The following is a 57,435-nucleotide window of genomic DNA, read 5'->3' on the forward strand; positions in this document are numbered from 1 at the left end:
CGACAGGCGGTCGTCGAGGGACTTGTTTCGGTCAGGTCCGATCCTGTTCGATCGGAGATGGTCAGAGCGTGCTCATCGCGTGTTCGCTGAGTGGAGGTCGCGTGAGATACGGCGAAGGTCCACTACCACCTGCGGGACGTCCGGGGGCGCACATTGGCACAAAGGGGCGTGCGCTCTCCGACGTGCCGACTACATTCGAGGACACGGTGGATCCAGGCTGGACCCGGGCACAGGGAGGGGGAGAGGGCCGGATGGCGAAGAAGGACGCGCCACCCCGCTGGGACCGCAGGATGCAGCAGCGGCTCGCCCGCGGCGAGGCGGCCGCCCTCGGCGAGCTCTACGACCGGTTCGCCTCCCTCGTCCACGGCCTCGCCCATCGCGTCCTCGGCGACGAACCGGCCGCCGACGCCATCACCCGCGAGGTCTTCGCCCACGTCTGGGAACACCCCGACACCTACGACCCGCGCCAGGGCCCCCTGCGCACCTGGGTCGCCACGCTGACCCACCGGCTCGCTGTGCAGCGGCTGCGCGCCACCGAGACCGCCGCGCTCACCCGGGGCGGGACCGGCTCCCCGGAGGACTTCACGGAAGAGCTGGAACGCAAGGTGCGGCGCGCCTCGGTGGCCGCCCGCGCCGACTACATCGTCCACTCCATGCCCGCCCCGCTGCGCGCCGCCCTGGAACTGGCCTACGTCCAGCGCCGCGACTACCGCCAGACCGCCGCCGACCTCGGCGTCACCGAGGACGAGGCCCGCCGCCGGCTCCGCCTCGGCCTGCAACTGCTCTCCACCGCCCACGACGCGGCGCCGCCCGGGTACGGGGGCACGGTGTGACGGGCTTCGAGAAGTACGACGGCACCGGCGACGGCGAGGGCGGCACCGGACCCGGCGGCACAGGCCCCGGCCCCGCCCCGGGACCCCCGCGCATACCGCTGCCCCGCGCCTCCGTCGAGGACAGCGGACTGCCGCTGCCCGAACTGGACGCGCTCCCGCCCCTGCCACTGGAGTTGCCGCACGACGTCCTGAAGGCGCTGCTCGGGGCGTGGGCGCTGGCCGCCTGCTCGGCCGCGGAGACGGCGGCCGTCGAGGCGCACCTCGGCGAGTGCGGCCCGTGCGCGGAGGAGGCGCTGCGGCTGCGCGGGGCGGTGGGCCTGCTGCACCAGCCCGAGAGCCTCGACCTGGACCCCGGGCTGCGCACCCGCGTCCTTCAGGGCTGCCTGGAGCGGCGTCCGCCGCGCATCCCGGTGCCGGAATGGGCGGCTCCGTACGACGCCGAGACCGCGCGCCTGGACGCGCTGCTCCAGGACTTCGGGGACGCGGAGTGGCATGCCCCGGTACGGCTGCGCTGGTTCGCCGGCGACGCGCCGACGAGCCGCCGTACCACCGTCGCCGGGGTCATCGCGCATCTGCTGTCCGTCGACGGGCTGGTGGCGGTGGCGCTGGGCCTGGAGGACCCGCTGGCCGAGGCGGACGCCGCCGCGGAACCCGGGCAGCCAGCCGGACCCGCCGCCCGCACCGAGGCGTTCTGGCGCGCCTCCCGTTTCCCGCCCACCCGGGCCGTGCGGGCGCCGTGGCGCGAGCAGAGCCACCATCTGGTGCGGACGGTCTCCTTCACCGGCGGCGGCACCGGGGAACGCCCGGTCCCCTACGGTGACTTCACACTGCCGCTGCACGACGCGATGCTGGACCGGGCCTTCGAGTGCTGGGTGCACGCGGAGGACATCGCGGAGGCCGTGGACTACCCCTACGGGCCGCCCGCGCCCCGCCATCTGCACGCGATGATCGACCTGGCGGCCCGCATGCTGCCCGCCGTCCTGGCCGCCCGGCGCCGCTCGGGCCTGGCCTCCGCCCCCACCCGGCACCTGGTCGCGGCGGGCGCGCCCGGCCGCAGTCTGCGCCTGGAGATCGAGGGCTCCGGCGGCGGCGAGTGGCTGATCCCGCTGGACTCCCCCGCCGCGCTGGGCTCCGCCGACCACGAGGTCGCCCACGTCGCCCTGGACGGCGTCGAGTTCTGCCGCCTGGCAGCGGGGCATGTGTCTCCGACGGAGGCGGCGGCGGGTCAGCTCGGGGACCGGGATGCCATCAGGGACGTCTTGTTTGCGGCGGCGTCATTGAGCCGGATGTAGGGGCTGGTTGTTGTTTCGCGGGCGGCTGCGGGTGTGTGGGGGCCGTTCGCGCCCACGCGGCGGCAGCCGCATATGGACACAGTCCCGCGCCCCTTAGGGGGCGCGGCAATCGGAACCCCCGAGCTACTAGGCGAACACGACCGTGCGCCGCCCGTTGAGCAGGATCCGCCGCTCCGCATGCCACTTGACGGCCCGCGCCAGCGCCTGGCACTCCACGTCCCGTCCGACGGCGACGAGCTGGTCCGGGGTCACGTCGTGCCCGACGCGCTCGACCTCCTGCTCGATGATCGGCCCCTCGTCGAGGTCGGCGGTGACGTAGTGCGCCGTCGCCCCGATCAGCTTCACACCCCGCGCATGCGCCTGGTGGTACGGCTTCGCGCCCTTGAAGCTCGGCAGGAAGGAGTGGTGGATGTTGATGATCCGCCCGCTCAGCGCCTTGCACAGGTCGTCGGAGAGGACCTGCATGTACCGGGCCAGCACCACCAGCTCGACGTTCTCCTCGCGCACGAGCTCCAGCAGCCGCGCCTCGGCGTCCGCCTTGGTGTCCTTCGTCACGGGAATGTGGTGGAAGGGGACGTTGTAGGACCCCACCAGCTCCTTGAAGTCGGTGTGGTTGGACACCACCGCCGCGATCTCCACCGGCAGCGCCCCGGTCCGCGCCCGGAAGAGCAGGTCGTTCAGGCAGTGCCCGAACTTGCTGACCATGAGGACGATGCGCATCTTCTCGTCGGCCCGGTTGATCTGCCACTCCATGTGGAAGGAGTCACCGATCGCCGCGAAGCTCGCCCGCAGCTTGTCCACCGTGACCGGCGCATCCGCCGAGAAGTGGACGCGCATGAAGAACAGTCCCGTGTCGTGGTCGCCGAACTGCTGGCTGTCCTCGATGTTGCAGCCGGTCATGAACAGGTAGCTCGACACGGCGTGCACGATGCCCTGCTTGTCCGGGCAGGAGAGCGTGAGGACGTACTGGTCGGCGGGGGCCGCCACGGCCCGCTTGGACTGCTCGTTCATGCCCCACAGGGTCCCATACCCGCCCTGTCCCGCGGACGGCCGTCCGCCCACCGGACCCCGGTTACGCGGTCCTCGTCATGATCCGCAGCACCTCGAGACTCCGCGGCGGCGCGTCCGGGTCCTCCCCGTCGCTCGCCGCCATCCGGACATGCGCGTCCCGCGCCGCCCGCACCGCCTCCGGCCACGCGTGGTGGTCGACGTAGGCGGTCACCGGAGCGTCCGGCCCCACCTGGTGCACGATCCGCAGCACCCGCAGCACGGCCGTGTCGACCAGCGCCGCCTCCTGCGAGTCCCGGAAGATCGTCCCGACGTACTTCTCGGCCGACCAGTTGTCCAGCCAGGTGTCCTCGACCAGTCGGTACACGGCGTCGGTGACGTCGCCGTACCCGTCGACACCCGCCAGCCAGACGTCCCGCTGGAACACCGGATCGGAGAGCATGTGCAGCGCCGAGCGCACGTTGCTGCGCCAGCGCCACCATGGCATGTCGTTCAGGGGCATGCCGCCCATGGTGGATGAGCGACGGCCGCGACGGGAAGAGTTCTCCGAACCTTGCACGGTCATCGATCGTACGTTCCTCGTCCCAGTGGTCTCACCGGCCCCCGTAATTCACCTGCGCGTCACCATCCGTTGACCGAGGATCACTGCCAGGTTAGCCGTGTGAGGGAATCGTGCGGGTACATGACCGGCAGGCGACGCATCCGCAAGACCTCCCTCCGCTTCTTCGACCGGCCCCTCAGAGCGACCGCGCTGTCCGCCGGCGCACTGGCCGCCTGTGCGTCGCTCACCGCCGGATGCGGGGTCGTCCCCGGTGTCACGGGGGGCTCCGGGGACGACCCGATCAAGGTCATGACCTGGGCGCCGGACGGCACCGACGCCACCAACAAGCCGGGCATGCCCGCCATGGCCCGTGCTTACGCCCGCTGGATCAACTCCCGCGGCGGCATCGGCGGCCGCAAGCTGAAGGTCCTCACCTGCAACGACCACAACGACACCGTCGGCGCCGCGCGGTGCGCCCGGCGCGCGGCCGACGAGGGCGTGGTGGCGGTCGTCGGCTCCTACAGCCAGTACGGCGACTCCTACTTCGCCCCGCTGGAGGGCGCCGGCATCCCGTACATCGGCGGCTACGGGGTGACGAACGAGGAGTTCACCCGCTCCTACTCCTACCCCGTCAACGGCGGCCAGCCCGCACTGCTGGCCGGTCTCGGCAAGGCGCTCGCCGGGAACTGCGGCCCGGTCGCCCTGGTCCGGCCCGACAGCATCGCCGGCGACGAACTGCCGGCCGTCCTCGATGCGGGCCTGACGGCCGGCGGCCACACGGAGGCGGACGACCTGCTCGCGGCCGAGGACGCCACCGAGTACGGCACCATGTCGGGCCGGGCACTGAAGGCGGCCACCGTCGACCCGGTGAAGAAGGGCTGCGTGGTGCCCTCGCTCGGGGACCGCAACGACACCTTCATGGACTCCTTCCGGCGGACCCGCGAGAGCTACCCGCCGGTGCGCACCGCGACCGTCATGGGCAGCGTCGACCAGACGACGATCAACGCGACGGGCGGCGCGTCGGGGCCGTACGAGGGGGCGTACATCACCGGCTGGTACCCGGTCTCCTCCGACCAGCGCTGGGACCGGATGAAGAAGGTGATCAACGAGGAGGCCTTCGGCGACAACCGCATCGACCCCGCGGACGCCGGAGTGCAGACCACCTGGATCGCCTACACCGTCCTGAAGGCCGTCCTGGAGCGGATAGGCACCGGCTCCGTCACCGCCGACACCGTGCGCCGCACCCTCGACGACGGCATCAAGGTCGGCACGGGCGGCCTCACGCCCACCCTGGAGTGGCCCCGGTCCGGCACACTCGCCGCCGTCGGTCTGACCCGGCTGGTCAACGCCGACGTGACCCTCCAGGTGGTCCAGGGAGGCCGGCTGGTCCCGGCGGGAAAGAGCGGGACCATCGACGTGAGCCGGACGCTGGAGAAGGCGGACATCGGCTGACGCCCGCCTCCCCCGGCTCACAGCTGGGTCGGCTGGCGCTGCGTCAGGCCGTACGTCTTCGCGATCGCGTTCCACAGCCCCGCGGCCTTGACCTTCTGGGTGCTGGCGGTGGTGCTGTCGCGGTTGCCGGCCTGGGTCTGGCCGGTGCCGTGGGCCTGGCCCTTCTTGCAGCCCTTGCGGCCCGAGACCTGGTCGGCCCACGCCGCGTAGTGGTTGTCGGCCGACGCCGAGGCCTGCCACGCCTTGGTGAGCGCGCTCGTCAGATCGGCGTTGCCCGGCAGCTTGTCGACGGACAGCTTCGACAGCCGGGTGACGAGGTCGCCTCGCTGCTTGGCGGCGTCGCGCAGGTTGGAGGCGGCGTCACCCAGGTTGTTGCAGGCCCGCACATTGGCCACCGCGTTGATCACCGAGGCGCGGCTGTTGCCGCTGTCGGCGAGCAGCTTGTCCAGGGCGACGGCCTGCTGCCGGGCCGGGTCGGCACCCGCGGACGCGGAGCCCTCGGCGGCGGGCGCCGACGCGGCGACGGTCTTGTTGCCGTCCTTGTCGTCACCGCCGCCCCCGCCGCCGAGCAGGGCACCGGCGCCGATGCCGAGCACGGCGATGCCGACACCGATGGCCGCGATCAGCGGCACCCGCGATCCGGTACGGCCTCCCCGGCCTCCCCGGCCACCGCCGTCGTCCCCGGGCTCGGTCCCGCGCGGGACGCCGCCCGGACCCTGCGGGCTGTAGGCGGGCTGCGGCTCCTGGAAGCGCGGCATCTGCTGCGTGGCCCCGGCCGGGCCGTCGCCGCCCGCACCGCCGCGGAAGAGGTTGTCGAACTCGGCGGGCGGCTGCCGGTCCCCGCCGGGCCCGCCGGCGTACGGCGGGATGTACTGCGTGGCCTCGGCGTCCGGGTGCGGCGCGGCGGGCTGCGGCCGGGCCGCCCGGCCCAGGTACCGCGTCTCCTCGGCTCCCGCCTCGGGCGGCAGCGCGCCCGGGACCACGGGAGGTATGTACTGCGTCGCGCCCTCGTCGGCCGGCGCGGGCGCCGAGCCGGCGGCGACCGGCGGCAGGTACTGGGTGGCGCCCTCGTCGGCCGGCGCGGGCGCGGACCCGGAGGCGACCGGCGGGAGGTACTGGGTGGCGCCCTCGGCGGCGGGGGGCAGCGCGGCGCCGTGCGCGCCGGGGCCGCCGTGGCCGTACGACGGCTGGAGGGCGGCGGGGGCGCCGGAGCCGTACGCCGGGTTCTGCGCGCCCTGGCCGCCGGAGCCGTAACCCTCGCCGTACCCCTGGTGGTCCGGCGTCTGCTGCCCGTAGGCCGGCGCCGGGGCGCCCTCCGGGGGAAGCGGGCCCGCGGTGTTCGGGGCCTGGTCGGCCCACGCGGCGGGCTGCTGCGGCGTCGGCCACTCCTGGGCGGGCGCCTGGGGCCAGGAGTGGCCCTGCTGCGGCTGCTGCTGACCCTGCTGGGGCTGCTGGGGCTGCTGGGGCTGCTGCTCGGGGCCCCACGGCTGACCCCAGGCCTGACCGCCGGACGGGCCGGCCGGGGGCTGGGCCGCCGGGGCGGCCGGATGGGAGGCGGGTCCGCCCGTCATGCCCGGCAGCAGCGGTTCGCCACCGTCGGAGGGCAGCACGATGCCTTCGTGCGCGGGCTGCGCCGAGGGCTCCTCGCCCTGTCCACTCTGCGTCACCGGGACTCCTACGATTGGGGGACCTTCGGAACGTCGGGTCACGCTACCGGGTCCCCTGAGCCTGGTGCCACGCAGCTCAGGGCCTGACCTGCTGCCCTGTGACGGCGGTAACAAAACCGCCCCGCGGTGCGCTGTTCATGTGACCTCCCCCACGCGACCGGCCCGTTCGCCGTCCGTTCACGCGCCCGCGGGGCATGTGTTCACGCGGCCTGCTGCAACTCCAGCCGCGCGCCGAACTCCCGAACCACCGCCTCCTCCCGGTACGGCTCCAGACGCTGCTGGAAGTCCTCCAGGTACTCCGCACCGCGGTTGGAGCGGAGCGTCTCCAGGAGCTCGACCGCCTTCATTCCGGTGCTGCACGCCTGCTCGATCTCACGCTGCTGCACCTGGGCCGTGGCGAGCAGCACATAGCCGATCGCCCGCCGTCGCGCCCGCGTCTCGGGGTGCCCGGCGAGGGACTCCTCGGCGCACCGGGCCGCCGCCTCGGCCTGTCCCAGGTCGCGGTGGCAGTGCGCCAGTTCGTCGGCGAGGTAGGCCTCGTCGAAGTGCGCGATCCACGCCGGGTCGTCCCCGGAGTCGGCGTCGGCCTGGTCCATGGCCGCCACCGCCCGTCCGGACGCCAGCTGGGCGGCGCGCGCGTCGCCGAGCAGGGCGTGCCCGCGCGCCTCCGCCGCATGGAACATGGCCTCCGCGCGCGGGGTCACGCGACCCCGCGCCCCCTCCTGCGCCGCTCTCGCCAACTGCGCGATCTCCCGCGGGTTCCCGAGCTGCGCGGCGAGGTGGCTCATGGAGGCCGCGAGGACGTAGCCGCCGTAGCCGCGGTCGCCCGCCGCCTGCGCCAGCCGCAGGGACTGGATGTAGTAGCGCTGGGCCAGCCCCGGCTGCCCGGTGTCCACGGCCATGTACCCGGCGAGCTCGGTCAGCCGGGCCACCGCGGCGAACAGGTCGCGGCCGACGGCCTCCCGGTAGGAGCCGGCGAGCAGACCGGAGACGACGCTGTTGAGGTAGTGCACGACCACCGGGCGGACATGCCCGCTGCCGTACTGGTGGTCCAGGTCGGTCAGCGCCTGGGTCATCGCGCTGACGGCCGCCACGTCGGACTGCCCGACGCGCGGCCCCGCCGAGCGCGCCACCTGCGCGTCCGGCGCCGAGATCAGCCAGTCCCGGCTGGGCTCGACCAGCGCGGACGCGGCGACCGAGGAGCCGGAGAGGAAGTCCCGGCGGCCCACGTCACTGCGCCACAGCTCGCAGACCTGCTCGATGGCCCCCAGTACCGTCGGCGAGAACTGGAGACCCACGCCGGAGGCGAGGTTCTTGCCGTTGGCCATGCCGATCTCGTCGATCGTGACCGTACGGCCGAGTTTGCGTCCGAGAGCCTCCGCGATGATCGCCGGCGCGCGCCCGCGCGGCTGCTGTCCGCGTAGCCAGCGGGCCACGGACGTCTTGTCGTACCGCAGGTCGAGGCCGTGCTCGGCGCCGCACATGTTGACGCGGCGGGCGAGCCCGGCGTTCGAGCACCCGGCTTCCTGGATGAGCGCCTGCAACCGTTCGTTCGGCTGCCGCGCGACGAGTGGCCTGGCGGCCATGGATACCCCCTGGCGAAGCGAAAAGATCCGGCCGGGAAGATCAATGCCCAGCGGACATACCGAAAATGCGAGGCATGCGAGGATTGCCGGGGTAAGAGTCCCCACCCCCACCCCTGGCTACCCAGCCCAAGCCCTGCTTCCTCCCGCGCGCCCCCACACATGCACCCATGCGCCCCAGCCGGGGAATCGATGCTCCTCCCCCGCGCGCGTTACCCCCGTAACCCGAGGTGGGTGCGGGAGTTGAGTGGGGCGTGGAAGAAACGATCGTGGGTGCCCAAGCCAGTCCGACTGCCGGTCAGATTCCCAAGCAGCGCGGGGAATCGCTGCTGGAGACCGCCGTTCGCTACGCCGAGGAACGTCACTGGGAAGTGTTCCCCGGCACCTGGCTGGAAGCCGTCGACGGGCTTCAGCGCTGCTCCTGCGGGGACGCCGCCTGCCCTGCGCCCGGGGCGCATCCCACGCGGCCGGACTGGGCGACGCAGGCGACCGGGAGCGTGACCGTCACGCGCCGGATGTGGCAGAAGCATCCGACGGCGTCGATCCTGCTGCCGACCGGGCGGACGTTCGACACGCTGTCCGTCCCGGAGACCGCCGGGTTCCTCGCGCTCGCCCGGATGGAGCGGATGGAGCTGTCCCTCGGGCCGGTGACCCTCGCCCCCGACCGTCGGATGCAGTTCTTCGTGCTCCCGGGGGCCTCCGTGAAGGTGCCGGAGCTGGTGCGCAAGCTCGGCTGGACCCCGGGGTCGCTGGACCTGGTCGCGCTCGGCGAGGGCGGCTACGTCGCCGCGCCCCCGACCCGCTTCGGCTCCCGGGGCGCCGTCCAGTGGGCGTGCCGGCCCACCCACGCCAACCGGTGGCTCCCGGACGCGGAGGAGTTGATCTCGCCCCTCGCCTACGCCTGCGGACGCGACCGCTGACGCCAGGCCCCCGTAGTGTTCTTGTATGGCCGATGATGCAGAGGCAGGTGCGGTCGCCGTCCGTTTGCGCGGGCTGTGGAAGCGGTTCGGGCAGCAGGTCGCCGTGGGCGGGATCGACCTGGAGCTGCCCGCCGGGCAGTTCATCGGGCTGGTCGGGCCCAACGGGGCGGGGAAGACCACCACCCTCTCCATGGTGACCGGGCTGCTGAGACCCGACGAGGGGTCCGTCGAGGTCGTCGGGCACGACGTGTGGCGGGATCCGGTGGCCGTGAAGGCCCGGATCGGGGTGCTGCCCGAGGGGCTGCGCCTGTTCGAGCGGCTGTCCGGCTGGGAACTGCTCGGGTACGCGGGCCGGTTGCGGGGACTGCCCGGGGCCGAGGTGGACCGGCGGGCGGACCAGCTGCTGGACGTACTCGACCTGGCGGGGGCCCGGCACAAACTCGTCGTCGACTACTCCACCGGCATGCGCAAGAAGATCGGGCTCGCCGCCGCGCTCCTGCACAACCCGGAAGTCCTCTTCCTCGACGAGCCGTTCGAGGGCGTCGACCCGGTGTCCGCGCAGACCATCCGGGGCGTCCTGGAGCGCTACACCGCCTCCGGCGCCACCGTGGTCTTCTCCTCCCACGTCATGGAGCTCGTCGAGTCGCTGTGCGACTGGGTCGCCGTCATGGCCGCGGGCCGCATCCGGGCACACGGCCCACTGGCCGAGGTACGCGGCGAACACCGCACGCTGCAACAGGCGTTCCTCGAACTGGTCGGCGCACAAGGACGGGACGCCGGGTCCGGCCTGGACTGGCTGGGCGGCGGAATCCGATGACCGGCGTCACCTCCACCGTCGTCCGGCTGAAACTGTCCCTGCTGCGCGGCGGGCTGCGCCAGTCCGGCGGCCGGCGGGCCGCGTTCGTCGCCTCCGCCGTCGTCGCCCTCCTGTTCGGCGCGCTGCAACTGCTCGGCCTGCTCGCCCTGCGCGGCCACCCGCACGCCGACGCCGTCGCCGTCCTGGGCACCGCCGTACTGGCCCTGGGCTGGGCGGTGATGCCGCTGTTCTTTCCCAGCGGCGACGAGACCCTCGACCCGACCCGTCTGGTGCTGCTCCCGCTGCGGCCGCGCCCGCTGGTGCGGGCCCTGCTGGCGGCCTCGCTCGTCGGCATCGGGCCGCTGTTCACCCTGCTCGTGCTGACCGGCTGCGCGCTGTCCGTCGCGGACGGGGCGGTGGCGTACGGGGTCACCGTCGTCGCCGTCTGCCTCGCGCTCCTGGTGTGCGTGGCGCTCGCGCGGGCCGTCGCCGCCGCCAACGTCCGCCTGCTGACCAGCCGCAAGGGCCGCGACCTGGCCGTGCTCAGCGGGCTGGTCATCGCGATCGGCACCCAACTGGTCAACTTCGGCGCCCAGCACCTGGGGTCGGCCGGGCTCGGGCGGCTCACGCCGGTGGCGGACGTACTGCGCTGGCTGCCGCCCGCGTCGGCGGTGGGCGCGGTACGGTCGGCCAGCGAGGGCTCGTACGGGACGGCGGCCGCCCAACTGCTGCTGAGCGCCGCGGCACTGGTGCTGCTGCTCGCCGTGTGGGCGCGCACCCTGACCCGGCTGATGGTCTCGCCCGACGGCTCCACCCTCCAGGCCGCCGACGCCCGGCCGCGCCGGCAGCGGCTGGCGAGCGGGCCGGCGCGCCTGCTGCCCGGCGGCCGTACCGGCACCGTCATGCGGCGCAGCCTGCGCTACGTATGGCGCGACCCCAAGACCAAGGCCGCCTGGGTGACCTCGCTGGCCATCGGGCTGATCGTGCCCGTGTTCAACGCCGCGCAGGGCACCGGCTCGATCTACTTCGCCTGTTTCGCCGCCGGGATGCTCGGCATCCAGATGTACAACCAGTTCGGGCAGGACACCTCCGCGTTCTGGATGGTCGCGCTCACGATCTCCGAGCCCAGGGACGCGTACGTGGAGCTGCGCGGGCGGGCGCTGGCCCTGCTGGTGATCACCCTGCCGTACGCCGCACTCGTGACCGTGCTGACCACCGCGATCCTGGGCGACTGGCCCCGGCTGCCCGAGGTGCTCGGCCTGTCCTTCGCGCTGCTCGGGGCGATGCTGGCGACCGGCGCGTGGACCTCGGCCCGCTTCCCGTACTCCATCCCGCAGGAGGGCTACAAGAACGTGGCACCCGGACAGGCGGGCCTCGCCTGGATCTCCATCTTCGGCGGCATGGTCGGCGCGGCCCTGCTGTGCGCCCCCGTCATCGCGATGACGATCTGGCTGAACGTCACCGCCGACGGCGACGCCTGGACCTGGCTCCTGCTTCCCCTGGGCGCGGCCTACGGCACGGCGATCACCTGGTCGGGCCTGCACCTGGCGGCCCCGCGCACGGCGGCGAGACTCCCGGAGATCCTCACGGCGGTGAGCAAGGGCTGACGGCACTTTCAGCGCCCCTGCCCCTCAAACAACCCCGAGCACCCCGTCAAGAAACGGCTCGATGGCCCCCCGCCAGGCCTCCGGCCGGTCATGGTGGACAAGGTGACCGGCATCCGCCACCTCCGCGTACCGCCCGCGCGGCAGCACCCGCACCATTTCCTGCGCCTCCGCGCGCCCCAGCTCCCCGTCGAGCCCGCGCACGACCAGGGCGGGGCACTGGACCTGCGCGAGCTCCTCCCAGTGGGCGTCGTACACCCAGGTCTCGCGGGACTTGAGCATCTGCTCGGGCTCGAAGACGGGCCGCCAGCCGTCCGGCGTCTCGTGCATGACCTCCGCGTAGAACGCCCCCCGGCACGGGTTCGGCCGCTCCACCCAGGGGTCGTCCTCGCCGAACCACTTGCGTACGTCGGCGAGCGTGGCGAAGGGGACGGGCCAGGACCTGAACCAGTCGGCCCACTCGCGCTGGGAGGTCGCGCCGAGCGCGGAGGCCCGCATGTCGCAGATGATCAGGCCGCACACCAGATCGGGGCGCTTGGCGGCGAGCTGCCAGGCGGTCAGCGCGCCCATGGCGTGGCCGATGAGGACGGCGGGCGCGAGACCGAGCTGCTCGACGGCGGCCTCGGCGTCCTCGGTGTAGGCGTCGCGGGTGTATGCGGCCTGTGGGGGCTTGTCGCTCTGGCCGTGGCCGCGCTGGTCCAGCGCGACGGCGCGATGCCGCTCGGAGAGCCAGCGGGCGGTGGACGCCCAGTGCGAGGCGCGGCCCATCAGGCCGTGCAGTAACAGCACGCCGGGCTGTGCCCGGTCGGAATCCGCGGCGGCCGGGTCGCCCTTGGGAGGGTCCGCGAACTCCCAGGCGGCGAGCCGTACGCCGCCCGCTCCCGTCACATCGATGCGCCGTGCCATGGGTCTGGCCCCCCTAGCTCCGCTCGGACACCCGCACACTATCGAATAGCTATTCGAAAATTACGTCCCTGCGGTCAACACCCCTCAATCGAGTGACACCCCTCAAGGAATGATCGCCGCCGCCCAGGGGATCTTCTCTGCGGGGGGCGGACCGCTCGGGGAAAACGGTCCGCGGGGAATGACCCTGAGAGCTCGGGGCTCCGGGTCAGCACAGGGGAGGACGGGCCCCGGCACCAGACGGCGCCGGGGCCATCCCCTTGTCTGCGGCCGCATGCTCCCCGCCCCCTCAGGTCATATGCCTCGCGGCACAGCCTGGCACGCGAAAGGTCCGCGCGCTGCGATTCGGCACAGACGGCCTCGGCACCACCCGCCGGACCCGCCGCTTCCGGACGAACCGGTGCTTACCACCGGATCAATACAGATCAACCGACCTCAGCGCTTCGCCACGAACACATGGGAAGCCACATCCGCCTCCAGCTCGGCCGCCTCACCACCGCTGCCGACCAGCACACCACCCGCCGCCTGCGTGACGCTCACCACCGAACCGGGCTGCACACCCGCCCGGCGCAGCGTGTACATCAGCTGCGCGTCCGTCTGGATGGGCTCGCCGATCCGGCGCACCACGACCGTCTTGCCGTCCGAGCCCGGATCCAGGTCGGCCAGCGACACCATGCCCTCGTCCAGGAACGGATCGGCACCGTCCTTCTCGCCCAGCTCCTCCAGCCCCGGGATCGGATTGCCGTAGGGCGACTCGGTCGGGTGACGCAGCAGCTCCAGCACGCGACGCTCCACGGCCTCGCTCATCACGTGCTCCCAGCGACACGCCTCCGCGTGCACCTGCTCCCACTCCAGGCCGATCACGTCGACCAGCAGACACTCCGCGAGCCGGTGCTTGCGCATCACGCGGGTGGCCAGCCGGCGTCCCTCGTCGGTCAGCTCCAGATGCCGGTCGCTGGCCACCGACACCAGACCGTCACGCTCCATCCGCGCCACCGTCTGGCTCACCGTCGGCCCACTCTGGTCGAGCCGCTCCGCGATCCGGGCGCGCATCGGGACCACGCCTTCCTCCTCGAGCTCGAGGATGGTGCGGAGATACATCTCCGTGGTGTCGATCAGTCCGGACATTCGTGCCCCTCGATTGCTTCTGCCGGAAGCTCACGGCTCACCGGCGCGTGCGCTGGCCCTGGATTCAATTCTGACGCATACCACTGACAACCGTGCCGCGCCGCCGCAACCCACACCCCGACGAGTACACGCACTCGAGGCCCGCTCCAGGCCGGCACGCCGTATTGACAGCGCACTGGTCCAGACCGCACGGTGATCCGCGACACAGACGCTGCGAAGGGGCAACGCATGACCGACGGCACGCCGGCCGACCAGTTCTTCGACGCCGCCATCGGCCTGCTGCGCCGGGTCAAGGAGGAGGAGCCGCAGGCCATCGCCGCCGCCGGGAAGCTCCTCGCCGACACCGTCGAGGCGGGCGGCCGGCTGTTCGCCTTCGGCGCCGGCCACTCCTCGCTCGCCGCCCAGGACGTCGTCTACCGGGCCGGCGGCCTCGCCCTGATGAACCTGCTCACGGTCCCCGGGGCCGTCGGCGTCGACGTCACCCCCGCCACCCTCGGCTCCGCCCTGGAACGCGTCGACGGCCTCGCCGCCGCCGTCCTGGACACCTCACCCCTCCGCGCCGGCGACACCCTGGTGATCATCTCGCTCTCCGGCCGCAACGCCCTGCCCGTCGAGATGGCGATCAACGCCCGTGCCCTCGGCGTCAACGTCATCGGCGTGACCTCGGTCGCCTACACCACCGGGACCACGTCCCGGCACACCTCCGGGACCTTCCTGAAGGACCACTGCGACATCGTCCTCGACTCCAAGATCGCCGTCGGCGACGCCGAGCTCACCCTCGACACCGTCCCCGCGCCCTTCGCCCCCGCCTCCACCGTCGTCACCGCCGCCCTCCTCCAGGCGGTCATGGCCACGGCGGCCGCCGCCCTCGCCGACCGGGGCATCGAACCCCCGCTGCTGCGCTCCGGCAACGTCGACGGCGGGCTCGAATGGAACAACCGGGTCATGGAGCAGTACGGCGACCGGATCTTCTACCGGCGCTGAGAGCGGTCGCGGCGGGCGGCGCTCACTCCTCCGCGGCCGCCCCCGTCACCCCGGCCAGATCCAGCGCCGCCGCGATCCGCACCGCCACATCCTCCGCGTACGTGGCGTCCGACCGCTCGAAGCGGCTGCGGCCACGCCCCCGCAGGAACGTCACCACACCCAGCGTCCGTCCCCGGCTGCGCAGCACCGCGCACAGGGAATGCACACTCTCCGCGGGCCACTGCCGGGCCGACGCCCACTCCCGGCTCCGCTCGTCCGGCACATCACCGGCATCCGCCCGCACCGTCCCCGCCCGCTCCACACACTGAAGGGCGGGATGCCCCTCCTCGTACCGCACGGGCAATCCGGCCGCACCCGTCAGCAGACTGGGCCCCGGCGCCCCGGACGGCGTGGCCGCGAGCCGCACCAGCCGCACCCGCGCGGACGCCTCCGCGACCGGAGCACCCGCGACCCGGTCGATCAGCGCGTGGTCGGCGAACCCGGCCAGCGCGAAGTCCAGATGGACGGTGGCCGCCTCCGCCGGGTCCTCGCACTCGGCCGCCGCCCGTGCCGCCCGGTGCAGCTGATTGGTACGGAAGCGCAGCAGCGCCGCCTCCTGCTCACCCTGCTTGGCCTCGGTGACGTCCTGGAACATCCAGCTCACCCCGAGCGGCACCGGCTCCTCCGCCAGCGGCGAGGCCAGCAGCAGGAACCAGCTCCGCCAGCACCTGCGCCGCTCGCCCTCCGCGGTACGCACACCCACCCACATCTCGGCGGGCGCCGGCGGCGCACCCTCGGCCAGCACATGCGTGAGCGCGCCCTCCAGCTCCTCCACACCCTGCGAGAGCAACTCCCCGATCGGCCGCCCCAGCACCGACGTACGCCCGATCCCCAACGCCCGCGCCGCGTGCGCGTTCACCACGGCGGGCCTGAGATCGGCGTCGACCAGCACGACCCCCCACGAGGCGTCCTCGAACAGCGCCTCGCTCAACGCGATGGACCGCTCCAGATCGATCTGCGCGTGCACCTCGCTGAACGCGCAGTACACCCCGGCGGGCTTGCCGTCCGGCCCGCGCACGGCGGCCGACTGGGTGCGCACCAGGACCCGTCCGCCGTCCTTCGTCACCAGCGCGAACTCGTGCACCTGCCGCCCCGGAGCCCGCATGGCCGACAGCAGCCGCCCCTCGACCTCCTCGGCGTCGGCGCTACGCACCGCCCAGCCCGCGAACCCCTTGCGTCCCACCGCCTCCGCGGCCGTCCAGCCCAGGATCCGCTCCGCCTCACGGTTCCAGTGCGTGACGACGCCGTCCGCGTCGAAAGCGCACAGGGCCGCGTCCATCCCGTCCAGCAGGGCGGCAAGCAGGTCGGATCCGTCCCGCTCTGGCTCGCCGGGCCCCAGCTCATCGGTGGTCCCACTACGCCGGGAAGCACTCACCTGGACCCCCTGCAGGCTGTGTCCGCGGTTACGGCACTACGGTTCGCTCATTCACCTTCATTCAACTCGAACGTGACGCAGCGCACACTTGGTTCCCACAAGATTGAAGGAATTGTTGTAGATCAACCGCTCACTGTGAGAGTGCCCAGCCCGAGGTCGGTCCACTCGTCGCTTTCTCCGTCCAGCACATACCGCTCAACCTCGACGAAACCACACTTCTCGGCGAACCTCAGCCCGTGCTCGTTGACGGCAAGCACACACGTCTCCACCCCCCGCGCACCCAGCACACGCGCGTGAGCAAACCCGTCCTCGTACAGCGCCCTGCCGTACCCCCGGCCCCGGAACTCGGGCAGCACCCGCGCGATCACCGTGGCCACCCCGTCCTCGTCCCGCGGCGGACGCACGGTGGAATTCCCGACGAGCACGTCGCCCACATACGCGTTGACCAGCCGATTGCGCCCCAGCCGTTCCCGCGCGTCCTCCAATGGCATCGCCGCCGGCGGCACGATCACGTTGTGCACATGCCGCCACTGCTCCAACGCGAGCTCACTGCCCACGGCCTCGATCCGCAGCCCCCGCCGCCGCGCGTACCCCTCGGGGAACCGGACGACGGCGTCACCGTGCTCGTGATCCAAAAGACCCACGCAGAGCGCATCGATAGTGTGCGTCTTGTCCAGCCCCGTGGCGATGCGGTTCCCCTTGGTACGACCACCAGACCTCGTCGCCAAGGCGACGGGGCGTGGTTCGTACGCCCGCACGACTCCGGACCGGTTCGGCTTCCCTCGCCTGCGGAGGGCCCGAACCAAAAAGCATTTCGGGTACGGGACCGGCGATCTCGTACGGGCCACGGTGCCATCCGGCAAATGGGCGGGAACGTGGACCGGGCGCATCTCCGTACGTGCCAGGGGACAGCACAGCCTCACCACACCAGCGGGCCGATTGAACGTCTCCCACCGGAATCTACGGCTTCTTCAGCGAGCCGACGGATACGGGTACAGCAGTCGACCAGAACCAGCGCGCGCGACCGCCCGAAAAAAAGGGTTGATCGGTGCCCGGGCGGTTCCTAGTGTGTGACTCACGCCCGAAAGGAGGTGATCCGGTACATGAGTGAATCCCGGACGCGCGAGGTGGCTGCGGGCTAGCGGCCCGTCCCCACATGAAGTGCGGTGCCGGACCAGCACGTGACAAGCGTGCAGCCGGCCAATCCCAAGCAGTCACCCGACCCGCGAGCTCGCCGGTACGTCCGGCCGGCTCCCCCGCCGTAAGGCGGAGGGACCTGAGCTCGCGGGTCGCCTGCATTTCGGGCCCCCAGGGGGTAGGGGCTCAAGGACTCAACCGCTCCACCCGCCAGCCCCCCTCCGGCTCGGCCACGTACCGCAGACGGTCGTGCAGGCGGTTCGCCCGGCCCTGCCAGAACTCCACCGACCGCGGGGCGACGCGGTAGCCGCCCCAGTTCGGCGGGACCGGGACCTGCTCGCCCTCGGGGTAGCGGGCGCTGAGCCCAGCGTAGGAGGCGTCCAGCTCGGCGCGGGAGTCGATCACCGAGGACTGGGCGCTGGCCCAGGCGCCCAGCTGGGAGCCGTGCGGGCGGGTGCGGAAGTAGGCGGCCGTCTCGTCGCGGCCGGTACGGCGGGCGATACCGGTGACGATGACCTGCCGGGCGATCGGATGCCACGGGAAGAGCAGCGAGACGTGCGGGTTCTCCGCGAGGTCGCGGGCCTTGCCGGAGTCGTAGTTGGTGAAGAAGACGAAGCCGTGGACGTCGTACTGCTTCATCAGGACCGTACGTGAGCTGGGCCGGCCGGCGGCGTCCGCGGTGGAGACGACCATGGCGTTCGGCTCGTGCAGCGTGCCCTGGAGGGTCGCCTGCGACGCGTCCTCGAACCAGCGGGTGAACTGGTCCATCGGGTGCGGGGCCAGCTCGTGCTCGTCGAGACCCTCCGCCCGGTACTGCTTGCGCATCGCGGCGGGGTCACGGAAGGTGTCACGGTCGGTCACGTCGCGGTCGGTCACGCGGTCATCTTGCCGTATCCACCTACCGTGTTGTGTGGCACTCAGTGCCGTACGGTCTCCCCATCGGTGGCACTCACCGATATCGTGCGAGTGGGACCGTGGAACCGTGACGGCTCATGCGCCCGCAGACCTCACGCACACCTCACTAGGAGCCGCCTGATGTCGGACTTCGTACCCGGGCTCGAAGGAGTCGTCGCGTTCGAGACGGAGATCGCCGAACCGGACAAGGAGGGCGGCGCCCTGCGGTACCGGGGCGTCGACATCGAGGACCTGGTCGGCCACGTCTCGTTCGGGAACGTCTGGGGGCTGCTCGTCGACGGCGCCTTCAACCCCGGCCTGCCGCCCGCCGAGCCCTTCCCCATCCCCGTGCACTCCGGCGACATCCGCGTCGACGTGCAGTCCGCGCTCGCCATGCTCGCCCCCGTCTGGGGCCTCAAACCGCTCCTCGACATCGACGAGCAGCAGGCCCGCGACGACCTCGCCCGCGCCGCCGTGATGGCCCTGTCGTACGTCGCCCAGTCCGCGCGCGGCCAGGGGCTGCCCATGGTGCCGCAGCGGGAGATCGACAAGGCGCACTCCGTCGTCGAGCGGTTCATGATCCGCTGGCGCGGCGAGCCGGACCCCAAGCACGTCGCCGCCGTCGACGCCTACTGGACCTCCGCCGCCGAGCACGGCATGAACGCCTCCACCTTCACCGCCCGCGTCATCGCCTCCACCGGCGCCGACGTGGCCGCCGCCCTCTCCGGCGCGGTGGGCGCCATGTCCGGGCCGCTGCACGGCGGCGCGCCCTCCCGCGTGCTGCACATGATCGAGGAGATCGAGCGGACCGGGGACGCCGAGGCCTACGTCCGGCACGCCCTGGACCGGGGCGAGCGGCTGATGGGCTTCGGGCACCGGGTGTACCGGGCCGAGGACCCACGCGCGCGCGTGCTGCGCCGCACCGCCCGCGAGCTGGGCGCGCCCCGCTTCGAGATCGCCGAGGCGCTGGAGAAGGCGGCCCTGGCGGAGCTGCACAACCGGCGTCCGGACCGTGTGCTGGCCACGAACGTGGAGTTCTGGGCGGCGATCATCCTGGACTTCGCCGAGGTCCCGGCGCACATGTTCACGTCGATGTTCACCTGTGCCCGTACCGCCGGCTGGTCGGCGCACATCCTTGAGCAGAAGCGCACGGGACGGCTCGTGCGCCCCTCCGCGCGCTATGTGGGTCCGGGTTCGCGCGGCCCCCAGGAGATCGAGGGCTACGCGGCCATCGCGCACTGAGGCCGGCCCGGCCGGCTTCACAGCGGCGTCACGCGGGGCTGAGCAGCTCCGCGTGACGCCGTTCGGCGGCCAGCGGGTGGGCGCGGAGCTTGCCCTTCAGCTCGTTGTAGCCGTACTCGGCGAACAGGGGGTTGGCCGGGTCGTCGGTGACGCCGGGCGCGCTGGAGGCGTACGGGAAGGGCAGCGGCTCCACGCGCGCGTCCAGGCTCGGGTTGTAGAAGAACGGCACCGAGAACCGCTCGGTCGCGCGGGGCGGGCTGACCACGCGGTGGTTGGTGGCGATCAGATAGCCGTTGGTGGCGACCTCCAGCAGCTCGCCAGGTTGACCACGAAGGCGTCCTCCAGCGGCGGCACGTCGTGGAAGCCGTAGTCCTTGTGCGCGCCGACACTCCGCGGGGTGTACGGGGCACGGGCGGCCGCCGGGGTGGGGCGGGGCCCGGGTGCCGTGGGAAGGGTGCGGGGGGCTGTCTCTCAGGGTCCGGGTTCAGGCGGAACGCCGACAGCCCATGCTCGTGACGCGCACGTAGTCCACGTGCCGGCGTCGGACGAGCATCGGAAGCATGCGGACAGGGTACGCGTGGTCAGCCCAGTGCCTCGTCCAGTACCTCCGCCCACTGCGCCACCACCCGCTCCCGCCGCCCCGCGTCGTCGGTGAGCAGGTTGGCGAGGCCCAGGCCGCGGGCCATGTCGAGGAGGCCCTGGACGGTTTCCCGGACGCCGGGGCGGGATTCGTCCGCGCCCAGCAGGTCCACGGCGATGCGGTGTGTCTCGCGGCCGACGTGGGCTTCGAGTTCCGTGACGCGGGGGCGGAGCTGGTCCTCGTCACTGGCGGCGACCCAGAGGTGGAGGGCGGCGCGGAAGAGGGGGCCGGTGTAGAGGTCGACGAGGGCGGAGACGACGGCGCGGCGGTCGGTGGCGCCTTCGGGGAAGAGGGCGCGCAGGGCGGTGGAGCGTTCTTCGGCGACGTATTCGACGGCGGCGGTGAAGAGGTCCTCGCGGGTGCGGAAGTGGTGCTGGGCGGCGCCCCGGGAGACGCCGGCGCGTTCGGCGACGACGGCGACCGTGGAGCCCGCCCAGCCGTGTTCGGCCAGGCAGGCCACGGCTGCCTGGAGGAGCCGCTGCCTGGTGGCGCGGCTGCGGTCCTGTTTGGGGACGCGTTCGGTGGTGCGTTCGGTTTGTTGTTCGTCTGTGCTCACAGAGCCCATGAGGGATCCCGTCGTTCCAGGAAGGCCGTCATCCCCTCGCGGGCCTGCGGGGAGGAGAACAGCCGGGCCGAGAGCGCGGTGAGGTCGGCCGCGTCCCGGTCGAAGGCTTCCAGCACCCTAGCTGTGAGCAGCTGTTTCGTCTCGGCGAGGCCCTGCGGGGAGGACCGGCGCAGACCGTCCAGGATGGGTTCCAGTACGGCGTCGACGTCGTCGCCGGCCGCGGTCAGCAGGCCGATCCGTACGGCTTCCGTCGCGTCGAAGCGTTCGCCGGTGAGGTAGTGGCGGGCCAGGGCGCGCGGGTCCGTGCGGGGCAGGACGGTGAGGGAGATGACGGCGGGGGCCACTCCGATGCGTACCTCGGTGAAGGCGAAGTCGGACCGGGTCGACGCGGCGGCGATGTCGCAGGCGGCGAGCAGGCCGAGGCCGCCGGCGCGGACGTGCCCGGTGATCCGGGCCACGACGGGTTTGCGCAGTTCGACGATCTGCCGGAGCAGGTCGACGAGGGCGTCCGGGTGGGGAGGGTCGCGCAGGTCGGCGCCCGCGCAGAAGGTGGTGCCGGTGTGGGTGAGGACGACGGCCCGTACGTCGGTGTCCTTGGCGCAGTCGGTGAGCGCGTCCGCGAGTTCGCCGACGAGGGCGGCGGACAGCGCGTTGCGGGTGTCCGCCGAGTCGAGGCTGAGTGTCTCGACGCCACGCGCGCGCGTGCGTCCGATCAACGTCATGCTTGCTCCCTGAGTTCCCGCAGTTGCCGGCGGAGGATCTTGCCCGAGGCGGCCCGGGGGACTCCTTCGATGAAGGTGACGCGGCGGACGCGTTTGTAGGGGGCGACGCGTTCGGCGACGTACATCGTGACCTCGCCCTCGGTGAGGTCGGGTGCGGTGGGCTGGCGGACTACGTAGGCGTGCGGGATCTCGTTGCCCTCGTCGTTGTGGGCGCCGACGACGGCCGCGTCCGCGATCCCGGGGTGGGTGAGGAGCAGCGCTTCGAGTTCGGCCGGGGCGACCTGGAAGCCCTTGTACTTGATGAGTTCCTTCACGCGGTCGACGACGAACAGCCAGCCGTCGGCGTCGGCGTGTCCGACGTCGCCGGTGTGCAGCCAGCCGTCGCGGTCGATCATCGCGGCGGTGGCGTCGGGCCGCCCGAGGTAGCCCTTCATGACCTGCGGTCCGCGGATGAGGATCTCGCCGGGTTCGCCGGTGCCGAGGTCCTTGTCGGGGTCGTCGAGGGAGACGATCCGCATCTCGGTCCCGGCGATGAGCCTGCCGACGGTGCCGGGGGGCGCGTCCCGCATGGCGTCCAGGGGTACCACGTGGGTGCCCGGGGAGAGTTCCGTCATGCCGTAGGCCTGGCCGACCGGTGGCAGGCCCAGGCGCTGTGAGCAGGCGGCGGCGAGGGCCGCGTCCAGGGGTGCGGCGGCGCTGATGATGTATTTCAGCGAGGACAGGTCGTAGCGGGCGACGGCCGGGTGCTTGGCGAGGGCGAGCACGATCGGCGGGGCCACGTACAGGCCGGTGATGCGGTGGTTCTGGATGGCCGCGAGGAAGCTCTCCAGTTCGAAGCGGGGCAGGACGACGACGGTGGCACCCTGGCGCAGGGGCGCGTTCATCAGGGCGGTCAGGCCGTAGATGTGGAAGAAGGGCAGTACGGCGAGGATGCGGTCGCCGGGTCCGGAGGGGACGGCGGGTTCGAGCTGGGCGAGGTTGGTCGCGATCTGCCGGTGGGTGAGCATCACGCCCTTGGGGATGCCGGTGGTGCCGGAGGAGTAGGGCAGGGCGGCGATGTCCTCGGCCGGGTCGATGCCGACGGCCGGTTCGGGGGCGGTCGTGGCGAGCATGTCGATGAGCGAGCGGTGTCCGCTCGCGGTGTCGCAGACGAATATCTCCTCTGTGCCGCCGGCGAGTTCGGCGGCCCGGCGGGCGGTCTCCAGCAGCGGTGAGACGGTGATGATCCAGCGGGCGGCGGAGTCCCTCAGCTGTTTGGCGAACTCCTCGGCCGTGGCGAGCGGGTGCACGGTGGTGACGGCGGCACCCGCGCGCGTGGCGGCGTAGAACGCGGTCGGGAAGGCGATGGTGTTGGGGCTGTGCAGGGCGAGGATGTCGCCTTTGCGCACCCCGGCGTCAGCGAGGGCGGCGGCGAGGCGGCGGTGGAACCGGTCGACTTGTTCGTAGGTGAGGGTGGTGCCGTCGGTGCCGTCGACGAGGGCGGGCAGCCCGCCGAATTCGGCGGCGCGGCCCAGGACCGCCTCGTGGATGGGGAGTTCGACGGCCGGGGTGTCTGCGTACTCGCTGCGGAACATGGTTCCTCCTCGCGCCGAGCCAAGTCGGTACGACTGGTCAGTACGACTTGGGCAGGCCCAGGGTCTGGTGGGAGACGTAGTTGAGAATCATCTCCCGGCTCACCGGGGCAATACGAGCCACGCGCGCGGCCGTTATCAGGGAGGCGAGGCCGAATTCCCGGGTGAGGCCGTTCCCGCCGAGGGTGTGGACGGACTGGTCGACGGCCTTCACGCAGGCCTCCCCGGCGGCGTACTTGGCCATGTTGGCGGCCTCGCCGGCGCCGGCGTCGTCCCCGGTGTCGTAGAGGTGGGCGGCCTTCTGCATCATCAGGCGGGCCAGTTCCAGGTCGATGTGCGCCTGGGCTAGGGGGTGGGCGATGGCCTGGTGGGCGCCGATGGGGGCTTTCCAGACGGTGCGGTCGCGGGCGTACTCGACGGCGCGGGCGAGCGCGTACCGGCCCATGCCGATCGCGAACGCCGCCGTCATGATCCGTTCGGGGTTGAGTCCGGCGAACAGCTGGAGCAGCCCGGCGTCCTCGTCGCCGACGAGTGCCTCGGCGGGCAGCCGTACGTCGTCCAGGACCAGCTCGAACTGCTTCTCCGCGGCGGCCAGTTCCATGTCGATGGGCCGGCGGGTGAAGCCTTCGGCGTCGCGGGGGACGATGAACAGGCAGGGCTTGAGGCGGCCGGTGCGGGCGTCCTCGGTGCGGCCGACGATCAGGACGGCGTCGGCCCGGTCGACGCCGGAGATGAACACCTTGCGGCCGGTGAGCAGCCAGTCTCCCCCACTGTCACGACGGGCGGTGGTGGTGATGCGGTGGGAGTTGGATCCGGCGTCGGGTTCGGTGATGCCGAAGGCCATGAGCCGGGTGCCGTCGGCGAGGCCGGGCAGCCAGGTGCGTTTCTGCTCCTCGGTGCCGAAACGGGCGATGACGGTGCCGCAGATGGCCGGGGAGACGACGAGCATGAGGAGGGGGCAGCCGGCGGCGCCCAGTTCCTCCAGGACGATGGAGAGTTCGGTGATGCCGCCGCCCCCGCCGCCGTACTCCTCGGGGAGGTTCACGCCGAGGTAGCCGAGCTTGGCGGCCTCCGACCAGAGTGCGTCGGGGTGGCCGCCCTCGGCGACGACGCGGGTGATGTAGTCACGGCCGTAGCGCTTGCCGAGGGCGGCGACGGCGGCCCGCAGGGCGCCCTGCTCCTCGGTTTCCAGGGTGGTACTCAACTGTCCTGAACCTCCTCCTGTGCGACCTGTGGGACCTGTACGACCTGTGGGACCTGTACGACGGCGAGCAGGGCGCCGACCTCCACCTGCTGTCCGGGCACGGCGTGCAGGGCCGTGAGCGTGCCCGTGGCCGGGGCCGCGATGCGGTGCTGCATCTTCATCGCCTCCAGCCAGACCAGGGGTTCTCCGGCCCGTACGGCGGCCCCCTCGGTCAGGCCGTCGGCGACGCGGACGACCGTGCCGGGCATGGGGGCGAGGAGGGAGCCGGGGGCGTGGTGGGCGGTGGGGTCGGGGAAACGGGGCAGGGCGGTGAGGACGGTGGCGCCCACGTGGATCTGGTCGCCGCCGTAGCGGGCCACCTCGAACTTCCTGCGTACGCCGTCCACTTCGAGTACGACGAGGGAGGCGTCGGCGTGCACGACCCGGACGCCGTCCGCCGTCAGGCCCTGCCGTGTGTGCCGGTAGCGGACCTCGTGCTCCTCGCCCGCCATCAGGTAGCGCTTGGTCTGCGGCTGCGAGGGCAGGTTGCGCCAGCCGCCGAAGCGGGAGCGGCCGTGGGCGTCGGCGAGGGCGGCGGCCAGGGGGGCGTACGGGTCGGGGACGGGCGGGGTGAGGGCGGTGAGGTGGCGGTCGTAGAAGCCGGTGTCCATGCGGCCCGTGGTGAACTCCTCGTGCCGCAGGGAGCGGGCGAGGAGGTCGCGGTTGGTGACCGGGCCGTGGATCGCCGCCCGGTCCAGGGCGCCGGTGAGGGCGCGGATCGCCTCCGCGCGCGTGGGGGCGTGGGCGACGACCTTGGCGAGCATCGGGTCGTAGTGGACGCCGATCGTGTCGCCGTCGGTGTAGCCGGTGTCGAGGCGGACGCCCTCGGGTACGGCGAGGCGGTGCAGGGTACCGGTCTGCGGGGCCCAGTCGCGGGCGGGGTCCTCGGCGTAGAGGCGGGCCTCGACGGCGTGACCCCGCGCGGGGGGCGGCTCGGCCGCCAGGGTGTGGCCCTCGGCGACGCGGAGCTGGAGGGCGACGAGGTCGATGCCGAACACGGCCTCGGTGACGGGGTGCTCGACCTGGAGGCGGGTGTTCATCTCCAGGAAGTGCGCCTTGCCGTCGGCGACGAGGAACTCGACGGTCCCGGCACCGGCGTAGGAGACGGAGCGGGCGGCGCGCACCGCCATCTCGTACAGCTCATCGGTGAGCCGGGAATTCAAACCCGGAGCCGGGGCCTCCTCGATCACCTTCTGGTGGCGGCGCTGGAGGGAGCAGTCACGCGTGCCGAGCGTCCACACCGTGCCGTGCGTGTCGGCGAGGATCTGCACCTCGACGTGCCGCCCGTTCTCCACGTACGGCTCGACGAAGACCTCACCGTCGCCGAAGGCGCTCGCCGCCTCCGCGCGCGCGGCGGCCAGTTCGGCGTCCAGGTCGGCGAGCCGCCGCACGACCCGCATCCCGCGCCCGCCGCCGCCCGCCGCGGCCTTCACCAGCACCGGCAGGTCGGCCTCGGTGACCTCGCCCAGGGGTGCGAGGCCCATTAGCTCCTTGGCGCGTGTCTTGGAGGCCATCGCCTCGATGGCCTGCGGCGGCGGCCCGATCCACACCAGGCCCGCGTCCAGGACGGCACGCGCGAAGTCGGCGTTCTCGGAGAGGAAGCCGTACCCCGGGTGCACGGCGTCGGCGCCGGCCGCCACGGCGGCCTTCACGATCAGGTCGCCGCGCAGATACGTCTCGGCGGGCGAGGCTCCCGGCAGCCGTACGGCCGTGTCGGCCACGCGCGCGTGCAGGGCGTTGTCGTCGGCGTCCGAGTGCACGGCGACCGTCCGGATTCCCCACTCACGGCAGGTGCGGAACACACGGCAGGCGATCTCGCCCCGGTTGGCGACGAGCACAGAAGTGATCACTGGTGGTCCCTCACATCCGGAAGACGCCGAACCCACCGCGCGCGCCCTCGTAGGCTGCCGTGTGGATCGCGGACAGGCACAGGCCGAGGACGGTGCGGGTGTCGCGGGGGTCGATGACGCCGTCGTCGTACAGCCGCCCGGACAGGAACATCGGCAGCGACTCGGACTCGATCTGCTGCTCCACCATCGCGCGCAGCGCGGCGTCCGCGTCCTCGTCGTACGGCTGTCCCTTCGCGACGGCCGACTGGCGGGCGACGATCGACAGCACGCCCGCGAGCTGCTGCGGGCCCATCACGGCCGACTTGGCGCTGGGCCAGGCGAACAGGAAGCGCGGGTCGTAGGCGCGCCCGCACATGCCGTAGTGCCCGGCACCGTAGGAGGCGCCCATGAGGACGGACAGGTGCGGCACCCGGGAGTTGCTGACCGCGTTGATCATCATCGAGCCGTGCTTGATGATCCCGCCCTGCTCGTACTCCCTGCCGACCATGTAGCCGGTGGTGTTGTGCAGGAAGAGCAGGGGGATGTCGCGCTGGTTGGCGAGCTGGATGAACTGGGCGGCCTTCTGCGACTCCTCGCTGAACAGCACCCCCTGCGCGTTGGCCAGGATGCCGACCGGATAGCCGTGCAGGGCCGCCCAGCCGGTCGTCAGGCTCGTCCCGTACAGCGGCTTGAACTCGTCGAAGTCGGAGGCGTCGACGAGCCGGGCGATGACCTCGCGCGGGTCGAAGGGCGTCTTGAGATCACCCGGGACGATGCCGAGGAGTTCCTCGGGGTCGTACTTGGGCGGCTCGGCCGGGCCGGGGTCGGGATGGGCCTTGTGGTGGTTGAGCCGGGCCACCACCCGCCGGGCCTGCCGCAGCGCGTCCCGCTCGTCGACGGCGAAGTAGTCCGCGAGGCCCGACACGCGCGCGTGCATCTCCGCGCCGCCCAGCGACTCGTCGTCGCTCTCCTCGCCGGTCGCCATCTTCACCAGCGGCGGCCCGCCCAGGAAGACCTTCGCGCGCTCCTTGACCATGATCACGTGGTCGGACATGCCCGGGATGTAGGCACCGCCGGCGGTGGAGTTCCCGAAGACGACGGCGACCGTCGGGATGCCGGCGGCCGACAGCCGGGTCAGGTCCCGGAAGATCGCGCCCCCGGGGATGAAGATCTCCTTCTGGGACGGCAGGTCCGCGCCCCCGGACTCGACCAGGCTGATGCAGGGCAGCCGGTTGGCGAGCGCGATGTCATTCGCCCGGAGGGCCTTCTTCAGGCTCCAGGGGTTGCTGGCACCGCCGCGCACGGTCGGGTCGTTGGCGGTGATCAGGCACTCCACGCCCTCGACGACGCCGATGCCGGTGACGAGGGAGGCGCCGACGGCGTACTCACTCCCCCAGGCGGCCAGCGGCGACAGCTCCAGGAACGGCGTGTCCGGGTCGAGGAGCAGCTCGATCCGCTCCCGGGCGAGCAGCTTGCCCCGCTCGCGGTGCCGCCGCACGTACTTCTCGCCGCCGCCCGCGAGGGCCTTGGCGTGCTCGGCGTCCAGGTCGGCGAGCTTGGCCAGCATGGCCTCGCGGTTCGCCGTGTAGTCGGGGCTCTTGGTGTCCAGGGCGGACGGGACGACCGTCACAGGAGGGCCTCCGGGATGTCCAGGTGTCGCGAGCGCAACCACTCGCCGAGCGCCTTGGCCTGCGGATCGAAACGGTGCTGGGCGGCGACGCCCTCGCCGAGGAGTCCCTCGACGACGAAGTTGAGCGCGCGGAGGTCGGGGAGCAGGTGCCGGGCGACGGGCAGCGTGCGGCTCTCGGGAATCAGCTCCCGGAACCGGTCGGCCGTCAGTGTGTGCGCGAGCCATCGCCAGGCCTCGTCCGTCCGCGCCCAGACCCCGACGTTGGCGTTGCCGCCCTTGTCACCGCTGCGGGCTCCGGCGACCATCCCCAGGGGGGCGCGTCGGGTGGGACCGGGTGGCAGGGGGGCTGGAAGGGGCGGTTGCGGTACGTCGTCAAGTACGCGGGTGTCGTGAGCCGGGGGCACGGGGATACGGCGCCCGTCGTGGAGGACGGCCACATGGTCGACATCCGTCTGGGGGACGTACGCATCCTCGAAGACCCCATAGGGCGCGCCCTTTCCAGGTGGCGCGAGCACATGGAAGCCGGGGTAGCTCGCGAGCGCCAGCTCGACGGCGGCTCCGCTGAGCGCCCGCCCCACGACCTCCTGGTCCGGGTCCCGTACGACGAGCCGGAGCAGCGCACTGGCCGTCTCCTCGGTACCGGCGTCGGGACGGTCGGTGCGGACGAGTTCCCAGCGGATGCCGGCGGGCGGGGACTTGGCGAGGGCGTCGGTCAGCTGCGCCCGCACCAGTTCGGCCTTCGCCTCGATGTCGAGTCCCGTGAGCACGAAGACGACCTCGTTGCGGAAGCCGCCGAGCCGGTTGCGGCCGACCTTGAGCGTGGGGGGCGGGGCCTCGCCGCGCACTCCCTCGACACGGACGCGGTCCGGGCCCTCCTGGGTGAGCCGTACGGTGTCCAGCCGGGCGGTGACGTCGGGCCCGGCGTACCGGGCGCCGCCCGTCTCGTACAGCAGCTGTGCGGTCACCGTGCCGACGTCGACGAAACCGCCGGTGCCGGGGTGTTTGGTGATGACGCAGCTGCCGTCCTCGTGGATCTCGGCGAGCGGGAAGCCGGGGCGGCGGACGTCTCCGTGACCGCCGTGGAAGAAGGCGTAGTTGCCGCCGGTGGCCTGCGCCCCGCACTCCAGGACGTGGCCGGCGACGACGGCACCCGCGAGCCGGTCGTGGTCGGCCGGCTGCCAGCCGAAGTGGGCGGCGGCCGGCCCGGTGACGAGGGCCGCGTCGGTGACCCGCCCGGTGACGACGACGTCGGCGCCCTCCCGTAGACAGGCGGCGATACCGAAGCCGCCGAGGTAGGCGTTGGCGGTGATGCCGTCCGGATACCGGCTCTTGAGGTCGTCGCCCTCGACGTGGGCCACGCGGGCGGGGACGCCGAGCCGGTCGGCCAACTTCCGTATCGTGTCGGCGAGTCCGGCGGGATTGAGGCCGCCCGCGTTGGCGACGATCCGGACGCCGCGCTCGTGGGCGAGACCGAGGCACTCCTCGAGCTGGCGGAGGAAGGTGCGGGCGTAACCGGCGGCAGGGTCCTTCAGGCGGTCCCGGCCGAGGATGAGCATGGTCAGCTCGGCGAGGTAGTCGCCGGTGAGGACGTCGAGTTCGCCGCCGGTGAGCATCTCGCGCATGGCGTCGAAGCGGTCGCCGTAGAAGCCGGAGGCGTTGCCGACGCGGAGGGGGGCCGCCGGGGCGGTCACTCCCCGGCCTCCTTCGGCGCACGGCCGGCACCGGGCGGGCCCGCGAAGGCCTGGGCGACGTCCAGCCAGCGGTCGGCGTCGGGGCCCTCGGCGCGCAGGGCGAGGTCGGCGCGGTGCGCGCGCTGGGTGACGAGGAGGCAGAAGTCGAGGGCGGGGCCGGTGAGGCGCTGGTCGGCGTCTTCGGGACCGTACGTCCACAGGTCGCCGGACGGGGCGGTCAGCTCGACCCGGAACTCCTCGAACGGCACGGGCAGTCCGTGCACCCCGAAGGCGAAGTCACGGGTCCGCACGCCGAGGCGCACCACATGCCGGAGCCGGCCGGTGGGTGTGCGCACCACACCCAGCGCATCGGCGACGTCCTGCCCGTGCGCCCAGGTCTCCATCAGCCTGGCGCTCGCCATGGACGCGGCCGACATGGGCGGCCCGTACCAGGGAAACCGTGCGCCGGCGGGCGCGGCACGCAGGGCGTCCGCGAGGGCCTCGCGCCCGCTCCGCCAGTCCGCGAGCAGCTGCGCGGGCGGCTTGGCGGCCCCCTCCTCCGCCCCGTTGTCCACGAAGTCCCCGGGCTCGGTCAGCGCCTTCTCGACCTCGCGGGCGAAGGCGTCCTGATCGGTCACGGCGAGCAGGGAGGAGTGGTCGGTCCAGGCGAGGTGAGCGATCTGGTGGGCGACGGTCCAGCGGGGCGCGGGGGTGGCGAGGGCCCACTGCTCGGGCTTCAACTCGGCTACCAGCCGGTCGAGTTCATCGCTCTCGGCACACAGGTCATCGATCACGGGCGTCGGGTCGGCCATGCCGGGAGCATGGCAGCGGGAGTAGAAACAATCAAGCATGCTTGCATGAATTCAGGCCCCGCCGAGTCGGCGCGTTCGCCGCCGCGGTCCGTCAGACCGCCTCGATCGGCGGGTAGACCGGCGCCCACATCACCGCTCGCACGGCCCCGTCCACGTCGTTCAGGTCGGCACGGGCGACGTCGTCCTCCGCCGCTGCCGTGGCCACCGCGGCGGCGACCGCCGTGGAGGTGGCGCGCAGGTCGTGGACGGGAGGGAGTACGGGCGCGCCCGGGTCGGTCACGTCCGTCTGCCGTGCGACCGCGTCCGCCGCGGCCCGCAGCATGCGGTCGGTGACATGGGAGGCCTGGGCGACGATCGCTCCGAGGCCGAGGCCGGGGAAGATGAGGGCGTTGTTGGCCTGCCCGATGTGATGGGTCGTGCCGCCGTGTTCCACCGGGGCGAAGGGGCTGCCCGTGGCGACGAGGGCCTTGCCGTCGGTCCAGGCGAGGAGGTCGGCGGGCTCGGCCTCGGACAGGTCGGTCGGGTTGGAGAGCGGGAGGATGATCGGCCGCTCCGTGTGCTCGGCCATCTCGCGGACGACGGGCTCGGTGAAGGCGCCGCCCTGGCCGGAGGTGCCGACGAGGATGGTGGGGCGGACCCGGCGGACGACCTCGTCGAGCGGGATGCCGGGCAGGTCGTCGTCGCGCCGCCAGTCGGAGACCTCGTCGGCGGGGCGGGCGTAGGGCACCTGGAAGTCGCGGAGCTTGTCTCCCTGGTCGTCGGTGAGCAGGCCGTAGCGGTCGACGCACCAGAAGCGGGCGGTGGCCTCGTCGGCCGGCAGTCCCTCCGCGACCAGGGCGTCGTGGAGCTGGTCGGCGATGCCGATTCCGGCGCTGCCCGCGCCGAAGACGACGATGCGGTGCTCGCGCAGGGGCATGCCGCTGGCCTTGGCGCCGGAGAGGACGGCGGCGAGGTTGACGGCGCCGGTGCCCTGGATGTCGTCGTTGAAGGTGAAGACGCGGTCGCGGTAGTGGTCGAGGATGCGGCGGGCGTTGGCGGGGCCGAAGTCCTCCCAGTGCAGCAGGGCGCGGGGGAAGAGCTTGGTCGCGGTGGTGACGTAGGCGTCGATGAAGGCGTCGTAGGTGTCGCGGTCGACACGGGGGTGCCGGTTGCCGAGGTAGAGGGGGTTGTCGAGGAGTTCCCGGCGGTTGGTGCCGACGTCGAGCATGACGGGGATGGTGCGGCGCGGGTCGATCCCGGCGGCGGCCGTGTACACGGCGAGCTTGCCGACGGCGATGTCGATGCCGCCGACACCCCAGTCGCCGATGCCGAGGATGGCCTCGCCGTCGGTGGCGACGATCAGGTCGACGTCGTCGGGGCCGAGGCCCGCGGCGCGCAGGGAGCGCTCGATGTCGTCGGGGGCGTCGACGGACAGGTACACCCCTCGCGGGCGCCGATACTCGTAGCTGTAGCGCTTGATGGCCGTGCCCACGGTCGGGGTGTAGACGATGGGCAGCATCTCCTCGAGGTGGTCGCCGACGAGCCGGTAGAACAGCACCTCGTTGCGGTCGTGCAGGGCGGTCAGGTTGACGCTCCGGGCGAGGTCGCCCGGCTGCTCGCGGAACTGGGCGTAGGCGCGGTCGGCCTGCTCGTCCTGGGTGAGCACGCGCGGCGGCACCAGGCCGACCAGGTCCAGGGCCCGGCGCTCCTCCTCGGTGAACGCGGTGCCCCGGTTGAGCCGCGGGTCGCTGAGGACGGCCCTGCCGCGGGCCGTGATCTTCAGAGGCTTGTACGTGGTGTCCCGCTCGGCCGTCATGGGGCCTCCTGCCGGAAGGTCTGCGCCGGTGCCTGCCCTTGTCGCCTTTCCGTCCAGGTCTGTCCCAATCAGGAGTGTGCCGGACCCGGCGGGGGTCCGCCCGGTGCCTACGGCCGTTCAGGCGTCCGGCGCCACCATCTCGCGCCGCCCTCGCCGCCCCACCTGCGTCCGCACGGCGCCCATGCTGGCCGCGACGACCAGGGCGATGGCGAGGGCCTGGAAGGGCGAGAGGGTCTGGTCGAGGATCAGGAAGCCGGCGGTCGCGGCGATGGCCGGTTCCAGGCTCATGAGAATGGCGAAGGTGGAGGCGGGGAGGCGGCGCAGGGCGAGGAGTTCGAGGGTGTAGGGGAGGACGGAGGAGAGGACCGCGACCGCTGAGCCCAGGCCGACCGTCACCGGGTCGAGGAGCTTGCCGCCCGACTCGGCCACGCCCAGCGGCAGGAACAGCAGCGCCGCCACCGCCATGGCCAGCGCCAGCCCGTCCGCCTGGGGGAAGCGGCGGCCCGTACGCGCGCTGAAGACGATGTAGGCGGCCCACATCGCTCCCGCGCCCAGCGCGAAGGCGACGCCCACCAGGTCGAGGTCGCCGAAGCCTCCGCCGCCCAGGAGGAAGACGCCGAGGAGGGCCAGGCCCGCCCAGACCGCGTTGACGGCGCGGCGGGATGCCAGGACGGAGAGGGTGAGGGGGCCGAGGACCTCGAGGGTGACGGCCGCTCCCAGCGGGATGCGGGCCACCGCCTGGTAGAACAGGCCGTTCATCGCGCCCATCGTGATGCCGAAGACGATCACCGTGCCCCAGTCGGTACGCGAGTGGCCCCGCAACCGGGGGCGGCAGACCAGCAGCAGGACCACCGCCGCCGCGAACAGCCGCAGCGTCACCACGCCGAGCGCGCCGGCCCGGGGCATCAGGGTCACGGCGACGGCGGCGCCGAACTGCACGGAGACGCCGCCGGCCAGCACCAGACCCACCGGCCCGAGCGAACCGAACCGGCGGGGACTGCCGCCACCGCCTCCGGAGATCACGGGCGGGGACGACGGGGCGGCGGCGCGGGAAGTGCTCACGGGCGGTCCTGGGGCTGGTGCGGATCAGAGGCGACCCTGATCGTTCATCACGGTGTACTTTCAGGTCCAGGGTAATAGACTGTCTCGTCGCGGAACAGGGGGCGTCCGTCGGGGAGGACGGTGGGGACGGCGGCGTGGGGGTCGGGCCCGTAGGAATTGCCGTACACATGCCCGTGCCCGTGGCCCTGTTCGTGCCCATGGCCCTGTCCGTAGCCGTACCCGTACTCGTAACCGTGCGCGTACGCGGGCTGGGGCTGGGGCTGGGGTTCGGGCCAGGTCGCCGCCGTGGTGCCGTACGCGCCGTGACCGTTCCCGGGGGCGTGCGCGTCCTGTACGTACGTCCCCTGACCGGTCTCGAAGGACAGCGGCAGGCGCAGCTCCCCCGTGTCCATCACCGCGTTGTTCTGCGAGCGGTGCAGTCGTGCGTACGCCCCGCCCCGCGCGAGCAGTTCCTCGTGCCGGCCGGTTTCCACGATGCGGCCCCGGTCCACGACCAGGATGCGGTCGGCGTCGGGGGCGAGGTTGAGGTCGTGGGTGATCATGATCGTCGTACGGCCGCTCATCAGGCGGCGCAGGGGCTTGACGACACGGCGGGCCGCCATCGCGTCCAGGCCCGTCGTGGGCTCGTCCAGCACCAGGACCGGCGCGTCGCGCAGGATGGCGCGGGCTATCGCCAGGCGCTGGAGCTGGCCGCCGGAGAGACGGGCCGAGTTCGGGTCGACCCTGGTGTCGTAGCCCTCGGGGAGCCGGACGATGAAGTCGTGGGCGTCGGCCGCCTTCGCCGCCTCCTCGATCGCCTGGTCGCTGGCGCCGGGCCGGCCGCAGGCGATGTTCGCGCGGACGGTGTCGTGCAGGACCAGGGTCTCCTGGGGGAGCAGGGTGACGTACTCGCGCAGGCGGGCCAGGGGGAAGTCCCGCAGGGACACGCCGTCGAGGAGCAGGTCGCCCGCGTCCGGGTCGTAGAAGCGGAGGAGGAGCTTGGAGACCGTGGACTTGCCGGCGCCGCTCGGGCCGGTGATGATCACCAGCTCGCCGGGGCTGACCGTGAAGGAGAGGTCCTTCAGGGCGGGCTTCTCCGTGCCGGGGTAACCGAAGTACACGTTCCGCACCTCGACCGTGCCGTCCGGGCGGCCGGCCTCCGTGCCGCCGCGCGTGGGGTCGGTGACCGCCGGCCGCACGTCCAGGATCTCGATGAGCCGCTCGGCGCCCGCCGTGGCCGCCGTCACCGTGAGGCCGAGCTGGGCCAGGCCGCGCACCGGCGGGTAGAGGTAGCCGAGGAACGCGGAGAAGGCGAGGAGCTGGCCGAGGGTCATCCGGCCGGTGGAGATCTCCCAGGCGCCGATGCCGATCACGGCGAGGACGCAGACCGTCTCGATGACCTGCACCAGTTGTTCGTACGCCTCGTTCAGCCGGGTCGAGCGGACCGAGGCGCGGAACCAGGCGTTCGCCTCCTCGCTCAGACGGCGGCGCTCCGCGTCCCGGCGGTCGTAGGCCTGGGTGAGCACGATGTTGCCGAGGGACTCCTCGACCACCGAGGTGATCGCGCCGTCGGCGACCCGGCCCTCGCGGGAGACGTCCTTGATGGCGCCGGAGAAGCGCCGGGCCGCCAGCCAGAAAAGGGGGGCGAGGACGAAGGTGGCGGCGGCCAGGTCCCAGCGCAGCCAGAACGCGGCGGCCGCGTAGAACAGGGCGGAGAAGGCGGCGGAGGCGGCGCCCACGAGACCCGACACGACCATCGTCTCGATCGCCTCGACGTCACTGGTCAGACGGGAGAGCAGGTCGCCCTGGCGGTGCCGCTGGAAGAAGTGCGGGGGCAGTTGCTGTACATGGTCGAAGACGTGCTCGCGCAGCCGCATGACGAAGCGCTCCGTCGCCCAGGCGGCGAGGGAGTTTCCCGCGTACGCGACGGCCGCGCCGACCGCCGCGACACCCAGCCACTTGACCGCCGGGGACCAGAACGCGCCCAGCGACCCCTTCTCCAGGGCGTTGTCCGTGAGGTCGCCGAACAGCAGGATGGCCTCGGTCTCGGCCAGCGCGGCGAGCACGGTGCAGACCCAGACGACCAGGAGCCAGCGGCGCAGACCTCTGGTCAGCGGCCAGAAACGGCGGAAAGCGGTACGGGCGGGAATGGTGGGCGTTTCCTCGTATTCGTACTCCTCACCGTCATCCTCGTCCAGGTTCATTTCCCGCTCCCTCTCTGCTTTTCGTCTCCAGAATTCCCGGAATGAAGAAAAGGGGTCGACGGTGCACCATCGACCCCTTTTTCTTTGTCGCTCGATCAGCCCGACCGGCCGGTCAGCCGGTCAGCCGGTTCAGCGGTCCTGGCCGGGCAGCGGCTTGGGGGCGGGAGCCGGCGCGTGCTTCTTCCTGGGCTTCGGCTTCGGCGGGGGCGGCAGCTGCTTCGACTTCGGCTTCGGGGGCAGCGGGGCCAGCCTCTTGAGGCTCATTTCCGACTCCTTTGTTTCGCGCTGTACGTGAGGTGCTGAATTCCGTTTCCGGAACCCGACACCGAGAAACTTACACACTTCTCATGCGCCGGAACGGCAAAAATGGCAAAGGAGCCCTGTGAACTCCCTGGGAGAAGCTGAGAGTTTCTTTGTGAACCTGGGAGCCGCTTGGGGAAGCCCGCGGTTCCTTTGAGAAACCTGAGAAATGGCGCTTCAGCGCTCGGCGACGGGCCGGCCGGCGGCCGCCTCGGGCAGGGCATTCGCCAGCACCTCCGCCAAGTGCCGCCCCCGCACCCCGCCCAACTGCTCCAGCTGCGTACGGCAGGAGAACCCGTCCGCCAGGACCACCGCGCCCTCCGGCGCCTCCCGGACCGAGGGCAGCAACTGCTCCTCCGCGCAGGCCCGCGACACCTCGAAGTGACCTCTCTCGAAGCCGAAGTCGCCCGCCAGCCCGCAGCAGCCACCGCTCAGCTCGCCGGTCAGGCCCGCCGCCGCACGCAGCCGGCGGTCGGGCGCGTCGCCGAGTACCGCGTGCTGGTGGCAGTGGGTCTGGCCGACCGCCGGGCGGTTCACGGGCGGCGGGGTCCAGTCGGGGGCGTACCGCTGGAGCGCCTCCGCGAAGGTGACCACCGCCGACGCCAGCCGTGCCGCGCGCGGGTCGTCGTGCAGCAGCTCGGGCAGGTCACCGCGGAGGGTGGCCGCACAGCTGGGCTCCAGGACGACGACCGGCGTCGCCGCGTCGAGGACCGGGCCCAGCAGGCCGAGGGTGCGGCGCATGACCTTGCGGGCGTGGTCGAGCTGGCCCGTGGAGACGTACGTCAGCCCGCAGCAGACCCCGCCCCGGGGTGCCTCCACCCGCAGCCCGGCGTCCTCCAGCACCCGTACGGCCGCCCGGCCCACCTCGGGCGAGAGGTGCTCGGTGAAGGTGTCCGGCCACAGGACGACGGGACGCCCGCCGCCGGGACCGGCGCCGGGCGTCCGGTCCCGCCGCCGCCACCACCGGCTGAACGTCCGGCCCGCCACCCGCGGAATCTCCCGCTCGTCCGCGATCCCGCCCAGCCGCCGGGCCACGCGGGCGAGCGGCCGTATCCCCGCCAGGGCGTTGAGCAGCGGCGCGGTACGGGTGCGGTCGATCCAGCGCAGCCACAGCGGCAGCCGGCCCATCGCGTAGTGCGCGGCGGGGCGGCGCCTGCCCCGGTAGTGGTGGTGCAGGAACTCCGCCTTGTACGTGGCCATGTCGACCCCGACCGGGCAGTCCGACCGGCAGCCCTTGCAGGCGAGGCACAGGTCCAGCGCGTCCCGGACCTCGGTGGAGCGCCAGCCGTCGGTGACCAGCTCGCCCGCGAGCATCTCGTGCAGCAGCCGGGCCCGCCCACGGGTGGAGTGTTCCTCCTCGCCGGTCGCGCGGAACGAGGGGCACATGACGGCGGGGCCCGTCGCCGCCGTCGTACGGCACTTGGCCACCCCTACGCACCGGCGGACGGCGGCCGAGAAGTCGCCGTCGTCGGCCGGGTAGCCGAAGGCCACGTCGACCGGCTCGCGCGGCAGCACGGCGAAGCGGAGGTCGGCGTCCAGTGGTGCCGGGCGGACCAGCATGCCGGGGTTGAGCAGGTCGTCGGGGTCCCACAGGGCCTTGGCGCGTCCGAAGAGGGCCACCAGCTCGTCGCCGTACATCCGGGGCAGCAGCTCGGCGCGGGCCTGCCCGTCGCCGTGCTCGCCGGAGAGCGAGCCGCCGTGGGCCACGACCAGGTCGGCGAGTTCCTCGGAGAAGCGGCGGAAGCGGCCGACACCCGCCTCGGTGAGCAGGTCGAAGTCGATACGGACGTGGATGCAGCCGTCCCCGAAGTGGCCGTACGGGGTGCCGCGCAGGCCGTGCGCGGACAGCAGGGCCCGGAAGTCGCGCAGGTAGGCACCGAGCCGGGCGGGCGGTACCGCGCAGTCCTCCCAGCCGGGCCAGGCCTCGGAGCCGTCCGGCATCCGGGTCGCCGTGCCGCTGGCGTCCTCGCGGATGCGCCACAGGGCGCGCTGTTCCCCCGGGTCGGTCACGACGGACGCGCCCACGACATCGGCCGCCCGGACGATCGCCTCCGCACGCGCGCGTGCCTGAGCCGCCGTGTCCCCGCCGGTCTCCACGAACAGCCAGGCGGCGCCCTTGGGCAGCCCGGCCGGGGACCGCACCAGGTCGGCCGCCATGCCCTCCACCGTGAGCGGCCGTCCCCCACTCTCGGCTTCGCTCGAGCGGGGGGACCCCCATGGCAGCAGCCCGGCGGCGGCATCGGCGGCCGCGCCCTCGTCGGCGTACCCCAGCACGGCCAGGGCACGCGCGCGCGGCGCCTCGACCAGCCGGACGACCGCCTCCGTCAGCACGCCCAGCGTCCCCTCCGAGCCGCAGAAGGAGCGGGCGACGTCGGCGCCCTTCTCGGGGAGCAGGGCGTCCAGCGCGTACCCGGAGATCCGGCGGGGCAGCTCCGGGAAGCCGGTGCGCAGCCGGGCCAGCTCGCCCTCCACCAGCGCGCGCAGACCGTCCGGCGCCCCGGACCAGTCCTTGCCGAGCCGCAGCCGCCGCCCGTGCGCGGTGAGCACCTCCAGTTCACGGACGCTGTCCGCCGTGGTCCCCCAGGCCACCGAGTGCGAGCCGCAGGAGTTGTTGCCGATCATCCCGCCGAGCGTGCACCGGCTGTGCGTGGACGGATCGGGGCCGAACCGCAGCCCGTGCGGGGCCGCCGCCTCCTGGAGCCGGTCCAGGACCAGCCCCGGCTGGACGACCGCCGTGCGGGAGCCGGGATCGAGCTCCAGCAGGCGGTTCATGTGCCGGGTGAAGTCCAGCACCACGCCCGTGCCCGTCGCCTGCCCCGCGATCGACGTCCCCCCGCCCCGCGCCACCACCGGCACCCCGCGCGCCCGGCACACCTCCAGCACGGCTGCCACGTCCTCCGCGTCCCGCGGGGCCACCACGCCCAGGGGGACCCGCCGGTAGTTGGACGCGTCCATGGTCACGAGCGCCCGGGAGGTGACATCGAAGCCGACCTCGCCCCGGACGGCCCCGCGCAGCTCCGCCTCAAGCCCCGTGTGTTCCGTCATGCGTCCAGGATGCATCTGCTCACACACAGTCACCGCGAGTTTTCCACAACCCCACCCGTATCGTCGTACAACCTCACAAGTCCAGAGCTCGGCGATCTTGTCTCATCCGACGGACACGGTTCCGTCCGGTTTCGCCCAGCGGATACCCTCCGACTCGTGGCCGACATCCAGATTCCCGCTGACATCAAGCCCGCCGACGGACGTTTCGGCGCGGGCCCCTCCAAGGTGCGCACCGAGGCGCTGGACGCGCTCGCCGCGACCGGCAGCTCGCTGCTCGGCACCTCGCACCGCCAGGCCCCGGTCAAGAACCTCGTGGGCCAGGTTCGCGAAGGCATCAGCTCCCTGTTCTCCCTCCCGGAGGGCTACGAGGTCGTGCTCGGCAACGGCGGCTCCACCGCCTTCTGGGACATCGCCACCCACGGACTGATCGAGAACAAGTCCCAGCACCTCAACTTCGGCGAGTTCTCCTCCAAGTTCGCCAAGGCGGCCAAGCTCGCCCCCTGGCTGGCCGAGCCCACCGTGATCGCCGCCGACCCCGGCACCCACCCCGAGGCCCAGGCCGAGGCGGGCGTCGACGTCTACGCCCTCACCCACAACGAGACCTCCACCGGCGTCGCCATGCCGATCAAGCGCGTGGCCGGTGCCGACGAAGGCGCGCTCGTCCTCGTCGACGCCACCTCCGGCGCCGGCGGCCTCCCGGTCGACATCGCCGAGACCGACGTCTACTACTTCGCCCCGCAGAAGTCCTTCGCCTCCGACGGCGGCCTGTGGATCGGCGTCTTCTCCCCGGCCGCGATCGAGCGCGCCGAGCGCGTCCACGCGAGCGGCCGCCACGTCCCGGAGTTCTTCTCGCTCCCCACGGCGATCGACAACTCCCGCAAGAACCAGACGTACAACACCCCGGCCCTCGCCACCCTCTTCCTGCTCAACCAGCAGCTGGAGTGGCTCAACGGCCAGGGCGGCCTGGCCTTCTCCACCGGCCGCACCAAGGACTCCTCGACCCGCCTGTACAGCTGGGCGGAGGAGTCGAAGTACGCCACCCCGTTCGTCTCCGACCCGGCCAAGCGCTCCCAGGTCATCGGCACGATCGACTTCTCCGACGAGATCGACGCGGCGGCCGTCGCCAAGGTGCTGCGCGCCAACGGCATCGTCGACACCGAGCCCTACCGCAAGCTCGGCCGCAACCAGCTGCGCATCGCGATGTTCCCGGCGATCGACCCGGCGGACGTCGAGGCGCTGACGAAGTGCGTCGACTACGTGATCGAGAAGCTGTAGCCGAGGTCGTACGAACCCGTACGACCCCGTACAACGCGTACGAACCCGTACGAACTTTGAACGGCTCTGTACTGCGAGGAGGGCGCCCGGTGCTCACCGGGCGCCCTTTCTCATCTGGCTTTTCAGGTAACCGTGCACGTCAGGGTGGGCACTCCCCCGCCACCGGGCGCGCCACCGAAGCCGAAGCTCGCCGAACCGCCAGCGGGGAGCGCCCCGTTGTGCGCGGCGTTCACGGCGGTGACGGTCCCGCCGCTCTGGGTGTACGACGCGTTCCACATGTTGGTGACCTGCTGCGAGCCGCTCCAGGTCCAGGTCACCTTCCAGCCGCTGATCGCCGTGGTCCCGGTGTTGGTGACCTTGACGTCGGCGTTGAAGCCGCTGCCCCAGTCACTGCTGACGGTGTAGGTGGCCCCGCAGGAGCCGGTACCGCCCCCGCCTCCTCCACCGCCACCACCGCTTCCGCCGCCCGTGCCCGGGAACAGTGACGCCTTGACGCTCGCCAGGTACCCGTCCTTCACGGTGTCCACGGTCGCCCAGTCGTCCTTGAGGATCCCGCCGGTGTCACCGGAGTTGGGGTTCCAGGACCAGAAGGTCCAGTGGAAGCTGTCGGCGCCATAGGTCGACGTGGGCCGCAGATAACTGACCAGCGCGGCCAGCCACTTCTGGTCCACGGTCGACTGGAGGGTCGTACCGAACTCGCCGACCCACACGGGGGCGAGGTTCTGCTTGAAGATGTAGCCCCAGTACTTGTCCCAGACGCCCGGCATGTTGGCGGGGAACGTGGGATCGCTGAACCAGCTCTGCTGGGCGACGCTGGTGGCGTAGTCGTGGGCGGAGTACACGACCCGGTTGGCCACGCTGAGCTGCACCGGATACTGGGCGACCCCCATCAGGTTGCCGCCCCACCAGCCGGAGACGCCGTTGTACGACTGCACGCCCTCGACGAAGACCAGCAGGTCCGGGTTGACGGAGAGGACGGCGTCGCCCGCGCGCTGGGCGGCGAGCCGCCAGTCGGTGGCCTGGTCTCCGCAGCCCCAGCAGGCGGGATCGTGGGGCTCGTTGTGCAGGTCGATGCCGATGACGGTGTCCTGGCCCTTGTACCGCGCCGCCAGGGACTTCAGATCGGCGATCCAGGTCGACTCGGGGACGGACGAGGTGTACCAGAGCGCCGACTGACCGCCGGAGTCGGGCCGGTGCCGGTCGAGGATGACCTTCAGCCCGTCCTGCCCGGCATACGCGACGAGCTTGTCCATGACCTGGAGGGAGTTGAGCCCCTGGAGGTCGGCGTTCTTGCCGCTGGAGAAGTCGATGCTGTTGGGGACGGTGGAGCTCTTGAAGATGTCGTCGCTGTAGGGCAGCCGGATCGTGTTGTAGCCCAGCGACTTCATCTGGTCGATCATGCTCTTGTAGTCGCGTGACCAGAGGCCGTGCACGACGTAGTTGCCGGTCTCGAAGCCGAACCAGTTGATCCCGGCGATCCGGACCGGCTGCCCGGCCGCGTCCAGGATCTGCCGGCCGCTGGTGTGCCAGTAACCGGCTCCGGGGGCGGCGGCTCTAGGGGCGGCGCCGGGGGCGGTGGCGCTGTCGGCGTGAGCCGTCTGCGCGCCCGTCAGGGGGATGAGGAGCGCCGCCGCGGCAGCGCACAGCGCTCTTCGCAAGCTGCGGAACATGTGGCTGGGTCCTCTCGGGGGTCTCGGGGGAGGCGCGGCCCCGGAACGATGGGAGCGCTCCCATCCACCGCGCTCCACCAGCAAACTGAGCCACCATGCTCACGTCAAGACACCGCGTCGAGGTCTGTTTCAGCCCCGGCGCCGCAGCCGCCGCAGCCCGAAGAGCACGAGGGCCCCCGCGGCGACGGCGACGGCACCCACCTTGAAGCCGTCGCCGGAACCGACGCCACCCCCACCGCCGTCGCCCGAGGCGGAACTCCCGCTGCTCGACGAGGACTTGCCGGACGAGGCACCGCTCGGCGCGTCCTGCGCCTGTACGGAGCTGTCGGCGCCCTCGCTGCCGTACATGAGCTTGGTCCCGTCGGGCGAGTAGCTGACGGACTCCCCCTGCCCCTGCAAGGGCACGTCCAGCCGGCCCCGCCGCTTGATCTTCCCGCCGTTCCAGTCGTAGTAGATGCCGCCGAAGTAGCCGCGTACGGCGAGCTGCCGGCCGTTGGGCGAGAAGGCGGCGTCCGTCGCCCACAGGTCGATGGCGGCGACGGGCTTGAAGATGTTGCTGCCGGAGGAGGAGAGCCGGGCCGGCCCCTCGTACAGGTGCCCCCCGTCCTCGTTCTTGTCGATGATGTAGACCCGCCCGGTCTTGGGATGGACGAGCAGGGACTCGGCGTTCCGGGGCCCGTTCGCGTACTTGACGACGTACTGCGTGGCCGTGACGGTCTGGTCCTTCAGCACCTTCGGCTCGGGCAGCTTGTAGACCCACACGTACGGCCACTTGCCGCCGAGGTTGTCACCGATGTCGCCGACGTAGATCTCGTTCCCGGGCCCGATGGAGATCGCCTCCACGTCCCGCGGGGAACCGATGCCCTTCAGGGTCACGGTGGCGACGGTCTTCCCGGTCCTGCTGTCCACGGCGTAGATGTACGGGCCGTCGTCGCTGTCGTTGTGCGTCCAGTAGATCCCGGGGTGCAGGTGGGAGGCGGCGAGGCCGCTGGACTCGGTGATCTTCGGGTCCTTGATCGTGAATCCCTGGTCACCGGCGCCGTCACCGTCGGCGGCGGAGGCGGGCACGGCGAACACACCCGTGAGCAGAACCCCGGCGAGCAGGGCGAGCGATCGACGCATGCCCCCAAGCCTGCCATCCCGGCGGACCGTTGAGGGACGGACGGCCGACCGGGGGACGTACGACGGGCGTGGTGGGCCTCACATCCCACCCGGTCCCGTGATCGTTCATCATGAGCGGATGCTCAGGTTCATGCCCGTCGGTGACTCCATGACGATCGGGAGCGCGGGCGAATACACGTGGCGCTACCGGCTGTGGCAGCACCTCTGCGCCACCCGCGGCGGCCCCTTCACCTTCGTCGGCCCGCGCGAGACGCTCCACGACAAGACGACGGACGCCCCGACCTCGTACGCCTACGCCGACCCCGACTTCCCCCGCGCCCACCTGGCCGGCTGGGGCGAGGGCTGGGCCCACATGGTCCCGCTGATCGGCGACGTGGTACGCGAACACCGACCCGACGTCCTGCTGGTCTCCCTGGGCCTGATCGACCTCGGCTTCTACACGAACGCCGAGCAGACGGCCGAGAACGTCCGGGCGTTCGTGGCCGGCGCGCGGGAGGTGAACGCGCGCGTGCGGATGGTGCTGCTGCCGGTGATCCCGAACATCCGGGCCGAGGCGGACGACTCCTTCGCCGTGCAGGTGACGGCCTTCAACGAGCTGCTGGCGAAGACGGTGGCGGACCTGGACGAGCCGACGTCCTCCCTCCTGCTGGCCCCGATCCCGGAGTCGTACGACATCCACACCGACACGTACGACGGCACCCACCCGAACGAGAGCGGGGAGCGGAAGCTGGCGGGGGCGTTCGCGCGGGCGATGTGGGAGGAGTGGGGGATCGGACACGAGTACGTGGCTGGAACATGATGACTTGATCCCGGCGTGCCCCGGTCACCGTGCGTATCGTTGTACTGCGCGGCTGCACCCGTGCGGGGGCGGCCGGGGAGGAGCGCCACGATGACCGTCCTTGAAGACAGGATCGAGATGGCCGACGCCGACGCCAACACCGAGCGGTTGGACGAGTGGTTCGAGCGTCTCGAGCGAATGCCCGTCCCCGAAGGATTCAGGGTCGAGATCGTCGGGGGCAACGTTTTCATGACGCCGCAGCGGAACACGCATTGGCAGATCATCCGCCGGTTCCTGTGGGCGGTCGAGGACAGGTTCGGCAGGGACGTCATGGTGTTCTCCGACGTCCGCATCGACTTTCCGGGCCATCAGAACGGCTTCTGCCCGGACGTCGCCATGCTCAAGGACTCGGCGAAGCCGGACGGCGAAGGCCACTGGCGGTACCAGGACGTCGAATTCGTCGCCGAGGTCATCTCCGAGGGCACGGCTCCGAACGACTACGGCCCGAAGAAGACCGCCTACGCGAACGCCGAGGTCCCCGTCTACGTCGTCGCCGATCCCTACCAGGGGCGGTGCTACGTCTACACAGGCCCCAAGGACGGCGACTACGAGAACAGGGTTCCGGTGGACTTCGGCACCGACATCGACCTGACCGGCACAGTCGTCGACCTCGTCCTCAAGACCGACGACTTCCCTCGCGACTGACTCCTACGGGGCGGTGGCGGGGGCTCGGGTTCGGGCGCTGCCGCTGAACCCCGCTGATCGCTTGCATAGAGCGCACTCCAAGCCGTTGGCTTGTGTCCCATGGAGTACACGCAGCTCGGACGTACCGGACTCAAGGTCAGCCGACTCGTCCTCGGCACCATGAACTTCGGCCCTCAGACGGAGGAAGCCGACAGCCACGCGATCATGGACGCGGCGCTGGACGCGGGCATCAACTTCTTCGACACCGCCAATGTGTACGGGTGGGGCGAGAACAAGGGCCGTACGGAATCGATCATCGGCAACTGGTTCGCGAAGGGCGGCGACCGGCGTGACAAGGTCGTGCTCGCCACCAAGGTGTACGGCAACATGGCCGCCGACGGCGAGGCCTGGCCCAACCACGACAAGCTGTCGGCGCTGAACATCAGGCGGGCGGTGGACGCCAGCCTGAAGCGGCTGCGGACCGACTACATCGACGTGTACCAGTTCCATCACGTCGACCGCCGCACCCCGTTCGAGGAGATCTGGCAGGCGATCGACGTCCTGGTCCAGCAGGGCAAGATCCTCTACGTCGGGTCCTCCAACTTCCCCGGCTACAAGATCGCCCAGGCGAACGAGATCGCCGCCCGTCGCGGTGGCACCATCGGCCTCGTCAGCGAGCAGTGCCTGTACAACCTCGCCGAGCGCCGGGCCGAGATGGAGGTGATCCCGGCCGCGCAGGAGTACGGGCTCGGGGTGATCCCCTGGTCGCCGCTGCACGGCGGGCTGCTGGGCGGGGTCATCAAGAAGGAGGTCGAGGGCGGGCGCAGGGCCAGCGGCCGGGCCGCCGATTCCCTCGCCAACACCGCCATCCGGGATCAGATCCAGGCCTACGAGGACCTCCTCGACAAGCACGGCCTCCAGCCGGGCGAGGTCGCGCTCGCGTGGCTGCTGACCCGGCCTGGTGTGACCGGTCCGATCGTGGGTCCGCGCACGGCCGAGCAGCTGGCGTCCGCCGTGCGGGCCGTGGAGCTGGAGCTGTCGGCGGAGGTGCTGACCGGGCTGGACGAGATCTTCCCGGGCCCGGGGCCGTCGCCGGAGGCCTTCGCCTGGTAGCAGGCCCGGCGGCGGGGCGGCGGTGGCGGCGGTAGCGGTGGTGGCGGCGGTCGAAGGCCTACCGATCCACGAACTACCGATCCACGGCCTACTGATCCACGGCCTACTGATCCACGGCCTACTGATCCACGGGCTGCTGATCCACGGGCTGCTGATCCACGGGCTGCTGATCCACGGTCTACTTTCCGTGCACCGCCGCCAACGCCACCAACACGAACATCAGCACGAGCGCACCGGCCATGATCCGGTTCCGGGTTTTCGGGTCCACGTGTCCGAGCCTAACCGGCCCCGCCGGTGATCCCTCCGAGTGCCCAGCGATCGACCGCCTCGTACCGGGGCTGCTCGCCGGGCACTCCGGATTTCGGCAGGTTGCTGCGGACCAGCACCAGCTCGCCGACCGTCCAGGTGCTGCCGGCGAAGGCGGCGAGGGAGTCCACGTAGGGACGCACGTCCACCGCGTCCCGGCTTCTGGCGACCGTCAGGTGGGCCTTGTACCGGCGGTGCTCCCCCATCGGCACGCCCGCCTTGCGTGCCGCCGCCTCCGCGCGTTCGGCCAGGAGCCGCAGGGTCGGCAGGTCACCCTCGGCCCCCGTCCACAGGGCCCGGCCGTGACCGAACTGGCCGCCGCCGCGCAGTGCCAGCGGGAAGGACGGGGTGCGGCCGGCCGCGCGCTTCAGGCGGGCCGACAGGTCGGGTACGAGTTCGTCGTCGACCTCTCCGTAGAAGGCGAGGGTGAAGTGCCAGCCGGGGCGGCCGGTCCAGCGGAGGGCGTCCGCCCCGGGGAGGCTTTTCAGTTCGGCTACTTCGGCGGCGAGTTGCTCGGTGACGTCCGGCGGGGGCAGCACAGCGGCGAAGAGTCTCATAGGGACCAGGGTGGCATCGGGGACTGTTCCGCCCGAGCCCCCGCCGTCGGGGCCGGGGCCCGGCCTCAGGCCACCGCCGCCAGCTGCTCCCGTTCGCGCGGCACGAACCGGAGCCGCGGGTGGCCGTGGTGCCAGGCCACCGACAGGCGCAGGCCGCCGATGCGGGCGAGGACCAGGCCGATGGTGACGGCGGCGGCGGCCGAGACGACGCCGCCGAGGACGAAGCCGACGCGGGGGCCGTAGGTGTCGGTGATCCAGCCGACGACCGGGGCGCCCAGCGGCGTACCACCCATGAAGACCATCATGAACAGGGCCATCACTCGGCCGCGCATGGCCGGGTCGGTGGCCATCTGGACGGCGGTGTTCGCGGTGACGTTGACCGTCAGGCCGGCGATCCCTATCGGGATCATGAGCAGCGCGAACAGCCAGTACGACGGGGCCAGCGCGGCCACGATCTCCAGGGCGCCGAAGGCCGCGGCGGCCGCGATCAGCACGCGCAGCCGGGCCGTGCCGCGCCGGGCGGCGAGGAGGGCGCCGAACAGTGAGCCGACCGCCATGAGGGTGTTGAAGAGGCTGTAGGCGCCGGCGCCCGCGTGGAAGACGTCGTCGGCGTAGGCGGAGAGCCACACCGGGAAGTTGAAGCCGAAAGTGCCGATGAAGCCGACGAGGACGATCGGCCAGATGAGGTCCGGGCGGCCGGCGACGTAGCGCAGGCCTTCGCGGAGCTGGCCCTTCCCCCTCGGCGCCCGGTCGACGACGTGCAGCTCGCGGGCGCGCATCAGCAGCAGGCCGGCGATGGGCGCGACGAACGAGAGGCCGTTGAAGAGGAAGGCCCAGCCGGTGCCGACGCCGGTGATCATGACGCCCGCGACGGCGGGGCCGACCAGACGGGCGGACTGGAAGTTGGCCGAATTCAGACTGACCGCGTTCTGCAACTGCTCGGGGCCGACCATCTCGGACACGAAGGACTGGCGGGCCGGGTTGTCGACGACCGTGGCGAGGCCGACGGCGAAGGCGGCGAGGTAGACGTGCCAGACCTGGACCTGGCCGGTGAGGGTCAGCGCGGCGAGCGCGAGGCCGGTGACGGCCATCGACGCCTGGGTGACCAGCAGCGTGGGGCGCTTGGGCAGGCGGTCGACGAGGACACCGCCGTACAGGCCGAAGAGCAGCATCGGCAGGAACTGGAGGGCCGTGGTGATGCCGACGGCCGCGGAGGAGCCGGTGAGGCTGAGTACGAGCCAGTCCTGGGCGATGCGCTGCATCCAGGTGCCGGTGTTGGAGACGACCTGGCCGATGAAGAAGAGGCGGTAGTTCCGGATCTTCAGCGAGCTGAACATCGAGGATTTGCGCCGGGGGGCGGGCGGGGAGTCGTGGGTGGCCGGTGCGGGGGCGGAAGCTGCTCCGGATCCCGTACTCAAAAGGGTTCGCCTCCTTGCGATGGGCACTGCTTACCGGTGGTGCGAGTTACAGGTGTGCGAGTTTCTCCAGCACGGGGGCGGCGGCGCGCAGTTTGGCCCACTCGTCCTCGTCGAGGCCGTCGACCAGGCCGGCCAGGAAGGCGTTGCGCTTGCGGCGGCTCTCCTCCAGCATCGCCTCGGCCTGCTCGGTCTGGGTGACGACCTTCTGCCGTCGGTCCTCGGGGTGCGGTTCCAGGCGGACCAGTCCCTTGGCCTCGAGCAGGGCCACGATGCGGGTCATCGAGGGCGGCTGCACGTGCTCCTTGCGGGCGAGCTCGCCCGGGGTGGCGCTGCCGCAGCGGAACAGGGTGCCCAGTACCGACATCTCGGTGGGGCTCAGTGACTCGTCGACGCGCTGGTGCTTGAGGCGACGGGAGAGTCGCATCACGGCGGAGCGCAGTGAGTTCACGGCGGCCGCGTCGTCGCCATGGGTAAGGTCCGGCATGTTCTTTAGAGTAACTCATTACTCTCGCTAAAGACCACCGGAGACACGGCCATACACCCGTGACCCTGGCCACTGAACCCCGATATCACTCATTCGGGTGATCTCAGCGCGGAACGTGACGCAACGCGCCGAAGGGTGCCGGGACCCTCGTACGCATGGGGACCAGCGTGCTCAGCCTGCGCATAGACCACGAGCTGCTCGAACGGCTCCGCGACCAGGCCGCCAAAAGAGGAATGAGCGTCCAGGACTACGTGGTCCAGACGCTCATTCGGAACGACTTCGACGAGCGGTTCCAGACCGCCGTCGAGGAGACGGAGAGGTTCTACGGGGTCACGTGACCCGGGCGATCAGGTGAGGCCGAGGGCCGGCATCAGGTAGTAGAAGGCGAACACGGCGGAGACGACGTACATCGGTACGGGGATCTCGCGACCGCGGCCGGCCGCCAGGCGCAGCACCACGAAGGTGATGAAGCCCATGCCGATGCCGTTGGTGATCGAGTAGGTGAACGGCATCATCACCATCGTCACGAAGGCCGGCATGGCGAGGGTGTAGTCGGACCAGTCGATCTCCTTGACGGAGCCGGCCAGGATCAGGAAGCCGACCGCGATCAGGGCCGGGGTGGCCGCCTGGGACGGGACCATCGTGGCGACCGGGGTCAGGAAGAGGGCGATGGCGAACAGGCCGCCGGTGACGATGTTGGCGAGGCCGGTGCGGGCGCCCTCGCCGACTCCGGCGGTGGACTCCACGAAGCAGGTGGTGGCCGAGGAGGAGCTGGCGCCGCCGGCGGCGACGGCGATGCCGTCCACGAACAGCACCTTGTTGATGCCGGGCATCTGGCCCTGGGCGTCCGTGAGCTTGGCCTCGTCGCTGACGCCCATGATCGTGCCCATGGCGTCGAAGAAGCAGGACAGCAGCACGGTGAAGACGAAGAGGATGCCGGTCAGCGCGCCGACCTTGCCGAAGCCGCCGAAGAGGCTGACCTGGCCGATGAGCCCGAAGTCGGGGGTGCCGACCGGGTTGCCCGGCCACTTCGGGGTGGTGAGGCCCCAGGTGGGCACGTGCGTGACCGCGTTGATGATCAGGCCGAGCACGGTCATCGACACGATCGAGATGAGGATCGCCCCGGAGACCTTGCGCACGATCAGCGCGAGGGTGAGCAGGGTGCCCAGGATGAAGACCAGCACCGGCCAGCCGTTGAGGTGGCCGGTGGCGCCGAGCTGGAGCGGGACGGTGGTCTGGGCGACGTCCGGGATACGGGTGACGAAGCCGGAGTCGACGAGGCCGATCAGCATGATGAACAGGCCGATGCCGATGGAGATCGCCTTGCGCAGGCTGTAGGGCACCGCGTTCATCACGCGCTCGCGGAGGCCGGTGGCGACGAGCAGCATGACGACGAGGCCGGCGAGGACGACCATGCCCATCGCGTCCGGCCAGGACATCCGGGGGGCGAGCTGGAGGGCGACGACCGAGTTGACGCCGAGACCGGCCGCGAGGGCGATCGGGACGTTGCCGATGACGCCCATGAGGAGGGTCGTGAAGGCGGCGGTGACGGCGGTGGCCGTGACCAGCTGGCCGTGGTCGAGCTGATGCCCGTACATGTCCTTCGCGCTGCCGAGGATGATCGGGTTCAGCACGATGATGTACGCCATCGCGAAGAAGGTGGCGAAACCGCCACGGACCTCGCGCGACAGCGTGCTGCCCCGCTCCGAGATCCTGAAGAAGCGGTCGATCGCGCCGTACGCGGGCGCGTTGCCCGGCTGTTCCGGAGCGGGGACCTTGGCTGGGGCCGAGGTGGACATGCGTGACCTTTCGTCACCAGCGGGCGTTCCCCCTGGCCCGTTTGGTGTTTCCTACGAATATAAGTTGCCAAACACAAACCGTTTCAGTATGAACATATAACTCTGTGAGCGCCATCTCCGCGCGTAGACCTGATCACCTCGTAAGCTGTGCGCATGGAGAAGTGGACCCCCACGCATGAGGCCCCGGAGCCGCTGGAAGGCCCCGTGGTCGCCACGATCACCGGCGGCACGATCGTCTGGTTCGTCCTCTTCCTCGCCCAGCTCCCCTTCTACGGCTGGTACGCCGACCGCGGCCACACCTGGTGGATCTGGACCTGCCTGGCCGGCGGCGGCCTCGGCCTCATCGGCGTCTGGTACGTCCGCCGACGCGACGCGGCGATCAAGCGAGCGGCAACTGTCCAGCCGGGGCCCGCTGAATAGTCGCCCCCCGCTGTAGCCGGGCCCTGCTGGGGGCTGCCGCCCCCAGACCCCCGCATCGGCCCTGAACGGGCCTCGTCCTCAAACGCCGGACAGGCTGGATGATGCCGACCGGGGTTGAGAGGCGTAAGCCGGGGGCGACGGGCGAAGCCCGATGGGGGGCAGGAGTCAGTCCCCGCCGGGGTCTGGGGGCGGAGCCCCGGAGGGGTGCAGGGGGCGGAGCCCCCGCCACCCCGAAGGGGTGCAGGGGGCGGAGCCCCCCCGCCGGGATGCAGGAGCGGAGACCCGCAAGGGGTGCCGTCGGGGTCTGGGGCGGAGCCCCAGGAGGGGGCGGCCTCTCAGTTGGCCGTCATGGGTGGGTGGGTGGGAAACGGGGGCCCGAGGCGGATGCCCCTCGACGGGAAACAGGGCTCGGGGAAGCCCCCGTCGTACACCCATTCGGCAGGTGAAGGTTCAAATCCGCACGTACCGTCGAATGCATGACGCACATCGACGCGGCCGGTACAAGGCTGCACGCGCCGACCCGGCCCGGCGGCCTGACCTCGGGCGAGGTGGCGGAGCGTGTCGCGCGCGGTGAGGTCAACGACGTCCCCGTACGCAGCAGCCGCTCCCTCACCGACATCGTCCGCGCGAACGTCTTCACCCGGTTCAACGCGATCATCGGCGTGCTCTGGCTGGTCATGCTGTGCGTCGCGCCGATCCAGGACAGCTTCTTCGGGTTCGTCATCCTCGCCAACACCGGCATCGGCATCCTCCAGGAGTGGCGCGCGAAGCAGACCCTGGACTCGCTGGCCGTCATCGGCGAGGCCAGACCGACCGTCCGCCGTGACGGCGTCACGACCGAGGTGCGGACGTCCGGGATCGTGCTCGGCGACCTCATCGAGATCGGGCCCGGCGACAAGATCGTCGTGGACGGTGAATGCGTCGAGGCCGACGGGCTGGAGATCGACGAGTCGCTGCTCACCGGTGAGGCCGACCCCGTCGTCAAGGCCTCCGGCGACCGCGTCATGTCCGGCAGCTTCGTCGTCGCGGGCGGCGGCGCCTTCCGGGCGACGAAGGTCGGCCGCGAGGCCTACGCCGCGCAGCTCGCCGAGGAGGCCTCCCGCTTCACGCTGGTCCACTCCGAGCTGCGCTCCGGCATCTCGACCATCCTCAAGTACGTCACCTGGATGATGGTCCCGACCGCGGTCGGCCTCGTCATCAGCCAGCTCGTGGTCAAGCAGCACGGGCTGAAGGACTCGGTCGCCCGGACCGTCGGCGGCATCGTCCCGATGGTCCCGGAGGGGCTGGTGCTGCTCACCTCCGTCGCCTTCGCGATAGGCGTCATCCGGCTCGGCCGCAAGCAGTGCCTCGTGCAGGAGCTGCCCGCCATCGAGGGCCTCGCCCGCGTCGACACCGTCTGCCTGGACAAGACGGGCACGCTCACCGAGGGCGGGATGGACGTCACGGAGCTGCGGGCCATGGACGGACACGACGAGGCGTACGTACGACGGGTCCTCGGCGCCCTCGGCGAGTCCGACCCCCGTCCCAACGCCTCGCTCCGCGCGATCATCGACGCCTACCCGGACAGCGAGGAGTGGCGCTGCGTGGAGTCGCTGCCCTTCTCCTCGGCCCGCAAGTACAGCGGCGCCAGGTTCAGCGAGGGCGACGGCGAGACGAGCACCTGGCTGCTCGGCGCGCCCGATGTCCTGCTGCCGGCCGGTGATCCGGCCCTGGCCGAGACCGAGCGGCTCAACGAGCAGGGTCTGCGTGTCCTGCTGCTGGCCCGCGCGGGCCGGGACGACCTGGACGTCCCCGACGTCGTCGACGGGGCCGCGCCCGCCGCCCTCGTCGTACTGGAGCAGCGCCTGCGGGCCGATGCCGCCGACACCCTGCGCTACTTCGCCGACCAGGACGTCCGCGCCAAGGTCATCTCGGGTGACAACGCGGTCTCCGTGGGCGCCGTCGCCGCCAAGCTCGGGCTCGGCGGTTCGGCGGTCGACGCGCGCCGGCTGCCCGCCGAGCGGCACGGGATGGCGGACGCGCTGGACGGGGCGACCGTCTTCGGCCGGGTCACTCCGCAGCAGAAGCGGGAGATGGTCGGCGCGCTCCAGTCGAAGGGGCACTCGGTCGCGATGACCGGCGACGGCGTGAACGACGTACTGGCGCTGAAGGACGCCGATATCGGCGTGTCGATGGGATCGGGCTCGGAGGCCACCCGCGCGGTCGCGCAGATCGTGCTGCTGGACAACAGCTTCGCCACGCTGCCGTCGGTGGTCGCGGAGGGCCGACGGGTCATCGGGAACATCACCCGGGTGGCGACCCTGTTCCTGGTCAAGACCGTCTACTCGGTGCTGCTGGCCGTGCTGGTGGTGTGCTGGGGAGTGCAGTACCCGTTCCTCCCGCGGCACCTGACGCTGCTGTCCACCCTCACCATCGGCATCCCGGCCTTCTTCCTCGCCCTCGCGCCCAACAGGGAACGCGCCCGCCCGCACTTCGTACGGCGTGTGATGCGGTACGCGGTGCCGGGCGGGCTGGTGGCCGGGGTGGCGACCTTCGTGATGTATCTCGTCGCCCGGCACCACTACACCGGCGCCGGCTCCCTGGAGGCGGAGACGAGCGCGGCCACCCTGACCCTCTTCCTGATCTCCATGTGGGTCCTGGCGATCATCGCCCGCCCCTACACCTGGTGGCGGGTGGTCCTGGTGGTCTCGATGGGCCTGGCGTTCGTCTGCGTCCTGGCGGTGCCCGCCCTCCAGACCTTCTTCGCCCTGAAGCTGGTGGGTGTCGCGATGCCCTGGACGGCGGTGGCCGTCTCGGCGGTGGCGGCGGTCGCCCTGGAGTTCCTGTGGAAGTGGGTCGACCGCCGCTTTCCGGCGTGAGCGTCACACCGCGGGCCACATGATCCTGTCCTCGACCCCAGACTGGAGATCACGGATTGAGTCACCCCATCGAACACGGCGACGAGACGGTCTGGGACGCGGGATATCACGGCGGGCAGCTGTAGCACGCCCTCGCCGAGGGCGCGGCCGGGTTCCTCGACGTGCCGAAGTCCAGCGGGAGCTGGGGCACAGCCTGCTCGTCACCTCGCTCGTCCCGCTGGAACGGGTGGGCGGACGAATCACCGTACGGCCCGCGGACGCGGCGGCCCTCGATGAGGCGAAGGCCGCCTTCGGCCGGACCATGGCGTCGTAGCGGCCGGACGAGGGTTACCGCACGTCGACGTAGTCACCCGTGGCGCTGACCGCCGGGGTGGTCGAGGTGCCCGCGAAGGAGAGGCGCCAGTAGCCGTCGTACTGCGCGGTGGCGGTGGCCTGCACGTTGCCGGACGAGTCCGAGGTCACCGTCTTGACGGTGGTGTACGTGGTCGTGCCCGCCTTGCGGAACTGGAGCTTGACCGGCTGGCTGGTGTAGCCGTGGTACAGGCCGTCCTCCCAGTTGGCGCGGGACAGCTTGCCCGTGGTGGTGAGGGTCTTGCCCTTGGTCACCGGCTCCGGGCCCGCGTTGGCCGTGAGCTTGGAGTAGCGCTGCACGTTGCTGGTGGCGAGGCTGCCCTGGTCCTTGAAGCCGACCTTGCTGAGGTCGGGGTTGTCCGGGTCCTGGCCGTTGAAGGCGTAGGCCTCGGCGGCGACGGTCCAGCCGCCGGCGTCGGCGTTCTTGAGCTCGCCCTCGCCCGGGTGGATGTCGACGGTGCCCGTGCAGGTGGCGGTGGTCGACGAGGTGACCGTGCAGGTGGCGAAGTCGTCGCCCTCCAGCGTCTTGCTCGGGTCGTCCAGGGTGCCGCGGTAGAGGTAGGCGTCGCTGAAGAAGTCGGACGCGGTGACGTCCACGTCGGCGCCGTGGGTCAGCGTGTACGAGTACGTGGTGCTGACCTGGTTGGTGGTGCCGACCTTGATCGCCGAGGCGATCTTGAGGTTGGAGAAACTGACGTCCATCGTGTACGGCGTACCGCTGGACCCGGTGGCGTGCGCGGCGGGCACGGCGAGGGCGGAGAGGGCCAGGGCGCCGGAGACGGCGGCCACGGTGGCACGGATGCGCATTGCGTTCCCCATGTGGGAGGAGTGATCGGGGAGTCTCTTGACTCGACAGCTCTGATCAGTGACGCGTGCGGCTGGTTGTACGCCGGTGGCCGGATCCGGCCAGTTTTTGCGTGGCTATTGCACACGGATGGCCGAAAGCAGAGGCAGAGGAAGCGTTTCGGCCCCAGGAGGCCGGCTGCGTCCTGGGGCCGAAAACGGGTCCTGCCTACTGCCTACTGCCTACTGCCTACTGCACGTCGACGAAGTCACCCGTGGCGCTGACCGCCGGGGTGGTCGAGGTGCCCGCGAAGCTGTAGCGGAAGTAGCCGTCGACCGACGCGGTGGTCGTGGTCTTCAGGTTGCCGGTGGAGTCCGACTTGATGGTCTTCAGCGTGGTGTAGGTGCTGGAGCCCTTCTTGCGGAACTGGAGCTGGACGGACTGGCTGGTGTAGCCGTGGTACTGGTGGTCCTCCCAGTTGGCGCGGGACAGCTTGCCCGTGACCGTGATGGTCTTGCCCTTCTTCACCGGCTCCGGCGAGGCGTTGACCGTCAGCTTGGAGTAGCGCTGCACCAGGGTGGTGCCGAGACCGAACTGGGCGGCGCTGTCCTCGGTGGTGTAGTTGAGGGCCAGGGCGCCGCCGTGCCAGGTGCCGGCGTCGGAGTTCAGCAGCTCCTCGTCGTTCGGGCCCGGGTAGATGTCGATGTTGCCCTTGCAGGTGGCGGTGGTCGCCGAGGTCGCGGAGCAGGTCGCCGGGGCGTCACCGAACAGCATGTTGTCCGGGGCGTCGGAGGAGCCCTTGTAGATGAACGGGCCGTTGGCGAAGTCTTCGGAGGTGATGTCGACGTCGGCGCCGTGGGTCAGCGTGTAGGTCACCGAGGTGGCGACGTGGTTGGTGGTGCCGACCTTGACCGCCTTGGCGATCTTGAAGTTCGAGAAGGTGACGTCCAGGTCCGCGGCCGTGGTGGCGGTGAACGCCGTCTTGCCGGAAGCGGCGTGCGAGACGGCCTGCGCGGCGTCGGCGCGGTACGACGAGGCGTCGGCCTGCGCGGCCGGGACGGCGAACGCGGAGAGAGCCAGGGCGCCGGAGACGGCGGCCACAGTGGCACGAATGCGCATGTGTTTCCCCTGATGGAGAAGGGTGGGCACGGGGCCCAAGTGATCGGGGAGTCTGTTGACTCAGGTGATCAGATCCGCCATCAGGGGCAATGGTTGTACGCGATTGAAGAATTTGTGCGAAGACTTCGGAAGCGCAACTCAGTCGAACCAGCGGTCCCGGGCCAGCTCCTCCGTGCGTGACGGGTCCTCCAGCAGTGCCGCGACCTCGAAGCGACGCGGCCACTGGCCGGCGGCCCAGGCGAGGCCGGCGGCGACACCTTCCAGGGTGGCGGCGTGCAGGACGCCGTCGTCGGTCAGGCGCCAGTCGATCTCCACGCCGTCGACCACGAGTTCGTCGTGCTCGACGTAGGTGTCCGGGGTGCGCGGGCCCAGCAGTACGCGTACCGACTCGGGTACGTCGTGCTCGGCGCCCTCGGAGTCCACCTCGCCGGTCACGGACTCGCTCAGCCGCCGCACCTGGAACAGCTCGGCCAGCTCGGCGGCCCGGGTGGGGCGGACCGGCAGCAGCGGGACCCCGGACGTGAAGGGCAGCAGGTCGGGCGAGTCGACGACGACGGCGCCGCCGGCCTCCACCACCGCCACCCGCCCGTCGACGACGGCCCGCAGCTCGTCCGGCAGGGTGACCTGCTCGGGGTCGAGGTCGGCCAGCGCGCTGTACAGGCCGTGCAGTTGGGCGGGCTTGACCGGGCGCTCCGGGTCGGCGAGGCGGTCCAGCAGTTCGGCGGCGCCGCCGGGCTCGTCGAGCAGGGCGGCGACGGACGTGCGCACCCCGAGGGCCTTGAGGACCTGCTCGTCCTCGAAGCCGGTGGCGTCCGCCTCGTCGTACAGGCCGTGCAGCAGCGGGTCGCCGCCGGCCGCGAGGAGACCCGCCGGGCGGCGGCCGGCGAGGACCGGGTGCCCGCGCAGCCACCATGCCGTGTACGGCCGTACGACCTCGTGGGTGCCGTCCGGCAGCAGGATCCGCACCGGCTGGGTGAGCGCGTCGCGCAGCGGCGGACGGGCGAGCAGGGCGAGGGCCTGCGGCCAGTGGTCGTCGTCGACGAGGTCGAGGTCGCGGACGGCGACGAGTTCGGTGGCGACCGGGGGTACGGGGGTGTCGGGGAAGCGGTCGAGGATGTCCTCGCACCACACGTCCACGGCGTCCAGCAGGCCGGCGTCGTCCGGTTCGGCGAAGTCGCCCTCGCGGGGCTCCAGTTCGTCCGGGTCGAGGACGACGTCCGTGGCCCGTACGAGGGCGAAGTCGGCCAGCACGCCACAGGCGGCCAGCGGCTGCTCGCCCCATTTTTCGGCCAACTCGGCGTCCACGGCCGCGAGTTCACCCTCGCGGATGACCTGGGCGAAGGGGCTGCCGGGGAGGACGAGCTCACCGGCGGGGGCGAGTTCGCCGTCCTCGTCGGTCAGGGCGAGGGCACCCAGCCACGGCTCGTCGCCCGGCTCCAGACCCGCGTCGCGGACCAGGGCGAGGACGGCGTCGGCCAGTTCCTCGGCGTCGAGGCCGTCCTCCTCCCAGGCCACCGCGCCCTCGTCGTCCAGGGAGGCGGCGACGGCGGCCCGTACCTGCGGGGTGGTCAGGACGGCACGCGGGGTCGCGGGCAGCGCGCCGAGCTTCTCCAGGAGCGGGTGCGCGGCGTCCGGATGGGCGACCTTCAGGCCTAGCCGGCCGAGCACCTCCGGGTCGACGGCGGCCGCGTCCGGGGTGGGCAGCAGGACCTGGCGGGGCCCGATCGTCGTACGCCCGTCGGCGAGCGGCACGGGCAACCCCGAGAGCCGGTCGGGGTCGACGCCGGCGAGGCTGTCGTACAGCCGCCACCACCAGTCGGGGGACTTCTCCAGACCGGCCAGCCGGTCGACGGCGTCGGCGAGCGGGAGGCGGGCGACGCCCAGCGTGCGCAGCTCGACGCGGCGTTCCAGGCCGGCGGGGAGCAGCGTGGGCAGCACCTCGGCGAGGACCCGGACGGTGTCGGTGCCGGCGCCCTCGGCGATCTCCGCGTCCCGGGGGCGCAGGGACTCCGGGAGTTCCGCGGCGACCTCGTGATCCGGGCTGCCCGCGGCCTCGGCGGGGTGCTTCGGGGGTGCGGCCGGGGGCAGGAAGGCCGTGCGCGGGAGGCGGTCGAGGATCGACTGGCGCAGGGCGCCGTCGAGTTCGCCCTTGCCGAGCGGGCCGGGCACGAGGTCGATGATGCCCTCGGTCACCGGGCGCCAGTCGGCGAGGAGATCGACGTACGCGTCCGC

The 57,435-nt window shown here is 71.8% G+C and carries 46 protein-coding genes and 1 pseudogene (1 of these 47 cut by a window edge); 15 read left to right on the forward strand and 32 right to left on the reverse strand.

The features are described 5' to 3' along the window. Positions 1–251: 251 nt before the first annotated feature. Together ABZ915_RS22010 and ABZ915_RS22015 are read left to right on the forward strand one after the other, a co-directional pair. Complete coding sequence (locus ABZ915_RS22010; protein WP_361805532.1) at positions 252–833, forward strand: sigma-70 family RNA polymerase sigma factor; 582 nt, start codon at positions 252–254, stop codon at positions 831–833. After that, the gene (locus ABZ915_RS22015; RefSeq protein ID WP_361805535.1) at positions 830–2,125 is read left to right on the forward strand and encodes a maleylpyruvate isomerase N-terminal domain-containing protein; all 1,296 of its coding nucleotides are present in this window, start codon (positions 830–832) and stop codon (positions 2,123–2,125) included. The genes ABZ915_RS22010 and ABZ915_RS22015 overlap by 4 nt, the downstream gene beginning before the upstream one ends. Before the next feature lie 126 nt (positions 2,126–2,251). Here ABZ915_RS22015 and purU read toward each other — a convergent pair whose 3' ends face one another. Both purU and ABZ915_RS22025 read right to left on the reverse strand, forming a co-directional pair. Beyond that, entirely contained in the window at positions 2,252–3,136 is an 885-nt protein-coding gene (gene purU / locus ABZ915_RS22020) for a formyltetrahydrofolate deformylase (protein WP_361805538.1), read from the reverse strand. 61 nt (positions 3,137–3,197) lie between these two features. Continuing rightward, positions 3,198–3,698, reverse strand: a complete 501-nt coding sequence (locus tag ABZ915_RS22025) for a hypothetical protein (protein ID WP_361805541.1) — start codon at positions 3,696–3,698, stop codon at positions 3,198–3,200. 117 nt (positions 3,699–3,815) lie between these two features. Between ABZ915_RS22025 and ABZ915_RS22030 the strand changes: the two genes are divergently transcribed. Continuing rightward, positions 3,816–5,126, forward strand: coding sequence for an ABC transporter substrate-binding protein (locus ABZ915_RS22030; protein WP_361805544.1), 1,311 nt, complete (start codon positions 3,816–3,818; stop codon positions 5,124–5,126). A 17-nt stretch (positions 5,127–5,143) separates the two neighbouring features. Here ABZ915_RS22030 and ABZ915_RS22035 read toward each other — a convergent pair whose 3' ends face one another. Both ABZ915_RS22035 and ABZ915_RS22040 read right to left on the reverse strand, forming a co-directional pair. Further along, a complete protein-coding gene (locus tag ABZ915_RS22035; protein ID WP_361805547.1) occupies positions 5,144–6,793 on the reverse strand; it encodes a hypothetical protein in 1,650 nt (549 codons plus the stop codon). 200 nt (positions 6,794–6,993) lie between these two features. Next, positions 6,994–8,379: a transcriptional regulator gene (locus tag ABZ915_RS22040; protein ID WP_361805550.1), complete on the reverse strand. Its 1,386-nt coding sequence runs from the start codon at positions 8,377–8,379 to the stop codon at positions 6,994–6,996. A gap of 251 nt (positions 8,380–8,630) precedes the next feature. Here ABZ915_RS22040 and ABZ915_RS22045 point away from each other — a divergent pair, with 251 nt between their 5' ends. Genes ABZ915_RS22045 through ABZ915_RS22055 form a run of 3 tightly spaced genes read left to right on the forward strand, consistent with a single transcriptional unit; the run spans position 8,631 to position 11,699 of the window. Beyond that, entirely contained in the window at positions 8,631–9,296 is a 666-nt protein-coding gene (locus tag ABZ915_RS22045; protein WP_361805553.1) for a bifunctional DNA primase/polymerase, read from the forward strand. A gap of 25 nt (positions 9,297–9,321) precedes the next feature. After that, on the forward strand, positions 9,322–10,113 hold the full coding sequence (locus ABZ915_RS22050; protein WP_361805556.1) for an ABC transporter ATP-binding protein: 792 nt from the start codon (positions 9,322–9,324) through the stop codon (positions 10,111–10,113). Continuing rightward, on the forward strand, positions 10,110–11,699 hold the full coding sequence (locus ABZ915_RS22055) for a transporter (RefSeq protein WP_361805559.1): 1,590 nt from the start codon (positions 10,110–10,112) through the stop codon (positions 11,697–11,699). Before ABZ915_RS22050 ends, ABZ915_RS22055 begins: the two co-directional genes overlap by 4 nt. Before the next feature lie 24 nt (positions 11,700–11,723). On the opposite strand, the gene ABZ915_RS22060 is transcribed toward ABZ915_RS22055, so the two are convergent. Next, positions 11,724–12,602: an alpha/beta hydrolase gene (locus ABZ915_RS22060; RefSeq protein ID WP_361805562.1), complete on the reverse strand. Its 879-nt coding sequence runs from the start codon at positions 12,600–12,602 to the stop codon at positions 11,724–11,726. A 432-nt stretch (positions 12,603–13,034) separates the two neighbouring features. Then, positions 13,035–13,727: a metal-dependent transcriptional regulator gene (locus tag ABZ915_RS22065; RefSeq protein WP_132852688.1), complete on the reverse strand. Its 693-nt coding sequence runs from the start codon at positions 13,725–13,727 to the stop codon at positions 13,035–13,037. Between the two features lie 228 nt (positions 13,728–13,955). On the opposite strand from ABZ915_RS22065, the gene ABZ915_RS22070 reads away from it, so the two are divergent. Further along, positions 13,956–14,711 (forward strand): SIS domain-containing protein, encoded by a 756-nt coding sequence (locus ABZ915_RS22070; RefSeq protein ID WP_361805565.1) that lies wholly within the window; start codon positions 13,956–13,958, stop codon positions 14,709–14,711. 22 nt (positions 14,712–14,733) lie between these two features. On the opposite strand, the gene ABZ915_RS22075 is transcribed toward ABZ915_RS22070, so the two are convergent. From ABZ915_RS22075 to pdxH, 3 genes are all read right to left on the reverse strand, one after another. Further along, entirely contained in the window at positions 14,734–16,125 is a 1,392-nt protein-coding gene (locus ABZ915_RS22075; protein ID WP_361805568.1) for a PAS domain S-box protein, read from the reverse strand. Between the two features lie 122 nt (positions 16,126–16,247). After that, complete coding sequence (locus ABZ915_RS22080) at positions 16,248–16,883, reverse strand: GNAT family N-acetyltransferase (RefSeq protein ID WP_361805571.1); 636 nt, start codon at positions 16,881–16,883, stop codon at positions 16,248–16,250. Positions 16,884–17,448: 565 nt separating this feature from the next. Continuing rightward, positions 17,449–18,087: a pyridoxamine 5'-phosphate oxidase gene (gene pdxH, locus ABZ915_RS22085; RefSeq protein WP_361806287.1), complete on the reverse strand. Its 639-nt coding sequence runs from the start codon at positions 18,085–18,087 to the stop codon at positions 17,449–17,451. A 210-nt stretch (positions 18,088–18,297) separates the two neighbouring features. Between pdxH and ABZ915_RS22090 the strand changes: the two genes are divergently transcribed. Continuing rightward, positions 18,298–19,398: a citrate synthase 2 gene (locus ABZ915_RS22090; RefSeq protein WP_361805574.1), complete on the forward strand. Its 1,101-nt coding sequence runs from the start codon at positions 18,298–18,300 to the stop codon at positions 19,396–19,398. 28 nt (positions 19,399–19,426) lie between these two features. Here the strand turns inward: ABZ915_RS22090 and ABZ915_RS22095 are convergent. The 14 genes and pseudogenes from ABZ915_RS22095 to ABZ915_RS22160 form a co-directional block, all read right to left on the reverse strand. Further along, positions 19,427–19,761: pseudogene (locus ABZ915_RS22095) on the reverse strand (2OG-Fe(II) oxygenase family protein); the annotation flags it as partial. 218 nt (positions 19,762–19,979) lie between these two features. Next, positions 19,980–20,603 carry a TetR/AcrR family transcriptional regulator gene (locus tag ABZ915_RS22100; protein WP_361805577.1) on the reverse strand — a complete coding sequence of 208 codons (624 nt, stop codon included), beginning with the start codon at positions 20,601–20,603 and terminating at the stop codon, positions 19,980–19,982. Then, the gene (locus tag ABZ915_RS22105; RefSeq protein WP_361805580.1) at positions 20,591–21,325 is read right to left on the reverse strand and encodes an enoyl-CoA hydratase family protein; all 735 of its coding nucleotides are present in this window, start codon (positions 21,323–21,325) and stop codon (positions 20,591–20,593) included. Before ABZ915_RS22105 ends, ABZ915_RS22100 begins: the two co-directional genes overlap by 13 nt. After that, positions 21,322–22,899, reverse strand: coding sequence for a 4-coumarate--CoA ligase family protein (locus ABZ915_RS22110; protein WP_361805583.1), 1,578 nt, complete (start codon positions 22,897–22,899; stop codon positions 21,322–21,324). Before ABZ915_RS22110 ends, ABZ915_RS22105 begins: the two co-directional genes overlap by 4 nt. A 37-nt stretch (positions 22,900–22,936) precedes the next feature. After that, positions 22,937–24,100, reverse strand: a complete 1,164-nt coding sequence (locus ABZ915_RS22115) for an acyl-CoA dehydrogenase family protein (RefSeq protein WP_361805586.1) — start codon at positions 24,098–24,100, stop codon at positions 22,937–22,939. Further along, entirely contained in the window at positions 24,097–25,989 is a 1,893-nt protein-coding gene (locus tag ABZ915_RS22120) for a biotin carboxylase N-terminal domain-containing protein (RefSeq protein WP_361805589.1), read from the reverse strand. Before ABZ915_RS22120 ends, ABZ915_RS22115 begins: the two co-directional genes overlap by 4 nt. Before the next feature lie 10 nt (positions 25,990–25,999). After that, positions 26,000–27,598: a carboxyl transferase domain-containing protein gene (locus tag ABZ915_RS22125; RefSeq protein ID WP_361805592.1), complete on the reverse strand. Its 1,599-nt coding sequence runs from the start codon at positions 27,596–27,598 to the stop codon at positions 26,000–26,002. Next, a complete protein-coding gene (locus ABZ915_RS22130; protein ID WP_361805595.1) occupies positions 27,595–29,289 on the reverse strand; it encodes an acyclic terpene utilization AtuA family protein in 1,695 nt (564 codons plus the stop codon). Before ABZ915_RS22130 ends, ABZ915_RS22125 begins: the two co-directional genes overlap by 4 nt. Next, positions 29,286–30,080 carry a TIGR03084 family metal-binding protein gene (locus ABZ915_RS22135; protein WP_361805598.1) on the reverse strand — a complete coding sequence of 265 codons (795 nt, stop codon included), beginning with the start codon at positions 30,078–30,080 and terminating at the stop codon, positions 29,286–29,288. Before ABZ915_RS22135 ends, ABZ915_RS22130 begins: the two co-directional genes overlap by 4 nt. A gap of 91 nt (positions 30,081–30,171) precedes the next feature. Next, the gene (locus ABZ915_RS22140) at positions 30,172–31,875 is read right to left on the reverse strand and encodes an NAD-dependent malic enzyme (protein ID WP_361805601.1); all 1,704 of its coding nucleotides are present in this window, start codon (positions 31,873–31,875) and stop codon (positions 30,172–30,174) included. A 117-nt stretch (positions 31,876–31,992) separates the two neighbouring features. After that, the gene (locus ABZ915_RS22145; RefSeq protein WP_361806290.1) at positions 31,993–32,898 is read right to left on the reverse strand and encodes an EamA family transporter; all 906 of its coding nucleotides are present in this window, start codon (positions 32,896–32,898) and stop codon (positions 31,993–31,995) included. Positions 32,899–32,984: 86 nt separating this feature from the next. Continuing rightward, positions 32,985–35,120, reverse strand: a complete 2,136-nt coding sequence (locus ABZ915_RS22150) for an ABC transporter ATP-binding protein (protein ID WP_361805604.1) — start codon at positions 35,118–35,120, stop codon at positions 32,985–32,987. 129 nt (positions 35,121–35,249) lie between these two features. After that, positions 35,250–35,384 (reverse strand): hypothetical protein, encoded by a 135-nt coding sequence (locus tag ABZ915_RS22155; protein ID WP_361805607.1) that lies wholly within the window; start codon positions 35,382–35,384, stop codon positions 35,250–35,252. 213 nt (positions 35,385–35,597) lie between these two features. Beyond that, positions 35,598–38,465, reverse strand: coding sequence for an FAD-binding and (Fe-S)-binding domain-containing protein (locus ABZ915_RS22160; protein ID WP_361805610.1), 2,868 nt, complete (start codon positions 38,463–38,465; stop codon positions 35,598–35,600). A gap of 156 nt (positions 38,466–38,621) precedes the next feature. Here ABZ915_RS22160 and serC point away from each other — a divergent pair, with 156 nt between their 5' ends. Beyond that, a complete protein-coding gene (gene serC / locus ABZ915_RS22165; RefSeq protein ID WP_361805613.1) occupies positions 38,622–39,740 on the forward strand; it encodes a phosphoserine transaminase in 1,119 nt (372 codons plus the stop codon). A 122-nt stretch (positions 39,741–39,862) separates the two neighbouring features. Here serC and ABZ915_RS22170 read toward each other — a convergent pair whose 3' ends face one another. Then, positions 39,863–41,410, reverse strand: coding sequence for a cellulase family glycosylhydrolase (locus ABZ915_RS22170; protein ID WP_361805616.1), 1,548 nt, complete (start codon positions 41,408–41,410; stop codon positions 39,863–39,865). A 129-nt stretch (positions 41,411–41,539) separates the two neighbouring features. Beyond that, entirely contained in the window at positions 41,540–42,532 is a 993-nt protein-coding gene (locus tag ABZ915_RS22175) for a WD40 repeat domain-containing protein (RefSeq protein ID WP_361805619.1), read from the reverse strand. A gap of 118 nt (positions 42,533–42,650) precedes the next feature. On the opposite strand from ABZ915_RS22175, the gene ABZ915_RS22180 reads away from it, so the two are divergent. From ABZ915_RS22180 to ABZ915_RS22190, 3 genes are all read left to right on the forward strand, one after another. Then, positions 42,651–43,331 carry a GDSL-type esterase/lipase family protein gene (locus ABZ915_RS22180; RefSeq protein WP_361805622.1) on the forward strand — a complete coding sequence of 227 codons (681 nt, stop codon included), beginning with the start codon at positions 42,651–42,653 and terminating at the stop codon, positions 43,329–43,331. Positions 43,332–43,421: 90 nt separating this feature from the next. Further along, positions 43,422–44,015, forward strand: coding sequence for a Uma2 family endonuclease (locus ABZ915_RS22185; RefSeq protein ID WP_361805625.1), 594 nt, complete (start codon positions 43,422–43,424; stop codon positions 44,013–44,015). Between the two features lie 99 nt (positions 44,016–44,114). Beyond that, a complete protein-coding gene (locus ABZ915_RS22190; protein WP_361805628.1) occupies positions 44,115–45,107 on the forward strand; it encodes an aldo/keto reductase in 993 nt (330 codons plus the stop codon). 278 nt (positions 45,108–45,385) lie between these two features. On the opposite strand, the gene thpR is transcribed toward ABZ915_RS22190, so the two are convergent. The 3 genes from thpR to ABZ915_RS22205 form a co-directional block, all read right to left on the reverse strand. Then, complete coding sequence (thpR, locus tag ABZ915_RS22195) at positions 45,386–45,970, reverse strand: RNA 2',3'-cyclic phosphodiesterase (protein ID WP_361805630.1); 585 nt, start codon at positions 45,968–45,970, stop codon at positions 45,386–45,388. Between the two features lie 65 nt (positions 45,971–46,035). Beyond that, a complete protein-coding gene (locus ABZ915_RS22200) occupies positions 46,036–47,388 on the reverse strand; it encodes an MFS transporter (RefSeq protein WP_361805633.1) in 1,353 nt (450 codons plus the stop codon). Positions 47,389–47,434: 46 nt separating this feature from the next. Then, positions 47,435–47,872: a MarR family transcriptional regulator gene (locus ABZ915_RS22205; RefSeq protein WP_361442699.1), complete on the reverse strand. Its 438-nt coding sequence runs from the start codon at positions 47,870–47,872 to the stop codon at positions 47,435–47,437. Positions 47,873–48,027: 155 nt separating this feature from the next. Between ABZ915_RS22205 and ABZ915_RS22210 the strand changes: the two genes are divergently transcribed. Further along, positions 48,028–48,210 (forward strand): CopG family antitoxin, encoded by a 183-nt coding sequence (locus tag ABZ915_RS22210; RefSeq protein ID WP_361805636.1) that lies wholly within the window; start codon positions 48,028–48,030, stop codon positions 48,208–48,210. 9 nt (positions 48,211–48,219) lie between these two features. On the opposite strand, the gene ABZ915_RS22215 is transcribed toward ABZ915_RS22210, so the two are convergent. After that, positions 48,220–49,671: an NCS2 family permease gene (locus ABZ915_RS22215; RefSeq protein ID WP_361805639.1), complete on the reverse strand. Its 1,452-nt coding sequence runs from the start codon at positions 49,669–49,671 to the stop codon at positions 48,220–48,222. 153 nt (positions 49,672–49,824) lie between these two features. Here ABZ915_RS22215 and ABZ915_RS22220 point away from each other — a divergent pair, with 153 nt between their 5' ends. Both ABZ915_RS22220 and ABZ915_RS22225 read left to right on the forward strand, forming a co-directional pair. Beyond that, positions 49,825–50,091 (forward strand): DUF2530 domain-containing protein, encoded by a 267-nt coding sequence (locus tag ABZ915_RS22220; protein WP_361805642.1) that lies wholly within the window; start codon positions 49,825–49,827, stop codon positions 50,089–50,091. A gap of 476 nt (positions 50,092–50,567) precedes the next feature. Beyond that, positions 50,568–52,949, forward strand: a complete 2,382-nt coding sequence (locus ABZ915_RS22225) for an HAD-IC family P-type ATPase (RefSeq protein WP_361805645.1) — start codon at positions 50,568–50,570, stop codon at positions 52,947–52,949. Positions 52,950–53,276: 327 nt separating this feature from the next. Here the strand turns inward: ABZ915_RS22225 and ABZ915_RS22230 are convergent, their stop codons facing one another. From ABZ915_RS22230 to ABZ915_RS22240, 3 genes are all read right to left on the reverse strand, one after another. Beyond that, the gene (locus ABZ915_RS22230; protein WP_361805648.1) at positions 53,277–54,107 is read right to left on the reverse strand and encodes a hypothetical protein; all 831 of its coding nucleotides are present in this window, start codon (positions 54,105–54,107) and stop codon (positions 53,277–53,279) included. A 226-nt stretch (positions 54,108–54,333) separates the two neighbouring features. Beyond that, positions 54,334–55,203, reverse strand: coding sequence for a hypothetical protein (locus ABZ915_RS22235; RefSeq protein ID WP_361805651.1), 870 nt, complete (start codon positions 55,201–55,203; stop codon positions 54,334–54,336). A gap of 138 nt (positions 55,204–55,341) precedes the next feature. Further along, positions 55,342–57,435, reverse strand: the 3' portion of a protein-coding gene (locus tag ABZ915_RS22240; RefSeq protein ID WP_361805654.1) for a molecular chaperone Hsp90. The gene runs 1,074 nt beyond the window's last position; 2,094 of the gene's 3,168 nt are visible here — the last part of the coding sequence; the start codon falls outside the window, past its right edge — the gene reads right to left on this strand; its stop codon occupies positions 55,342–55,344.

The organism is Streptomyces sp. NPDC046915 (assembly GCF_040644935.1).
In the GTDB taxonomy this organism is placed as follows: domain Bacteria; phylum Actinomycetota; class Actinomycetes; order Streptomycetales; family Streptomycetaceae; genus Streptomyces.

What these genes read in the sequence shown, in the direction of transcription:
- ABZ915_RS22205 (WP_361442699.1), bottom strand. Translation starts at nt 47,872, where the DNA reads ATGCCGGACCTTACCCATGGCGACGACGCGGCCGCCGTGAACTCACTG.
- ABZ915_RS22185 (WP_361805625.1), top strand. Translation starts at nt 43,422, where the DNA reads ATGACCGTCCTTGAAGACAGGATCGAGATGGCCGACGCCGACGCCAAC.
- thpR (WP_361805630.1), bottom strand. Translation starts at nt 45,970, where the DNA reads ATGAGACTCTTCGCCGCTGTGCTGCCCCCGCCGGACGTCACCGAGCAA.
- ABZ915_RS22140 (WP_361805601.1), bottom strand. Translation starts at nt 31,875, where the DNA reads ATGACGGCCGAGCGGGACACCACGTACAAGCCTCTGAAGATCACGGCC.
- ABZ915_RS22150 (WP_361805604.1), bottom strand. Translation starts at nt 35,120, where the DNA reads ATGAACCTGGACGAGGATGACGGTGAGGAGTACGAATACGAGGAAACG.
- ABZ915_RS22235 (WP_361805651.1), bottom strand. Translation starts at nt 55,203, where the DNA reads ATGCGCATTCGTGCCACTGTGGCCGCCGTCTCCGGCGCCCTGGCTCTC.
- ABZ915_RS22010 (WP_361805532.1), top strand. Translation starts at nt 252, where the DNA reads ATGGCGAAGAAGGACGCGCCACCCCGCTGGGACCGCAGGATGCAGCAG.
- ABZ915_RS22210 (WP_361805636.1), top strand. Translation starts at nt 48,028, where the DNA reads ATGGGGACCAGCGTGCTCAGCCTGCGCATAGACCACGAGCTGCTCGAA.
- ABZ915_RS22135 (WP_361805598.1), bottom strand. Translation starts at nt 30,080, where the DNA reads ATGGCCGACCCGACGCCCGTGATCGATGACCTGTGTGCCGAGAGCGAT.
- pdxH (WP_361806287.1), bottom strand. Translation starts at nt 18,087, where the DNA reads ATGCGCAAGCAGTACCGGGCGGAGGGTCTCGACGAGCACGAGCTGGCC.
- ABZ915_RS22170 (WP_361805616.1), bottom strand. Translation starts at nt 41,410, where the DNA reads ATGTTCCGCAGCTTGCGAAGAGCGCTGTGCGCTGCCGCGGCGGCGCTC.
- ABZ915_RS22220 (WP_361805642.1), top strand. Translation starts at nt 49,825, where the DNA reads ATGGAGAAGTGGACCCCCACGCATGAGGCCCCGGAGCCGCTGGAAGGC.
- ABZ915_RS22160 (WP_361805610.1), bottom strand. Translation starts at nt 38,465, where the DNA reads ATGACGGAACACACGGGGCTTGAGGCGGAGCTGCGCGGGGCCGTCCGG.
- ABZ915_RS22110 (WP_361805583.1), bottom strand. Translation starts at nt 22,899, where the DNA reads ATGTTCCGCAGCGAGTACGCAGACACCCCGGCCGTCGAACTCCCCATC.
- ABZ915_RS22040 (WP_361805550.1), bottom strand. Translation starts at nt 8,379, where the DNA reads ATGGCCGCCAGGCCACTCGTCGCGCGGCAGCCGAACGAACGGTTGCAG.
- ABZ915_RS22030 (WP_361805544.1), top strand. Translation starts at nt 3,816, where the DNA reads ATGACCGGCAGGCGACGCATCCGCAAGACCTCCCTCCGCTTCTTCGAC.
- ABZ915_RS22175 (WP_361805619.1), bottom strand. Translation starts at nt 42,532, where the DNA reads ATGCGTCGATCGCTCGCCCTGCTCGCCGGGGTTCTGCTCACGGGTGTG.
- purU (WP_361805538.1), bottom strand. Translation starts at nt 3,136, where the DNA reads ATGAACGAGCAGTCCAAGCGGGCCGTGGCGGCCCCCGCCGACCAGTAC.
- ABZ915_RS22090 (WP_361805574.1), top strand. Translation starts at nt 18,298, where the DNA reads ATGTCGGACTTCGTACCCGGGCTCGAAGGAGTCGTCGCGTTCGAGACG.
- ABZ915_RS22180 (WP_361805622.1), top strand. Translation starts at nt 42,651, where the DNA reads ATGCTCAGGTTCATGCCCGTCGGTGACTCCATGACGATCGGGAGCGCG.
- ABZ915_RS22100 (WP_361805577.1), bottom strand. Translation starts at nt 20,603, where the DNA reads ATGGGCTCTGTGAGCACAGACGAACAACAAACCGAACGCACCACCGAA.
- ABZ915_RS22155 (WP_361805607.1), bottom strand. Translation starts at nt 35,384, where the DNA reads ATGAGCCTCAAGAGGCTGGCCCCGCTGCCCCCGAAGCCGAAGTCGAAG.
- ABZ915_RS22060 (WP_361805562.1), bottom strand. Translation starts at nt 12,602, where the DNA reads ATGGCACGGCGCATCGATGTGACGGGAGCGGGCGGCGTACGGCTCGCC.
- ABZ915_RS22215 (WP_361805639.1), bottom strand. Translation starts at nt 49,671, where the DNA reads ATGTCCACCTCGGCCCCAGCCAAGGTCCCCGCTCCGGAACAGCCGGGC.
- ABZ915_RS22190 (WP_361805628.1), top strand. Translation starts at nt 44,115, where the DNA reads ATGGAGTACACGCAGCTCGGACGTACCGGACTCAAGGTCAGCCGACTC.
- ABZ915_RS22065 (WP_132852688.1), bottom strand. Translation starts at nt 13,727, where the DNA reads ATGTCCGGACTGATCGACACCACGGAGATGTATCTCCGCACCATCCTC.
- ABZ915_RS22025 (WP_361805541.1), bottom strand. Translation starts at nt 3,698, where the DNA reads ATGACCGTGCAAGGTTCGGAGAACTCTTCCCGTCGCGGCCGTCGCTCA.
- ABZ915_RS22105 (WP_361805580.1), bottom strand. Translation starts at nt 21,325, where the DNA reads ATGACGTTGATCGGACGCACGCGCGCGCGTGGCGTCGAGACACTCAGC.
- ABZ915_RS22070 (WP_361805565.1), top strand. Translation starts at nt 13,956, where the DNA reads ATGACCGACGGCACGCCGGCCGACCAGTTCTTCGACGCCGCCATCGGC.
- ABZ915_RS22225 (WP_361805645.1), top strand. Translation starts at nt 50,568, where the DNA reads ATGACGCACATCGACGCGGCCGGTACAAGGCTGCACGCGCCGACCCGG.
- ABZ915_RS22230 (WP_361805648.1), bottom strand. Translation starts at nt 54,107, where the DNA reads ATGCGCATCCGTGCCACCGTGGCCGCCGTCTCCGGCGCCCTGGCCCTC.
- ABZ915_RS22055 (WP_361805559.1), top strand. Translation starts at nt 10,110, where the DNA reads ATGACCGGCGTCACCTCCACCGTCGTCCGGCTGAAACTGTCCCTGCTG.
- ABZ915_RS22050 (WP_361805556.1), top strand. Translation starts at nt 9,322, where the DNA reads ATGGCCGATGATGCAGAGGCAGGTGCGGTCGCCGTCCGTTTGCGCGGG.